At 69.1% G+C, this 57,671-nt stretch carries 51 protein-coding genes and 1 tRNA gene (2 of these 52 cut by a window edge); 16 read left to right on the top strand and 36 right to left on the bottom strand.

All coding sequences use genetic code 11. The features are described from left to right. The 9 genes from V4U86_RS02220 to V4U86_RS02180 form a co-directional block, all read right to left on the bottom strand. Window positions 1-389 carry the start of a 2-hydroxyacid dehydrogenase gene (locus V4U86_RS02220; RefSeq protein WP_395309672.1) on the bottom strand. Its footprint begins 589 nt before the window's first position, so 389 of the gene's 978 nt are visible here — the first part of the coding sequence; it begins with the start codon at window positions 387-389; its stop codon lies off the left edge, out of view. A 10-nt stretch (window positions 390-399) separates the two neighbouring features. After that, the gene (locus tag V4U86_RS02215; RefSeq protein WP_395309671.1) at window positions 400-1,758 is read right to left on the bottom strand and encodes an enolase C-terminal domain-like protein; all 1,359 of its coding nucleotides are present in this window, start codon (window positions 1,756-1,758) and stop codon (window positions 400-402) included. Between the two features lie 97 nt (window positions 1,759-1,855). After that, window positions 1,856-2,650, bottom strand: coding sequence for an IclR family transcriptional regulator (locus V4U86_RS02210; RefSeq protein ID WP_395309670.1), 795 nt, complete (start codon window positions 2,648-2,650; stop codon window positions 1,856-1,858). Beyond that, complete coding sequence (locus V4U86_RS02205) at window positions 2,647-3,375, bottom strand: sulfite exporter TauE/SafE family protein (protein ID WP_395309669.1); 729 nt, start codon at window positions 3,373-3,375, stop codon at window positions 2,647-2,649. Before V4U86_RS02205 ends, V4U86_RS02210 begins: the two co-directional genes overlap by 4 nt. 40 nt (window positions 3,376-3,415) lie before the next feature. After that, a complete protein-coding gene (locus tag V4U86_RS02200) occupies window positions 3,416-4,465 on the bottom strand; it encodes an ABC transporter ATP-binding protein (RefSeq protein ID WP_395309668.1) in 1,050 nt (349 codons plus the stop codon). Further along, window positions 4,458-5,477 carry an ABC transporter ATP-binding protein gene (locus tag V4U86_RS02195; protein ID WP_395309667.1) on the bottom strand — a complete coding sequence of 340 codons (1,020 nt, stop codon included), beginning with the start codon at window positions 5,475-5,477 and terminating at the stop codon, window positions 4,458-4,460. Before V4U86_RS02195 ends, V4U86_RS02200 begins: the two co-directional genes overlap by 8 nt. Before the next feature lie 2 nt (window positions 5,478-5,479). Next, the gene (locus V4U86_RS02190; protein WP_395309666.1) at window positions 5,480-6,463 is read right to left on the bottom strand and encodes an ABC transporter permease; all 984 of its coding nucleotides are present in this window, start codon (window positions 6,461-6,463) and stop codon (window positions 5,480-5,482) included. Between the two features lie 15 nt (window positions 6,464-6,478). Continuing rightward, window positions 6,479-7,408, bottom strand: coding sequence for an ABC transporter permease (locus tag V4U86_RS02185; RefSeq protein WP_395309665.1), 930 nt, complete (start codon window positions 7,406-7,408; stop codon window positions 6,479-6,481). A 27-nt stretch (window positions 7,409-7,435) separates the two neighbouring features. Continuing rightward, entirely contained in the window at window positions 7,436-8,959 is a 1,524-nt protein-coding gene (locus V4U86_RS02180) for an ABC transporter substrate-binding protein (RefSeq protein ID WP_395311885.1), read from the bottom strand. Between the two features lie 393 nt (window positions 8,960-9,352). On the opposite strand from V4U86_RS02180, the gene V4U86_RS02175 reads away from it, so the two are divergent. Next, window positions 9,353-10,333, top strand: a complete 981-nt coding sequence (locus V4U86_RS02175; protein ID WP_395309664.1) for a 2-hydroxyacid dehydrogenase — start codon at window positions 9,353-9,355, stop codon at window positions 10,331-10,333. 90 nt (window positions 10,334-10,423) lie between these two features. Here the strand turns inward: V4U86_RS02175 and V4U86_RS02170 are convergent, their stop codons facing one another. After that, window positions 10,424-11,350 carry a LysR substrate-binding domain-containing protein gene (locus tag V4U86_RS02170; protein WP_395309663.1) on the bottom strand — a complete coding sequence of 309 codons (927 nt, stop codon included), beginning with the start codon at window positions 11,348-11,350 and terminating at the stop codon, window positions 10,424-10,426. 53 nt (window positions 11,351-11,403) lie between these two features. Next, entirely contained in the window at window positions 11,404-12,360 is a 957-nt protein-coding gene (locus tag V4U86_RS02165; protein ID WP_395309662.1) for an oxygenase MpaB family protein, read from the bottom strand. 83 nt (window positions 12,361-12,443) lie between these two features. On the opposite strand from V4U86_RS02165, the gene V4U86_RS02160 reads away from it, so the two are divergent. Then, complete coding sequence (locus V4U86_RS02160; RefSeq protein ID WP_395309661.1) at window positions 12,444-13,073, top strand: TetR/AcrR family transcriptional regulator; 630 nt, start codon at window positions 12,444-12,446, stop codon at window positions 13,071-13,073. Here the strand turns inward: V4U86_RS02160 and V4U86_RS02155 are convergent. From V4U86_RS02155 to V4U86_RS02135, 5 genes are all read right to left on the bottom strand, one after another. After that, window positions 13,070-13,537 (bottom strand): hypothetical protein, encoded by a 468-nt coding sequence (locus V4U86_RS02155; RefSeq protein ID WP_395309660.1) that lies wholly within the window; start codon window positions 13,535-13,537, stop codon window positions 13,070-13,072. The two genes, V4U86_RS02160 and V4U86_RS02155, sit on opposite strands and share 4 nt — an antisense overlap. A 46-nt stretch (window positions 13,538-13,583) precedes the next feature. Further along, window positions 13,584-14,855 carry a glucarate dehydratase family protein gene (locus tag V4U86_RS02150; protein ID WP_395309659.1) on the bottom strand — a complete coding sequence of 424 codons (1,272 nt, stop codon included), beginning with the start codon at window positions 14,853-14,855 and terminating at the stop codon, window positions 13,584-13,586. A 3-nt stretch (window positions 14,856-14,858) separates the two neighbouring features. Then, the gene (locus V4U86_RS02145) at window positions 14,859-15,788 is read right to left on the bottom strand and encodes a 5-dehydro-4-deoxyglucarate dehydratase (protein WP_395309658.1); all 930 of its coding nucleotides are present in this window, start codon (window positions 15,786-15,788) and stop codon (window positions 14,859-14,861) included. A gap of 36 nt (window positions 15,789-15,824) precedes the next feature. Beyond that, window positions 15,825-17,417: an aldehyde dehydrogenase (NADP(+)) gene (locus V4U86_RS02140; protein WP_395309657.1), complete on the bottom strand. Its 1,593-nt coding sequence runs from the start codon at window positions 17,415-17,417 to the stop codon at window positions 15,825-15,827. Window positions 17,418-17,551: 134 nt separating this feature from the next. Beyond that, a complete protein-coding gene (locus V4U86_RS02135) occupies window positions 17,552-17,938 on the bottom strand; it encodes a hypothetical protein (RefSeq protein WP_395309656.1) in 387 nt (128 codons plus the stop codon). A gap of 125 nt (window positions 17,939-18,063) precedes the next feature. On the opposite strand from V4U86_RS02135, the gene V4U86_RS02130 reads away from it, so the two are divergent. From V4U86_RS02130 to V4U86_RS02120, 3 genes are read left to right on the top strand one after another with little or no spacing between them, the layout of a single operon-like run. After that, complete coding sequence (locus V4U86_RS02130) at window positions 18,064-21,945, top strand: Pls/PosA family non-ribosomal peptide synthetase (protein WP_395309655.1); 3,882 nt, start codon at window positions 18,064-18,066, stop codon at window positions 21,943-21,945. Next, on the top strand, window positions 21,942-23,282 hold the full coding sequence (locus V4U86_RS02125; protein WP_395309654.1) for a M1 family metallopeptidase: 1,341 nt from the start codon (window positions 21,942-21,944) through the stop codon (window positions 23,280-23,282). Before V4U86_RS02130 ends, V4U86_RS02125 begins: the two co-directional genes overlap by 4 nt. Beyond that, window positions 23,279-24,535 carry a hypothetical protein gene (locus tag V4U86_RS02120; RefSeq protein WP_395309653.1) on the top strand — a complete coding sequence of 419 codons (1,257 nt, stop codon included), beginning with the start codon at window positions 23,279-23,281 and terminating at the stop codon, window positions 24,533-24,535. The genes V4U86_RS02125 and V4U86_RS02120 overlap by 4 nt, the downstream gene beginning before the upstream one ends. Here the strand turns inward: V4U86_RS02120 and V4U86_RS02115 are convergent. Beyond that, window positions 24,510-25,094 carry a TetR/AcrR family transcriptional regulator gene (locus V4U86_RS02115; protein ID WP_395309652.1) on the bottom strand — a complete coding sequence of 195 codons (585 nt, stop codon included), beginning with the start codon at window positions 25,092-25,094 and terminating at the stop codon, window positions 24,510-24,512. The two genes, V4U86_RS02120 and V4U86_RS02115, sit on opposite strands and share 26 nt — an antisense overlap. Before the next feature lie 2 nt (window positions 25,095-25,096). Beyond that, window positions 25,097-26,872: an N-acyl-D-amino-acid deacylase family protein gene (locus tag V4U86_RS02110; RefSeq protein ID WP_395309651.1), complete on the bottom strand. Its 1,776-nt coding sequence runs from the start codon at window positions 26,870-26,872 to the stop codon at window positions 25,097-25,099. A gap of 119 nt (window positions 26,873-26,991) precedes the next feature. Here V4U86_RS02110 and galE point away from each other — a divergent pair, with 119 nt between their 5' ends. The 3 genes from galE to V4U86_RS02095 are packed head-to-tail and all read left to right on the top strand — an operon-like array spanning window position 26,992 to window position 30,213. After that, window positions 26,992-27,975, top strand: a complete 984-nt coding sequence (gene galE / locus V4U86_RS02105) for a UDP-glucose 4-epimerase GalE (protein WP_395309650.1) — start codon at window positions 26,992-26,994, stop codon at window positions 27,973-27,975. 33 nt (window positions 27,976-28,008) lie between these two features. Further along, a complete protein-coding gene (locus V4U86_RS02100) occupies window positions 28,009-29,796 on the top strand; it encodes a hypothetical protein (protein WP_395309649.1) in 1,788 nt (595 codons plus the stop codon). Window positions 29,797-29,847: 51 nt separating this feature from the next. Further along, complete coding sequence (locus V4U86_RS02095; RefSeq protein WP_395309648.1) at window positions 29,848-30,213, top strand: hypothetical protein; 366 nt, start codon at window positions 29,848-29,850, stop codon at window positions 30,211-30,213. A 24-nt stretch (window positions 30,214-30,237) separates the two neighbouring features. Here the strand turns inward: V4U86_RS02095 and V4U86_RS02090 are convergent, their stop codons facing one another. The 4 genes from V4U86_RS02090 to V4U86_RS02075 form a co-directional block, all read right to left on the bottom strand. Further along, window positions 30,238-31,209, bottom strand: a complete 972-nt coding sequence (locus V4U86_RS02090; protein WP_395309647.1) for an IS481 family transposase — start codon at window positions 31,207-31,209, stop codon at window positions 30,238-30,240. A gap of 100 nt (window positions 31,210-31,309) precedes the next feature. Continuing rightward, window positions 31,310-32,170: an NAD(P)-dependent oxidoreductase gene (locus V4U86_RS02085; protein WP_395309646.1), complete on the bottom strand. Its 861-nt coding sequence runs from the start codon at window positions 32,168-32,170 to the stop codon at window positions 31,310-31,312. After that, window positions 32,167-33,510 (bottom strand): MFS transporter, encoded by a 1,344-nt coding sequence (locus V4U86_RS02080; RefSeq protein WP_395309645.1) that lies wholly within the window; start codon window positions 33,508-33,510, stop codon window positions 32,167-32,169. The genes V4U86_RS02085 and V4U86_RS02080 overlap by 4 nt, the downstream gene beginning before the upstream one ends. Before the next feature lie 147 nt (window positions 33,511-33,657). After that, window positions 33,658-34,848, bottom strand: coding sequence for a PucR family transcriptional regulator (locus tag V4U86_RS02075; protein WP_395309644.1), 1,191 nt, complete (start codon window positions 34,846-34,848; stop codon window positions 33,658-33,660). A 101-nt stretch (window positions 34,849-34,949) separates the two neighbouring features. Here V4U86_RS02075 and V4U86_RS02070 point away from each other — a divergent pair, with 101 nt between their 5' ends. The 3 genes from V4U86_RS02070 to V4U86_RS02060 are packed head-to-tail and all read left to right on the top strand — an operon-like array spanning window position 34,950 to window position 39,069. Continuing rightward, window positions 34,950-36,125: a thiolase domain-containing protein gene (locus V4U86_RS02070; protein ID WP_395309643.1), complete on the top strand. Its 1,176-nt coding sequence runs from the start codon at window positions 34,950-34,952 to the stop codon at window positions 36,123-36,125. Beyond that, window positions 36,125-37,690: an acyl-CoA synthetase gene (locus V4U86_RS02065; RefSeq protein ID WP_395309642.1), complete on the top strand. Its 1,566-nt coding sequence runs from the start codon at window positions 36,125-36,127 to the stop codon at window positions 37,688-37,690. The genes V4U86_RS02070 and V4U86_RS02065 overlap by 1 nt, the downstream gene beginning before the upstream one ends. Further along, window positions 37,687-39,069, top strand: coding sequence for an FAD-binding oxidoreductase (locus V4U86_RS02060; protein ID WP_395309641.1), 1,383 nt, complete (start codon window positions 37,687-37,689; stop codon window positions 39,067-39,069). Before V4U86_RS02065 ends, V4U86_RS02060 begins: the two co-directional genes overlap by 4 nt. Before the next feature lie 9 nt (window positions 39,070-39,078). Here V4U86_RS02060 and V4U86_RS02055 read toward each other — a convergent pair whose 3' ends face one another. Further along, window positions 39,079-39,651 carry a TetR/AcrR family transcriptional regulator gene (locus tag V4U86_RS02055; protein WP_395309640.1) on the bottom strand — a complete coding sequence of 191 codons (573 nt, stop codon included), beginning with the start codon at window positions 39,649-39,651 and terminating at the stop codon, window positions 39,079-39,081. A 47-nt stretch (window positions 39,652-39,698) separates the two neighbouring features. Between V4U86_RS02055 and V4U86_RS02050 the strand changes: the two genes are divergently transcribed. Then, a complete protein-coding gene (locus V4U86_RS02050) occupies window positions 39,699-40,553 on the top strand; it encodes a lysophospholipid acyltransferase family protein (RefSeq protein WP_395309639.1) in 855 nt (284 codons plus the stop codon). 5 nt (window positions 40,554-40,558) lie between these two features. Here V4U86_RS02050 and V4U86_RS02045 read toward each other — a convergent pair. Both V4U86_RS02045 and V4U86_RS02040 read right to left on the bottom strand, forming a co-directional pair. After that, window positions 40,559-40,634: transfer RNA gene (locus V4U86_RS02045), tRNA-Thr, on the bottom strand. A gap of 55 nt (window positions 40,635-40,689) precedes the next feature. Beyond that, window positions 40,690-41,901: a DNA polymerase III subunit delta' gene (locus V4U86_RS02040; RefSeq protein WP_395309638.1), complete on the bottom strand. Its 1,212-nt coding sequence runs from the start codon at window positions 41,899-41,901 to the stop codon at window positions 40,690-40,692. Window positions 41,902-41,936: 35 nt separating this feature from the next. Here V4U86_RS02040 and V4U86_RS02035 point away from each other — a divergent pair, with 35 nt between their 5' ends. After that, complete coding sequence (locus tag V4U86_RS02035; RefSeq protein ID WP_395311884.1) at window positions 41,937-43,550, top strand: adenylate/guanylate cyclase domain-containing protein; 1,614 nt, start codon at window positions 41,937-41,939, stop codon at window positions 43,548-43,550. Here the strand turns inward: V4U86_RS02035 and topA are convergent. From topA to V4U86_RS02020, 3 genes are all read right to left on the bottom strand, one after another. Then, the gene (gene topA / locus V4U86_RS02030) at window positions 43,525-46,350 is read right to left on the bottom strand and encodes a type I DNA topoisomerase (RefSeq protein ID WP_395309637.1); all 2,826 of its coding nucleotides are present in this window, start codon (window positions 46,348-46,350) and stop codon (window positions 43,525-43,527) included. The genes V4U86_RS02035 and topA overlap by 26 nt on opposite strands. Before the next feature lie 112 nt (window positions 46,351-46,462). Further along, a complete protein-coding gene (locus tag V4U86_RS02025; protein ID WP_395309636.1) occupies window positions 46,463-47,044 on the bottom strand; it encodes a hypothetical protein in 582 nt (193 codons plus the stop codon). 73 nt (window positions 47,045-47,117) lie between these two features. Beyond that, complete coding sequence (locus V4U86_RS02020) at window positions 47,118-47,321, bottom strand: cold-shock protein (RefSeq protein WP_006243848.1); 204 nt, start codon at window positions 47,319-47,321, stop codon at window positions 47,118-47,120. A gap of 286 nt (window positions 47,322-47,607) precedes the next feature. Between V4U86_RS02020 and V4U86_RS02015 the strand changes: the two genes are divergently transcribed. Then, entirely contained in the window at window positions 47,608-49,956 is a 2,349-nt protein-coding gene (locus V4U86_RS02015; RefSeq protein ID WP_395309635.1) for a DEAD/DEAH box helicase, read from the top strand. Between the two features lie 275 nt (window positions 49,957-50,231). Continuing rightward, a complete protein-coding gene (locus tag V4U86_RS02010; protein ID WP_395309634.1) occupies window positions 50,232-51,317 on the top strand; it encodes a PAS domain-containing protein in 1,086 nt (361 codons plus the stop codon). Here the strand turns inward: V4U86_RS02010 and V4U86_RS02005 are convergent. From V4U86_RS02005 to ssd, 7 genes are read right to left on the bottom strand one after another with little or no spacing between them, the layout of a single operon-like run. Beyond that, window positions 51,314-51,607: an Rv3654c family TadE-like protein gene (locus V4U86_RS02005; RefSeq protein WP_395309633.1), complete on the bottom strand. Its 294-nt coding sequence runs from the start codon at window positions 51,605-51,607 to the stop codon at window positions 51,314-51,316. The two genes, V4U86_RS02010 and V4U86_RS02005, sit on opposite strands and share 4 nt — an antisense overlap. A 34-nt stretch (window positions 51,608-51,641) precedes the next feature. Then, window positions 51,642-51,965 carry a TadE family type IV pilus minor pilin gene (locus tag V4U86_RS02000; protein WP_395311883.1) on the bottom strand — a complete coding sequence of 108 codons (324 nt, stop codon included), beginning with the start codon at window positions 51,963-51,965 and terminating at the stop codon, window positions 51,642-51,644. Beyond that, a complete protein-coding gene (locus V4U86_RS01995; protein WP_395309632.1) occupies window positions 51,962-52,168 on the bottom strand; it encodes a DUF4244 domain-containing protein in 207 nt (68 codons plus the stop codon). Before V4U86_RS01995 ends, V4U86_RS02000 begins: the two co-directional genes overlap by 4 nt. Window positions 52,169-52,177: 9 nt before the next feature. Next, the gene (locus V4U86_RS01990; protein WP_395309631.1) at window positions 52,178-52,735 is read right to left on the bottom strand and encodes a type II secretion system F family protein; all 558 of its coding nucleotides are present in this window, start codon (window positions 52,733-52,735) and stop codon (window positions 52,178-52,180) included. After that, window positions 52,732-53,514, bottom strand: coding sequence for a type II secretion system F family protein (locus tag V4U86_RS01985; RefSeq protein ID WP_395309630.1), 783 nt, complete (start codon window positions 53,512-53,514; stop codon window positions 52,732-52,734). The genes V4U86_RS01990 and V4U86_RS01985 overlap by 4 nt, the downstream gene beginning before the upstream one ends. Then, a complete protein-coding gene (locus tag V4U86_RS01980; protein ID WP_395309629.1) occupies window positions 53,511-54,677 on the bottom strand; it encodes a TadA family conjugal transfer-associated ATPase in 1,167 nt (388 codons plus the stop codon). Before V4U86_RS01980 ends, V4U86_RS01985 begins: the two co-directional genes overlap by 4 nt. Then, on the bottom strand, window positions 54,674-55,729 hold the full coding sequence (gene ssd / locus V4U86_RS01975; protein ID WP_395309628.1) for a septum site-determining protein Ssd: 1,056 nt from the start codon (window positions 55,727-55,729) through the stop codon (window positions 54,674-54,676). Before ssd ends, V4U86_RS01980 begins: the two co-directional genes overlap by 4 nt. 494 nt (window positions 55,730-56,223) lie before the next feature. On the opposite strand from ssd, the gene V4U86_RS01970 reads away from it, so the two are divergent. Further along, on the top strand, window positions 56,224-57,063 hold the full coding sequence (locus V4U86_RS01970; protein WP_395311882.1) for an HAD-IB family hydrolase: 840 nt from the start codon (window positions 56,224-56,226) through the stop codon (window positions 57,061-57,063). Between the two features lie 390 nt (window positions 57,064-57,453). Here the strand turns inward: V4U86_RS01970 and V4U86_RS01965 are convergent, their stop codons facing one another. Further along, window positions 57,454-57,671, bottom strand: partial view of an oxidoreductase gene (locus tag V4U86_RS01965; protein ID WP_395309627.1) — the 3' end only. It continues 520 nt past the right edge of the window; 218 of the gene's 738 nt are visible here — the last part of the coding sequence; its start codon lies beyond the right edge, outside the window — the gene reads right to left on this strand; its stop codon occupies window positions 57,454-57,456.

Raw genomic sequence — 57,671 nt, 5'->3', positions numbered from 1 at the left:
GTGTCGTCATAGACCGCGCTGGCCCACACCTCCCGGCGCAGGGCCCGATCCTGGGCAAGGAATCCTCGGCGCAACAGGATCGCCGCCGCCAGGACGTATTCGGCGATCGAGCGTTCATGATGAAAGGTGTTGGCCACCAAGACATCAGGGCCCAGCGCGTCGAACGCGACGCGGTCGGTGCCTGCACCGGCCACGTGCACCAGCTGCAATTTGTCGGCGACGGCGGCCATCTCGGCGGTGAACCGTCCGCCGACGTACACCGTGGCGCCACGGAGCCGCTCGAACGAATTGTCGGCACCCGCCCAGATCAGCTCGACTCCGGCCGAGAGCGCCGTCTCGAAGCGGTTCCGGTGCGGGACGAGGTTGCGGTCGGCGACGTAGACCTTCATGCGGCGACCTTCATGCGCGCTGCAGGCAGGGACGTTTGCTGTCGAACGTCCAGCCCGGGATCAGGTACTGCATGGCGATGGCGTCGTCGCGGGCGCCCAGCCCCTCGGTGAGGTACAGCTCGTGGGCGGCGGCGACCCGCTCCTCGTCGAGTTCTACTCCGAGTCCGGGGGCGGCGGGCACGTCGAGATAGCCGTCGACGATCTGGTACGGCGCCTTGGTGATCCGCTGGCCGTCCTGCCAGATCCAGTGCGTGTCGATGGCGGTGATATCTCCCGGTGCCGCCGCGGCGACCTGGGTGAACATCGCCAGCGACACGTCGAAGTGGTTGTTGGAGTGCGATCCCCAGGTCAGGCCCCAGGCATCGCACAGCTGCGCGACGCGCACCGAACCGTTCATCGTCCAGAAGTGCGGATCGGCGAGCGGGATGTCCACGGCCCCGGCCCGGATGGCGTGCCCCATTTCGCGCCAGTCGGTGGCGATCATGTTGGTGGCGGTCGGCAACCCGGTGGCCCGCTTGAATTCGGCCATCACCTCGCGCCCGGAGAAGCCCCCCTCCGGGCCGACCGGGTCCTCGGCGTAGGCCAGGACATCGGTCAGGCCTCGGCACGTCGCGATGGCGTCCTTGAGCAGCCATCCGCCGTTGGGGTCCAGGGTGATCCGCGCCTCCGGAAAGCGTTGCGCCAGTGCGGTGACGGCGGCGGCCTCCTCGGCCGCCGGCAAGACGCCACCCTTGAGTTTGAAGTCGGCGAACCCGTATCGGGCGTGCGCGGCTTCGGCCAGCCGGACGACACCCTCGGGCGTCATGGCCTCCCGGTGTCGCACCCGCAGCCACTCGTCGGCCGGATCATCGGAGGCGGTCTCGTCGGCAGCGGTGCGGTAGGCCAGGTCGGTTCTGGCGCTGTCCCCGACGAAGAACAGATATCCCAGGGCCTGCACCCGATCTCGCTGCTGCCCCTGACCCAGCAGCGCGGCAACCGACACGCCGAGAAGCTGGCCGAGCAGGTCCAGCATGGCCGATTCGACCGCGGTGACGGCGTGCACGGTGACGCGCAGGTCGAAGGTCTGGGCGCCGCGGCCGCCGGCGTCTCGGTCGGCGAAGGTGCGGCGGATGTCGCCGAGCACGTTGTTGTACGCGCCGATGCCGCGGCCCTCGACCAGTGCCCTGGCCTCGGTGAGGGTGCGTTCGATCGCGGCTCCACCCGGCACCTCCCCGACACCGGTGTTGCCATCGGAATCCTTGAGGATCACCAGGTTCCGGGTGAAGTAGGGCGCGTGTGCCCCGCTGAGGTTCAGCAGCATGCTGTCGTGTCCGGCGATGGGGACCACCCGCATCTCGGTGACGATGGGGGTGCGCTTCGACGAGCTCATATCGACCAGCCTATAAATGTCGGTTGATGCACGTCCAACACTGATGTGACATCAATTGATTCAGGGATTGAATGCGTGACAGGGCAATACGTCACCATCAGGCGAACCACTTGTCGCCGTTGGCAACCGGACGCAGCACCCGGCTGACCTTGTCACCGACGGCGCACAAGGCCTCGACGATGCCGCGCTCACGTTCGGCGGTCAGCCGCGCCAGGGGCACCGAGGCACTGATCGCGTCCTGGGCCGGCCAGCAATAGCGCAGCGCCACGGCGAAACATCGCACCCCCGGGCTGTTCTCCTCGTCGTCGGTGGCATACCCGCGGATCCGCGCGGTGTCCAGCGCCTCCGCCAACTCGTCATGGGAGGTGATGGTGGTCGGCGTCAGGGCCACCAGTTCGACGGGCAGATGATGGCGACGCTCGGCGCCGACCCGTTCGGCCAGTAGCGCCTTGCCCAGCGCGGTGGTGTAAGCAGGCAGCCTCCTGCCCACCCGGTTGGTGGCCCGGCGGTACTGCTGGGATTCGCGGGTCGCCAGGTAGACGATGTCGGTGCCGTCCAGGCGGCCCAGATGGAAGGTCTCGTCCCAATCACTGCGCAGGTCGTCCAGGAACGGCGTGATCATCGGCAGATACGGATCACCGTCGAGGTAGCTGGTACCGACCAACAGGGCCCGTATGCCGATGCCGTAGAGGGTGCCGGTCTCGTCAGCTCGCACCCAGCCCTGCGCCATCAGGGTGCGCAGCAGCGCATGTGCACTGCTGCGCGGCATCCCGAGTTCCTCGCTGATCTCCCGGATGCGCGCGGGCTTGTCCTGCCGCGCGGCCAGGTACTCCAGCAGTTCGACGGTACGGACGGCCGACTTGACCCCCGCACGTGCAGTCGATTCGGTCATAGCAGGCCTGTCTGTTGGACGACGAGGACCACCGCGCCCGCGGTGGATGCGGTGATGGCGGTCCACCGCTGACGAATCGGGGTGAGCACACGATTGGCGTAGCGCGACAACACATATCCGAGGACCGCCGCGGGTACCAGCAGACCGAACATCTGCACGGTGTGGTGGTCGACGGCGCCGGTGACGGCCAGCATGGCGATCGACATCAGCGAGCCGACCAGGAAGAAGCCGGCCATGGTGGCCCTCAGCTGGGCACCGCTGCTGCGTTGCCACACCAGCGCCATCGGCGGCCCGCCGATCGACGTCGCCGTACCGAGCATCCCGGAGGTGGCGCCGGCCAGTATCAGGTTGCGCCGCCGTGGTGCGGGGATCCAGCCCAGGCTGGTGACCGCCACCCCGAGCAGCACCACGGCGGCGATCAGGATCGCCAGCGCCCGTTCCGGGATGGCCGCCAGCAACAGCGCGCCCGCGATGGTGCCGGGGACCCTCCCGAGCAGTGCCCAACCGGTGCCACGCACATCGATGGCGGTGCCTTCCCGCAGCACCACCATCAGCGTGAGCAGGGTGGCCAGCATGATCAGCGTGCCGGGCACCAGTCCGGGGTCGATGACGGCGACCACCGGTGCGGCCAGCATGCCCATGCCGAAGCCGATGGAACCCTGAAGACAGGACGCCACCATCACCGCGATCATGATGACCGCGAACCCGGGCACGCTGGGATTCATGTCCCGCACCTCCCGGGTCTCGAAGGCGCCGCTGAAGTGCTCATGCGCTGTGCGACAACGCGGATGCCTTGTGCTGGGCCGGGTGATGGCACTCGGCGGTGTGTCCGGTCACCACCGGGTCGATCGCGAGTGGCGGACGCTGCTCGGCGCAGATGTCGGTGGCGTGCGCGCAGCGGGTGCGGAAGCGGCATCCCGACGGCGGGTTCAACGGCGAGGGCACCTCGCCCTTGAGCAGGATCCGCTGACCGCGGGCTGCGTCGTGCAGCTTGGGCGCGGCCGACATGAGTGCGGACGTGTAGTGGTGCTCGGGCCGGTCGAAAACCGCCTCGGTGGGCCCGGTCTCGATGATCCGCCCGAGGTACATCACGGCCACCCGGTCGGCGACGTGGCGCACCACCGACAGGTCGTGGGAGATGAAGACGTAGGAGATCTTGAGCTCGCGCTGCAGATCGTTGAGCAGGTTGAGCACCTGCGCCTGCACCGAGAGATCCAGCGCCGACACCGGCTCGTCGCAGATGATGACCTCGGGGTTCAGCGCGAGCGCACGGGCGATGCCGATGCGCTGACGCTGGCCGCCCGAGAACTCCTGCGGGTACTTGTCGAATGCCTTGGCGCCCAAGCCGACCAGGTCGAGCAGGCCACGCACCCGCATGTCGCGGTCGGCGCGGGTCTTGTACAGACCCTTGTGGGTGCGCCACGGTTCGGCGATGATCTCCGCCGCCGTCATCCGGGAGTTCAGCGAGGCGTAGGGGTCCTGGAACACCATCTGCACACGGCGCCGGAACTTCAGCAGGTCCTTGCCCTTGAGCGCGAACGGGTCGATCCCGTCGAAGCTGACGGCGCCGGAGTCGGGCCGCTCCAGCATCAGCAGGGTGCGGGCGAGGGTGGATTTGCCGCAACCGGATTCGCCGACCAGGCCCAGCGTTTCACCGCGGGCCAGGTCCAGGTTGATGCCGTCGAGCGCGGTCAGCGTCTTGCCGCCGGACACCCGGAACGATTTGGTCAGGTCGCGGACCTTGAGCACCTGGTCAGCCACCGATGGTGAATCAGCCGCCGTTGTTGAATCAGCCGCCGTTGTTGAATCAAGCATTGGTGACCTCCGTGGGGAAGTGGCAGGCCGACTTGCGCCGGGTACCGACGGCCTGCAGGGCGGGGCGGGTGCTGCGACAGATGTCGGCGACCAGCGGGCAGCGATCCTGATACACGCAACCGGTCGGGATGGAGTGCAGGTCCGGCGGGCTGCCGCCGATCGACTTGAGCTCGGCGCCACGCTCGGCGTCGACCGGCACGGAGTCCAGCAGGCCCTTGGTGTACGGGTGCTTGGGCTGGGCGAAAACCTCGGATACCGGGCCGGTTTCGACGATGCTGCCGGCGTACATGATGGCGACCCGGTCGGCCTCCTCGGCGACCAGGGCCAGGTCGTGGGTGATCAGCACGACCGCCATGTCGTACTCGGCACGCAGGCTCTTGAGCAGGGCCATGATTTGCGCCTGCACCGTCACATCCAGTGCCGTGGTCGGCTCGTCGGCGATCAGTACCTTCGGGTTCAGCGCGACGGCCATCGCGATGAGCAGACGTTGCCGCATACCGCCGGAGAACTGATGCGGGTAGGCCTTCATCCGGTCCTCGGGTTGGGGAATGCCCACCCGCGCCATCAGTTCCACGGCCTTGGCCTTGGCCTCTTTGGCCTTCATGCCGTGGTGGATGCGGAACGGTTCGGCCAGTTGGGTGCCGACGGTGTACAGCGGGTTGAGGGCGGTGAGCGCGTCCTGGAAGACGATGGCCAGTTCCGGGCCCGCCATTTCCCGGCGCTTCTTCCGGTCGACCGAGAGGATGTCGACATCGCCGATGCGAGCGGTGCCGTCGGCGACCTGGGCCACCGGCTCCAGCAGGCCGACCAGCGCGGTGGCGGTCATCGATTTGCCGCAACCGGATTCGCCGAGCAGGGCCAGCGTCTCACCACTGCGGGCGGCGAAGCTGACGTGGTCGACGGCCCGGACCGTGCCGGTGATGGTGCGGATGTCGACGGTGAGTCCCTCGACCCGCAGCGCGGGATCGGCGTCCGTCTCGTTCACAGGAGGGTGTTCGGCTACCGCAGTCATGTCTAGAGCGCCTTTCCGGACTTGGTGAAGCGGGACAGTCGCTTCTGCGGGACGGTGAGCCGCCACCGCTGAGCGGGGTCGGTGGCGATGCGGGCCCAGGCGGCCAGGATGGTCGCCGAGACGGTGGTGACGACGATGGCCAGACCGGGCAGGAAGGACAGCCACCACGCGGTGTGCAGGTAGGTGCGGCCCTGCGAGACCATCAGGCCCCAGCTGACGTCGGGCGGCTGGATACCGATACCCAGGAAGCTCAGAGAACTCTCGGCCAGCATCACGTAGCAGAAGTCCAGGGTGGCGACGGTGAGCAGGGTCGGCAGCACGATCGGCACCACGTGCCGGGTGATGATGGACCGGCCGCTGGCACCGAAGGTCCGTGCGGCGTCGACGAACACCCGGCTGGACAGTTCGGCGGATTCGGCGCGGGCCGTGCGCAGATACACCGGGATGCGGGTGATGGCCAGTACGGCAACGATATTGGCCGCGCTCGGGGAGAACACGTATAGCACCACCACCGCCAGCAGCAGCGACGGGAAGCTCATGATGACGTCGGCCACGCGCATCGCAACGGTCTCGCGCCAGCCGCGGTAGTAGCCGGCCCACATGCCGATGATGGAACCGATGACCGCCGAGATCACCACGGCGGGGATGGCCACCGACAGGGTGGTCTGGCAGGCCACGATCAACCGGGCAAGCATGCTGCGGCCCAGCGGGTCGGTACCCAGGATGTTGGCCCAGCCGTGCGCCAGTGTGAACGGCGGCTGATTGGAGTTGTCCAGGTCGATGCGGGTGGCCAGGTCGCCGACCAGCATGGGCCCGAACACCGCGGTCAGGACGACCAGACCGAGCACCACCGCGGCGGCGGCCGCGACGCGGTCGTTGACCAGCAGGCGGAACCAGACGGAGCCGGCGGAGCGTTTCGTGGTGACCGGTTCGCCGACGATGGCGGTGGTCGGTTTGACCGGGACGAGATCGATCTGAGTGCTCATCTTCAGTTGGCTCCCTTAGACCTTTGCGGGTTCGCGGACGCGTGCGTCGAGCAGCGCGTAGCAGGCGTCGATGGCGATGTTGAGGACGAAGATGCTGACGGCGGTGAGCAGTACCGCAGCCTGCAGCACCGCGAAGTCGCGTTGCAGGATCGCGTCGATCATGAGCTTGCCGATACCGGGCCAGCCGAAGATCGCCTCCACCACGACCGCGCCGTTGATCAGGCCGACGGCCAGGTCGCCGGCCACGGTCAGAGCGGGGGCGGCGGCGTTGCGCAGCGCGTGGTGGGTGACCACCCGCAGGTCGCCGGCGCCCTTGCTGCGCGCCAGCCGCACATAGGGTGCCGACAGTGCGGAAACCATTGCGCCCCGGACCACCTGGGTGAGCACGCCGAGCGGGCGGATCATCAGGGTGGCGATGGGCAGAATCCAGGACAGCACACCCGCGTCGGTACCGGAGGTGGGCAGCCAGCCCATCAGCACCGCGAACAGCCAGACGCCGGTGATGGCGAACCAGAAATCCGGGATGGAGGCGGCGGTCATGGACAACAGGCTGGAGAACCGGTCGGCCAGCGAGTTGGGCCGGTAGGCGGCCCAGCAGCCGATCACCACGGCGCCGATGATGGCCAGCAGCATGGTGACGAACGCCAGTTGCAGGGTGGCCGGGAACGCCCGCAACGCCATCTCGGCCGCCGATTCACCGGTGCGCAGCGAGGTTCCGAAGTCCAGGTGGATGACGCCCTTGAAGTAGTCGAGCAGCTGGACGATCAGCGGATCGTTGAAGCCGTTGGATTCGGCGAACGCGGCGCGCTGCTCCGCTGTCGCAGATTCGGGCAGGTACAGGTTGGTGGGGTCACCGGTGAGCCTGGCGAGCAGGAAGACACCGAGCAGCACGATGACCAAAGGGATTGTGCTGGTGTACATCCGGCGCCGGAGGAATGCGAACATGGGTGTCCTTTTTCGGGTGCGGTCGGGTCAGGACCGGTCGGTGCGGTCGCTGGCCGCAGGCGTCATCGCGGCCAGGCGCATCTCATCGCCGGTCGCCGGGTCGGGGGTGTAGTCGATGCGCGGGGACTTGCCCAGGATGCCTTGCATGTGTGCCAGGTAGGCCATCTGCATGATCTCCTGCGGTTCCTCGGCGAACAGCTTCGCGAAGGCATCCTGGCGCGCCTCACCGGTCAGCGCTTCCGCGGCGCGGATCTTGGCGTCGAATTCCGGTGTGCCGTAGGCGGCCTGCGGGCCGTCGGAGAGCATGTACTGGTCGAGGGTGAAGGCGGCATCACCGGCCTGGTTGCCGTGCATGATCATCAGCAGATACGGTCCGGTGTCGGCCGGGAAGGGCCGCAACTGGTACTGCAATTGGCTTGCGGTGTCCATCATCTCGATCTTGACGTTGAGTCCGATCTCGGTGAACTCGCTCTGCAGCACCTCGATGGTCTCGGTGATCTTCGGGAACTGCGCGGTGCGCCCGATCAGGCGGATCTGCCGGTCCACCGGCACACCGTCGGCCTTGGCCTGCGCGATCAGTTCCTTGGCCTTGTCCAGATCGTGCGGCCACAGCGGGAGTTCGGCGTTGTAACCGACTACGCCGGACGGGATCAGCTGTGCCGCAGGCTCACCCAGGTCGCGGAAGAGAGCCTTGACGATGCCGGTCCGGTTGACGGCGTAGTTGACGGCCTGGCGTACCCGGATGTCGTCCAGTGGCGGCTCGGTGGCCTGCATCCGCAGGGCGGTGGTCTCGTTGTTCTGGAACGGCACACCCAGATCGCCGGCCCCGTCCTCGGGCCCCAGTCCGACGGCGATATCGGCCTCGTCGTTGGTGATCATGGCGGCACGCACACTGCCTTCACTGCGCCACTGGTATTCGGCCCTGCCGAAGGCGGGCGCCGCACCCCAGTAGGTGTCGTTGCGGGTCAGCGTCAGCTTCTGCCCGTATTCCCAGCGCTCGATCGCGTAGGGCCCGGTGCCGATCGGTTCGCGCACCTTCTCGGTGCTGCTGGTGGTGCGCGGCACCATCTCGACGAATGAGATACGCAGCGGGAGAATAGGATCCGGCTCGGCGGTGCCGATGACGACGGTGTTGGCGTCCGGGGTCTGCAGATCCAGGACCTCATCGCCGAAGACGTAGCCGTCGACGTTGCACTGCAGGTCGGAGTTCACGGCGCGGTCGATGGAGAAGGCGGCGTCCTCGGAGGTGAACGGCGCACCGTCGGAGAAGGTGACGCCGTCACGTAACCGAAAGGTCCACTCGGTCGGGCCGGTCTGTTCCCACCGGGTGGCCAGCAGCGGCTGCAGATCGCCGGTGGTGGCGTCGCGCTCCAGCAGCGGTTCGGTGATGTTGGAGCGTACGACGATGCCGGTCGAGGTCAGCGAGCTCTCGCAGGGTTCCAGGGTCGGCGGCTCCTGCTGCAACACGATGCGCAGGGTGTCGGGGTCGTAGCCGCCGCCCCCGGAGTTGGCGACGGTGCACCCGGCGGCCAGCACGCACGTGCCGGCCATCAACAGCAGCGTGTGCGCCGGCGGCAATATGCGTCTCGCGGCCATCGGGACCTCCAGATCAGGATGTGGGCTGTACTACCTGCGGTCGAGATGTGACGTCCATGTATGTGGACATCACCTGTGACGGTAGACACACCGTAGGAGCGCCTGTCGGACAGCGTCAACCGCCCGAAATGAGCTGATCTGCGGGTATTCGGGGGGTGCTTCAGTCCGGGATGTCGCGCGCAAAAGCGGCGTTGACCTGCTGATATGCTGATCCAGGTCGGTGTTTGATACCTCGATGCGGCAGCCAAAACGCCAGTCATGCACGTTCTGCATCAACCCATGCTAATTCCGTGTTGGACAGGTATCCGCAGGTCTTTCTACGGTGAGACCAAGGAGCAAAGGAGCAACATGCCCACATCAGCGCAACCCGCGACCCGTGTCCTGCAGGTCGGCCCACTCAAGCCGTCGCTGGCCGACACCCTGCGCACCCGCTACGACGCGCTGGTCCTGCCCGATGAGCCCGACGCCCGCGAGATCTTCCTGGCCGAGCATGCCGATGCCGTGACCGCCGTGGTCACCTCGGGCCGTACCGGTGTGGACGCCGCGTTGATGGGCGCGCTCCCCCGGCTGGGCGCCGTGATCAATTTCGGCGTCGGCTATGACACCACCGATGTGGATGCCGCCGAACTTCGGGGCGTCGGGGTGAGTAATACCCCCGACGTCCTGACAGACTGCGTCGCCGACACCGCCGTCGGCCTGCTGATCGACACCATGCGCCAGTTCTCGGCGTCCGACCGCTATGTGCGCGCCGGCCGCTGGACGGCCGAAGGCAGCTACCCGCTGACCCGGCAGGTCAGCAACACCCGTGTCGGCATCATCGGCCTGGGCCGTATCGGTGGCGCAATTGCCAAGCGGCTCAGCGCCTTCGGCTGCACCATCAGCTATCACAACCGCCGTCAGGTACCCGATTCGCCATATCGTTATGTCGGCTCGCCGGTGGAGCTCGCGCGTGAGGTCGACGTGCTGGTGATCGCCGCCGCCGGTGGCAGTGCCACCAGCAAGCTGGTCGATGAGCAGGTGCTCGCCGCCCTCGGCGCCGAGGGCTACCTGATCAACATCGCGCGCGGTAGCGTGGTCGACGAGCAGGCATTGGTGGGCGCGCTGCGCGAGGGTCGACTGGCCGGCGCCGGGCTCGATGTGTTCGCAGCCGAACCCCGGGTCCCCGCCGAGCTTTTCGAGATGGACAACGTCGTGCTGCTCCCCCACGTGGGCAGCGCGACCGTGCAGACCCGCGCGGCGATGGAGGCGCTCACCCTGCGCAACCTGGATGAGTTCTTGGCGACCGGTCAGCTGGTCACGCCGGTCCTGCAGCCCGCCGTCCGCGTGTAGTCGTCCGAATCGATCGCAATGTCACCCTGACAGCCGCGTCATGCACATACATCCATGACGAGCCTGTCAGGGTGACATTTGCTCTGCGCATCAACTCCCGAAGCTGTCCAGTAGGTCGTCGGTGGTCCATTCGCGCGGCGGCAGCACATCGCGCAACAGTCGGAGCAGGGCCGGATTGGTGCTGTCCTGGCGCCAGCAGGCATCCAGTTCGACGGGCCGTTCGCGGAACGCGCCGATGGTCCGGAAGACCACGCCCTCGGGATGCAGGGTGGCGGCCGAGGCCGGCACCAGTGCGATGCCGATCCCGGAGCGCACGAGCACCAGCATGGTGTGCACCTGGGTGACGAACTGGACGTAGCGCGGGGTGGCTCCGGCGATGGTGAAGGTACTGATCAGCAGTTCGTTGAAATATCGCGCCTCCACCGGTGAGTACATCACGACGTCCTGACCGTCCAGGTCGTTGAGGGTGAGCGGGCGGGCCTGCCCGGTCAGCGGATGACCGGCGGGCAGCGCGGCCACCAGCTGTTCGTGCAGCAACGGGCGAGAGACGATACCGGGGCGCTTGAGCGGCGGCCGGGCCATCCCGAGGTCTATGTCACCACTCATCAGGGCTTCCAGCTGTACCGACGAAACCATCTCGCGCAGTTCCAGTTTGACGTCCGGCAGCTTCTCCCGGGTGTGCTCCAGCAGACGGGGAAGCACGGCATGCGCGGATGCGGCGGTGAAGCCGACCACCACCGTGCCGAGATCACCGGCGGGCACCCGCTTCACGGTGAGGGCCGCACTCTCGGCCAGCTGGAGGATGCGGCGGGCATCGGGCAGGAAAGCCACCCCGGCTGGGGTCAGCGTGACGGTACGGGTGGTGCGGTCGATGAGCTGGACCCCGAGTTCGGCCTCCAGCTGCTGGATCTGGCGGCTCAGCGGCGGCTGGGTCATGTGCAACCGCTCAGCGGCCCGCCCGAAGTGCAGCTCCTCGGCGACGGCGATGAAGCAGGACAACCGGGCCAGCGAGAACATCGATGCACTCCTAGTATCACCGCGCCGCTGCGGGATGTCAGTCGCGCATGAGTCTAGCGCGCGGCGAAGGATTCCAGTTCGTACCGATTGTGGAAGGCGCGTAGCTGCTCGTAGCGGTACCGGTTGTAGGCCATCGGCTCCAGCACCGCCCATTTGGGCAGCCAACGCCGGGCCGCCCTGATCCCGGCCCGGTAGCACGCGAATTCCAGCTGCTTGGCCGAGTTCCATTCGCTGCCCAGCAGTTCCATCATCCGGGGATGGGTCGTCGACTCGGCGCAGATGCGGGCCGGACGGGCGAGCAGCGGCACCGTCAGCCGCCAGACCGGTTCGACCAACCGGTGCAGCCAAGCCGGACCGAACAGCGTGGGCACCGGCGGGCCGGAAAACTGAACGGCGGCCCACAGCAGGAACGGGTTGGCCGCCAGTTCGGTGGCCGCGATCTCGTCGTAGTAAGCCTGCATCTCGGCCACCGTCGACGGCACGTCGGCCGCATCACTGGGCAGCCCGACGTCGGCCATCGCACAGACCGTGCGCCACACCACCTCCCGCTGTTCGGCGGTGAAGTTCTTGCCGTAGACCGCGGTGTAGCCGGCATAGAAGATGTTCAGCGAGGTGGTGCCGACCCACTTCCACAACTTCGGATCCAGCGCACTGAACCGTTCACCCGCGAAGTCTCCCTTGCCGACACCGTGCACCGCACCGTGTTTGGTCTTGAGCCGTTCGGCAGTGGCGCGCCGGTCGGTTTCGTCGCTGAACGCCAGCGGTCCGTTCCACAGGTAGCTGTTGATCCCGCGGTCGGTGAAGTTGGCCGCGAACCGGCCGCTGGCATCGACGGCGGCGGCAACCTTGCGATAGGCGACCTGATCCAGCGCGAGCCGACCGAACAGTCCGAAGGCCAGCGGGGTGCCCATCCACCACCGCACATCCTCGGCCAACTCGTGGTGTGGCTGGCCGGGATCCCAGGGTTTGGGCTCGCTGTCGGTATCGATCGGTTCCACCGTGCTCGTCATCGCGCGAACCCCCATCCCAAACAGGAAACATCCGTGTGCAGTTTGAGGAAATCAGTGCCGGCGGGCTGTGTCAAGATGGTGCGATGGCAGTCTCCCGGCGTTACGGCGGACAGACCGCCGTCGACCGGGTCGCCGAACGACGGGCCAGGTTACTTGCCGCCGGCCTCGAACTGATGGGAACGCGGGGCATCTCCGGCACCACCGTGCGCGGGGTCACCGAAGCCTCCGGCGTCGCCGCCCGCTATTTCTACGAGAGCTTCGCCGATGTCGAGGCGCTGCACCTGGCCGTCTACACCGAGGTCATCGAGGAGGCGGCGCGCCGGTCGGTCGCCGCGCTGGAGCAGGCACCCGATGACGACCTGGCCCGCACCCGGGCGGTGCTGGGCGAGCTGGTCGACCTGATCCTCGGCGACCCGCGCAAGGGCCGGATCCTGGTGCTGGAGGCCACCGCCTCACCGGCGCTGGGGCGGCGCAGCCTGGCCGAGTCGAGCCGGTTCGCAGGCATGCTGGCCTCCACCGTGGCCGATGGCGATCCGGGTCTGGCGGCCGACGGGCTGCCGACCGACCTCCGGCTGGTGTCGCAGTTCCTCGTCGGCGGGGTCACCGCGACCATCGGCGCGGTACTGCTCGGTGATGTCGAGGTCGACCGCGAACACCTGGTCGATGTGCTGGTCTCGCTGTTCGAGGCGATCCGCGCGGCCGGCTCGGATTAGCTCAACTTGATCGCCGCGAGCTTCAACTGCCTTGCCGCAGTTTCCCACTGCGCGACGGTGGGCAGCCGACCTCCGGTGAAGGTCAGGCCCATCTGGCGCTGCGCCTTCTTTGGGCCGTACGAGGTGGCGATCCGTTCGGCCAGGGCCGCCACCGCGGCCGGATCGCTGATCAGCTCTCCGCGCATCGTGGTGGTCTTGCCGCGATAGGACACCTGCGCGTCGGCTCCGTCTCGGAAGTTGTACTTCCACTGCGCCTCCAGCAGAACGTACAGCGCCCCGTCGAGGCGGTGGGCGCTGACCGGGGTGGCGTACCGCCTGCCCGTCTTGCGGCCGGTGAAGGACACCAGCATGAAGTCACCGATCAGTCCGCCCAGTGGCGTTTTCAGCACGAGTTTCAGTGTCGGATTGACGATCCGCAGCAGCAGTTCGGGTGGGTGCGCGGCATCGACGGCCTGGTCTGCCATCCACCCACCGTAACGGGGTGAGCGCTGCGACGCGCTGGAAAAGGGCCTACCAGCGCGGACTGGCCAGCGTGAAATCCGGATCGACGGTCTGCATGTAGCCGGTGTCGTCCCGGTCGCGGATCCCGCAGGTGACGTACTGCTCGTGCAGTGCGGCCAGCGAGTCCTCGTCGATCTCCACACCCAGCCCCGGACCGGTGGGCACCGGCACAGATCCGTCGACGAATTGCAGCGCACCGTCCTTGATGACCTCTTCGGTCTTCCACGGCCAGTGTGTGTCACAGGCGTAGGTGAGGTTCGGGGTGGCGCCGGCCAGGTGCACCATCGCCGCCAGGCTGATGCCCAGGTGCGAGTTCGAATGCATGGACAGTCCCAGCCCGAAGGTTTCGCAGATGCCGGCGAGTAGTCGCGAGCGCTGCAACCCGCCCCAGTAATGATGATCGGAGAGCACGACTTTCACCGAGTCCTTGAGGACGGCCGGCTTGAGCTGATCGAACGCGACTACGCACATGTTGGTGGCCAGCGGCAGCGGGGACTGCCTGGCGACCTCGGCCATCCCGTCCAGGCCGGGCGTCGGATCCTCCAGGTACTCCAGGATGTCGGCCAGCCCGGAAGCCACCTTGATGGAGGTCTGCGGTGTCCACGCGGCGTTGGGGTCCAGCCGCAACGGCATACCGGGGAAGGCCTTGGCCAGTGCCTCGATGCCGGCCATCTCCTCCTCGGGGGCGAACACGCCGCCCTTGACCTTGATGGCGGTGAAACCGTATTCGTCGACGATGCGGCGCGCCTGGGAAACCAGGCCGTCCGGGTCCAGCGCCTCACCGAACGTGTCGGGCCCGGCACCGGGGTGGCCTGCCCACTTGTAGAACAGGTAGGCACTGAACGGCACCGCGTCGCGCACCTTGCCGCCCAACAGATCCGACACCGGTCTGCCCAGTACGTGGCCCTGCACATCCAGGCAGGCCACCTCGAACGGGGAGAGTACCTGGTCGACCGCGCTGGCCGTGGTGATCATGCCCGCGGTGCCGACCGCGGCCCCGTCAGATTTCAGCTCATCCGCCAACGCCACCGCGATCGCGGCGCGGATCTCGTTGAGCGCGAACACGTCCAGTCCGGCGATGGCCCCGGCGGCGGCGTTCAACCGGGCCAGATGCCGGGTGTCGGCATAGGTCTCGCCGAGGCCGACCAGACCCGCATCGGTATCCAGCTGGATGACTGCCCGCAGCGCGTACGGCTGGTGCACACCGACGGTGTTGAGCAGCGGGGGGTCGGCGAATGCGACCGGGGTGATCCGTGCACCGGTGATGCGGACGGCGGTCATGGGCTAGACGGCCTCGCTCAGCGCGGCGGCCAGCACGGCGCGGCCGGCGGCGACGATCGAGGCCAGCGCCTCGACATCCTCGGCGCTGGGCATCACCAGCGGCGGGCGGACCGACCCGGCCGGAACGCCCTCCATCGTGACGCCGGCCTTGACCAGCGAGACGGCGTAACCAGGGACGCTGTCGCGCAGCTGGACCAGCGGGATGAAGAAGGCGTTGAGCAGCGCGTTGGTCAGCTCGACGTTGCCCGACTCCAGCGAGTTGTAGAACGCCAGCGCCAGATCCGGGGCGAACGCGAACGTCGCCGAGGAGTACAGCGGGACACCGATGGCGCGGAACGCCAGCTGCGTCGTCTCGGCGGTCGGCAACCCGTTGAAGAACAGGAAGTCCGGGTCGACCTGGGTGGTGACAGCGGCGACGATACGTGCCACCTGATCGAAATTGCCGGTGCCGTCCTTGAATCCGACGACATTGTCGATCTTGGCGACGGCGACCGCGGATGCCTCGGTGAACTTGGCGTTGTTGCGGTTGTAGACGATGACCGGCAGCGTGGTGGCGCCGGCGACCGCGGCGACATAGTCCACCAGGCCGGGCTGGGGCACCTCGACCAGATAGGGCGGCAGCAGCAGGATGCCGTCGGCACCCTCCTCCTGCGCGGCCCGCGCGAACGCCTTGGCCTGGGCCACCGAACCACCGGCGCCCGCGTACACCGGCACGCGTCCGGCGATCACCTCGACGGCGGTGCGCACCACGGTACGGAACTCGGTCAGTTCCAGGGCGTGGAATTCTCCTGTGCCACAGGCGATGAAGACGCCGCCCGGGCCGGCCTCGACACCTTTGGTCAGGTGACGCGACAGCGCGTCGACGTCGACCGCGCCGGTCTCGGTGAAAGGGGTGACGGGAAAGAACAGCACGCCGTGAAAGTTGGGACGCATCTTCGATGGCTCCTTGGAATGGTGGTGGGGTGGGTGTCAGTCCTGCGTGAGCCGGCCGTCGATGCGCCGCCACAGGTGATCGGGATTGCCGTCAGCAACAGCGCTGGGCAGCAGGGATTTCGGAACGTCCTGGTAGGCCACCGGGCGCAGGAAGCGTTCGATCGCGCGGGCACCGACCGACGTGGTCCGCGAGTCCGAGGTCGCCGGGAACGGGCCGCCGTGCACCATCGCATGGCACACCTCGACTCCGGTCGGCCAGCCGTTGAACAGGATTCGCCCGGCCTTGCACTCCAGCAGCGGGAGCAGTTCACCGGCTGCCTGCTCGTCGGCGGCGTCGGCGTGCACGGTCGCGGTGAGTTGGCCCTCGATACCGGTGGCGACGGTCCGCATCTCGGCGGCGTCGGCGCAGCGCACGATCAGGCTGGACGAGCCGAATACCTCGGCCTGCAGGTCCTCGCTGGCCAGGAAGCTCTGTGCGTCGGTCGCGAACAGTGCCGCCTGTCCGCACGTCTCGATCCCTGGGGCCTGACCGCGGGCGACCAGTTCGGCTGCGGTACCGAGCGTCTCGACACCGGCGGCGTAACTGCGGGCGATGTTCGGGGTGAGCATCGGGGTGGCCGGCGCGCCGGAGATGGCTTCGCCGGCGGCGGTGACGAAGGCGTCCAGGCCCGGACCGTCGACTGCGACGACCAGACCGGGGTTGGTGCAGAACTGCCCCGAACCCATGGTCAGCGAGCCGATGAAGGCCTTGCCCAGTTCGGCGCCGCGGCTGGCCAGCGCCCCGTCGAGCAGGAACACCGGATTGATCGAGCTCATCTCGGCGTAGACCGGGATCGGCTCGGGACGGGCTGCCGCGGCAGCCACCAACGCCGTTCCGCCGGAACGTGATCCGGTGAAGCCGACCGCCTTGATCCGCGGATCGCTGACCAGCGCGACACCGAGTTCCTGACCCGAACCGAACAGCAGTGAGAATGTCCCCGCGGGCAATCCGGCGTCGGCGACCGCGGCCGTGATGGCGCGGGCGACGATCTCGGAGGTGCCGGGGTGCGCGTCGTGGCCCTTGACCACGACCGGACAACCGGCGGCCAGCGCGGACGCGGTGTCACCGCCGGCGACCGAGAAGGCGAGCGGGAAATTGGACGCGCTGAACACCGCGACCGGGCCCAGCGGCACGAAACGCTGGCGGATGTCGGGACGGGGCAGCGGGGCGCGGTCGGGCTGCGCGGTGTCGATGCGGGCGCCGTTCCAGCTGCCCTCGCGCAGCACCCCGGCGAACAGCCGCAGTTGACCGGTGGTGCGGCCCACCTCACCGGTGATGCGCGCGACCGGCAGACCGCTCTCGGCGACGGCGCGGGCGATCAACGTCTCGCCGACCGCTTCGATGTGGGTGGCGATGGATTCCAGGAAGCGGGCACGCTGCTCGGAGGTGGTGGCCCGGAAGACGGGGAACGCCTCTGCCGCAGCAGCGGCGGCGGTCTCGACGTCGGCGATGTCACCGTGCTGGTAGCCCGGCTCCAGCGGCTGTCCCGCCGCCGGATCGAATCCTCGGATCTCCGTGCCGGTGCCGGTGACGGGCGATCCGGCGATGATCATCTGTCCGGTCAGCTGGGTGGGAAGAGTCGCAGTCACACCAGAAACGGTATGGAGTGAATCCATACATGTCCAAGACCATTTACGTGCCGACTAATGCAGAACTTGGATAGGTCCGGGCGGCCACGGTGCTGCCTCGACCGGGGTCGACACCGCACCGGCAAGCCGACGGGTCAGGCGCAGGCGCGGTTGCGCTGCTCCAACAGATTCAGCACGGTGTGTCCCAGCTCCGCGAGGTCCTGTCGGGGGGTGACGCCGACCAGCGTCACCCCGTCGGCCACACCCGCGGTCTCGATGTCCGCGATCAGCCCCGCCAGCCCGCTGACGGTGCCCGCGTAGCGCACCCCGTCCGCATCGGACCCCAGCGAGGCGTAGGCGGCCCGCACGTCACCGGCGACGGCCACTTTGATGTCGAGGATCACCGCGACCTCGCCGTCGTCACCGCGCAACCGGGCCCGGGTCCGCTGCGCCTGCTGCAGGTCATCGGCGCACACCCGGACCACCGGGGCCGGACCGGAGGTCAACTCGCTCCACGCTTCATCTGCCACGAATAGCCGCACGCCCCCACGCTAGGAACGCGCCGCGGGCCGGCCAATGGTTGCGATCAGCACGACCGTAAGGAAATTTTCCCGGCGCGCTCATGCGCGGCTCGCGAGTCCGCCGAGCGGCTTAGTAGTTTGGAGCGGTGACAGCGGAGACGGGCCAGACGATTCCTCCTCAGTACCTTCTCTCCCCGGCAGCCGCTCCGCCACGGACCCTGATCGACGTCCTCTACGACACCGCGAACCGCTACCCGGACGCCCCGGCCATCGATGACGGCGAGGTGCAGCTCACCTACGCCGAGCTGATCAGCGACGTCGAGGACAGCGTGGCCTGGCTGGCGGCCCGCGGAATCGGCCGCGGTGACCGGATCGGCATCCGGATGGCCTCGGGCAGCTACGCCCTCTACACGGCAATCCTGGCCACCCTGGCCACCGGCGCGGCCTACGTCCCGGTCGACGCCGACGACCCCGAGGAGCGCGCCGCACTCGTCTTCGGCGAGGCCCAGGTGGTGGCCATCATCACCGACCAGGGTCTGGTACGCGGCCCGGGCTCCTCGCGCGGCTGGCGCGCGGCGGCCCCGCTGACCCGCGACGATGCCTGGATCATCTTCACCTCCGGATCGACCGGCACGCCCAAGGGTGTGGCGGTGACCCACCGCAGCGCCGCCGCCTTCGTCGACGCCGAGGCACGGATGTTCCTGCAATCCGCGCCCATCGGCCCCGGCGACCGGGTGCTGGCCGGCCTCTCGGTGGCCTTCGACGCGTCCTGTGAGGAGATGTGGCTGGCCTGGCGGCACGGCGCCTGCCTGGTCCCGGCGCCGCGGTCGCTGGTGCGCAGCGGGATGGACCTCGGACCGTGGCTGGTGTCGCGCGACATCACCGTCGTCTCGACCGTGCCCACCCTGGCCGCGCTGTGGCCCGCCGAGGCGCTGGAAGCGGTCCGGCTGCTGATCTTCGGCGGCGAGGCCTGCCCGCCCGAACTTGCCGAACGGCTCGCCGTGGACGGTCGCGAGGTGTGGAACACCTACGGCCCCACCGAGGCGACCGTGGTCGCCTGCGCGGCACCGCTGGACGGCAGATCCGCGGTCAGCATCGGGTTGCCGCTACCGGGTTGGGACCTCGTCGTGGTGGATGCCGACGGGCTGCCGGTGGGCCCGGGCGAGGTCGGCGAGCTGGTGATCGGCGGCGTCGGGCTGGCCCGCTACCTGGATCCGGAGAAGGACGCCGAGAAGTACGCGCCGATGGCAAGCCTCGGGTGGGACCGCGCCTACCGCAGCGGCGACCTGGTGCGGCTGGAGGCCGACGGCCTGTACTTCCAGGGCCGCGCCGACGACCAGGTCAAGGTCGGCGGGCGGCGGATCGAACTCGGCGAGGTGGACACTGCGCTGGTGAACCTGCCGGGGGTGAGTGCCGCGGCGGCCGCCGTGCGCCGCACCGCCAGCGGCACTCCCCTGCTGGTCGGCTACCTGGCCAGTGCCGACCCTGAATTCGACCTCGGGAAGGCCCGCGCCGAGCTGGCCGAGGCGCTGCCCGCCGCGCTGGTCCCCCGCCTGGTGCTGCTCGACGAACTGCCCACCCGGACCTCGGGCAAGGTGGACCGCAACGCGCTGCCCTGGCCCCCGCCCGGCGCCGCGGCCGAGGACGAACCCGACCTCGGCGGCACCATGGGCTGGCTGGCCGGGCTGTGGCGCGACGTGCTGGCCGCGGTGGTGGACGGGCCGGAGGCCGACTTCTTCGCCCTCGGTGGCGGGTCGCTGTCGGCCGCGCAACTGGTGACCGCGGTGCGGGCCCGCTACCCGCAGGTGACCGTCGCCGATCTCTACGACCATCCCCGGCTCGGGTCGCTGGCCGGCTACCTCGACGAGCTTGCCCCGCCCCCGGAGGTCATACGCCGCGATGTGAAGCCCACACCGGTGCTCACCCAGCTGGCGCAGGTCGCGATGTCGGTGCCGCTGGCGACGCTGACCGGCCTGCAATGGGTGATCTGGCTGGCGATCCTGAACAACGTCGCCGCCGCCATCGACCTGGTGCCGTGGGCGGCACCGGCGAACTGGTGGTGGATCCTGGCCGGTTTCGTGGTCTTCATCACCCCGCCGGGCCGGATGGGCATCGCCGTGCTGGGCGCGCGCACCCTGCTCTCCGGGCTGGAGCCGGGCAGCTACCGGCGCGGCGGCTCCGAGCACCTGCGGGTCTGGTTCGCCGAACGACTGGCCGAGGCCAGCGGTGCGGAGAACCAGGCGGGCGCCCCGTGGCTGGTGTATTACGGCCGCGCCCTTGGTAATTCGATCGGCATGGGGGTCGACCTGCACTCGGCGCCACCGGTCACCGGCATGCTCACGCTGGGTCACCGCTGCTCGATCGAACCCGAGGTCGACCTGACCGGGCACTGGATCGACGGTGACGTGTTCCACGTCGGCCCGATCACCGTCGGCAACGATTCCACCATCGGTGCCCGCACCACCCTGTTCCCCGGCGCCGTCGTCGGCAAGAACGCCGATGTCGCCGCGGGTTCCGGCGTGGTCAACAAGGTCAAGAACGGCCAGTACTGGAAGGGCTCGCCGGCCGCGAAGTCCGGTAAGGCGCGCCACCCGTGGCCCGAGGAGCGGCCCGGCCGCGCCCCGCTGTGGGTCGGCTTCTACAGCGTGACCTCGATGCTGCTGGGCGGGCTTCCGCTGGCGGCCCTGGCCGCCGGGCTCGCGGTGCTCGGTTGGGCCGTGCGCGGCACCGCCACCCCGGCCGACGCGCTGCTCCCCGCGCTGGCCTGGACACCGGTGGCGGCCCTGGCGGCAGTGGTGGTCTACGCCGGGCTTACCGTGATCGGGGTGCGGCTGCTCTCGATCGGCCTCACCGAGGGCTACCACCCGGTGCGCAGCCGCGTCGGCTGGCAGCTGTGGGCGACCGAACGCCTGATGGACGCCGCGCGCAACTACCTGTTCCCGATCTACGCCAGCCTGCTCACCCCCTGGTGGCTGCGCCTGCTCGGCGCGAAAGTCGGTAAGGGAACCGAGATCTCGACGGCCCTGCTGACCCCGAAGTTCACCGAGGTGCAGGACGGCGCGTTCCTGGCCGACGACACCATGGTGGCGTCCTATGAGCTGGGTGGCGGCTGGATCCACGTCGCGAAGGCCACCATCGGCAAGCGGGCGTTCCTGGGCAACTCCGGTATCACCCAGCCGGGACGCAGGGTGCCCGATGACGGTCTGGTGGCGGTGCTGTCGGCCGCACCGCACAAGGCCAAGGCCGGCTCGTCCTGGCTGGGCAGTCCGCCGATCCGGTTGCGCCGCAAGCCGACCGCCGCCGACGCGATCCGCACCTTCCACCCGTCCACCCGGCTGCGGGTGATGCGCGGCATCGTCGAGACCTGCCGGCTCATCCCGGTCATCGTGACGTTCGCCATCGGCGTCGCGGTGCTCGCGATCCTGCACTATCTGGCCGATGTCATCGGTTACGGCTGGACCGCACTGGCCGGCGGTGTGGTGCTGCTGATCGCGGGCGCCGTCGCAGGCGCCATCGCGGTGGCCGCGAAATGGCTTGTGGTGGGCCGCATCGACGCCATCGAGCATCCGCTGTGGTCATCCTTCGTGTGGCGCAACGAAGTGTCGGACACCTTCGTCGAGACCGTGGCCGCCCCGTGGTTCGCCCGTGCCGCCAGCGGCACCCCGGTGATGAACATCTGGTTGCGCGGTCTGGGCGCGAAGATCGGCCGCGGCGTCTGGTGCGAGACCTACTGGCTGCCCGAGGCGGACCTGATCACCCTGGGCGACGGCAGCACCGTCAACCGCGGCTGCGTGGTGCAGACCCACCTGTTCCACGATCGGATCATGCGGATGGACACCGTGATCCTGGACGAGGGTGCCACCCTGGGCCCGCACTGTGTGGCGCTGCCGGCGTCGCGCATCGGCGCCGGCGCCACCGTCGGCCCGGCCTCGCTGGTGATGCGCGGTGACGAGGTGCCGCCGTGGACACGCTGGCAGGGCAACCCGATTGCGCCGTGGACCGTCAAGCGCAAGAAGCACGACCAATGAGGCCGGCCAAGAAGCCGGCCGGCAAGAGCGCGCATCAGCCCCCGGTGATCGACCCCTATCTGCCCCGCAACGGCAACTTCGGTTACCGGGTGTCGCGCTATGAACTCGACCTCGAGTACAAGGTGGCCATCAACCGGCTCGCCGGATCGGTCACCGTCACCGCGGTGACGCTGGCGGCACTGCGTACCTTCAGCCTGGACCTCTCCGACGCCCTGTCGGTGTCGAAGGTGACGGTGAACGGGCGGCGCCCCAACCAGTTCCGGTGTTCGGCGGGCAAGCTGCACATCACCCTCGGCGCGGCCCTGCCGGCCGGCGCCGCGATGACCGTGACGATCCGCTACGGCGGCACACCCCGTCCGCTGCGTACCGTCTGGGGAGAGGTCGGCTTCGAGGAACTGTCCAACGGCGCGCTGGTCGCCGGGCAGCCCAACGGGGCGGCCTCCTGGTTTCCCTGCGACGATCACCCGGCGGCCAAGGCCAGCTACCAGATCCGGATCAGCACCGACAGCCCGTATTACGCACTGGCCAACGGCGAACTGGTATCCAAACAGGTACGGGCCAGCCACACCCTATGGGTCTACGAGCAGGCCGAGCCCACCTCGACCTACCTGATCACGCTGCAGATCGGCGAGTACGAAAGACACCGCCTGCAGAAGAGTCCGGTTCCGATGTACGCCGTGTTGCCGGACCGGCTGCGCAGCGACTTCGAGCACGACTTCGCCCGGCAGCCACAGATGATGAAACTGTTCACCCGCCGGTTCGGGCCCTACCCGCTGGCCACCGGGTACACCGTCGTCGTCACCGATGACGACCTGGAGATCCCGCTTGAGGCCCAAGGGCTTTCGATCTTCGGTGCCAATCACTGCGATGGCAGCCGGTCCGCCGAACGGCTGATCGCGCACGAACTCGCCCATCAGTGGTTCGGCAACTCGGTGACCGTGCGGCGCTGGCGCGACATCTGGCTGCACGAGGGGTTCGCCTGCTACGCGGAGTGGTTGTGGTCCGAGGAGTCCGGCGGGCCCAGCGCCGACGAGCGGGCGCGCAGCTATCACCGCAAGCTCTCCGATTCCCCGCAGGATCTGCTGCTCACCGACCCCGGCCCGGCCGACATGTTCGACGACCGGGTGTACAAGCGCGGGGCACTCACCCTGCACGCCCTGCGCGGAGTCATCGGTGACGACAACTTCTTTGCGCTGCTTCAGGATTGGACTGCTCGCTACCGGCACAGCACCGCGGTCACCGATGACTTCACCGGGCTGGCCGCCAATCACGCCGACGTCTCGCTCCGGTCGTTGTGGGACCGCTGGCTGTACTCCCGGGACGTACCGGACCTGTGACCGACGCCAGCGCGGCAGTACCGGCCCGCGGCCCGGTGACGCGGGGCAGCGTCACCCGGGTCGGGATCGCCACCGCGTGCTCGGCACTGTGCGGCTACGCCGTGCTCTATCTGGCCGCCCGCAACCTGGAACCCGCCGGCTTCTCTTTGTTCGGAGTGTTCTGGGGGGCGTTCGGTCTGGTCAGCGGCGCCGCCAACGGGCTGCTCCAGGAATCCACCCGTGAGGTCCGGGCCCTGCGGGGCCGGGACGTCACCGCAGCCGAACGCACCTATCCGATGCGGGTCGCGGCGGTCGTCGGTGTGGTCGCGGCCGGTGTGATCGTGCTCAGCTCACCGCTGTGGTCGGCACAGGTGTTCAGTGAATCCCGGTGGCTGAGCGTGGTGCTGCTGAGCATCGGATTGGCCGGGTTCTGCCTGCACGCAACGCTGCTCGGGATGCTGGCCGGGGTGGACCGGTGGACGCAGTACGGGTCGTTGATGGTGACCGACGCCGCGATCAGGGTGGCGGTCGCCGCCGCTGCCTTCGTACTGGGTTGGGGGTTGGCCGGGTTCCTGTGGGCCACCGTCGCCGGATCGCTGGCCTGGCTGATCCTGCTGGTGATCTCGCCGACCGCGCGGGCGGCGGCCCGGCAGGCGACCGCCGGCGGGGCGCGGATGTTTCTGACCGGAACGCTGCATTCGGTCGCCGCCGCCGGTGCCAGTGCCGTTCTCGTCATGGGTTTCCCGGTGCTGCTCAAGGCCACCACCCCCGAACTCGGCGCGGCCGGAGGTGTGGTGATCCTGGCGGTGACGCTGACCCGGGCGCCGCTGCTGGTCCCGTTGACGGCCATGCAGGGCAACCTGATCGCGCATTTCGTGGATCAGCGGCACCGCCGGCTGCGCGCGCTGGTGGCGCCCGCCGCGCTGGTCGGCGTGATCGGCGCGGTCGGGGTCGTGGCGGCCTGGCTGGCCGGACCGTGGTTGCTGCGCACCGCGTTCGGCGCGGAATACCAGGCGGCCGGTGGTCTGCTGGCCTGGTTCACCGCCGGGGCGGTGGCCATCGCACTGCTCACCCTCACCGGCGCCGCCACGGTGGCCGCCGCGCTGCACCGGGCCTACGCCGCGGGCTGGGTCGGTGCCACACTGGCCGCGGTGGCCTTGCTGCTGCTACCGCTGGACCTGGAGACCCGGACGGTCATCGCGCTGCTCTGCGGACCGGTGGTGGGCATCGCCGTGCACCTGTTCGCGCTCAGCGCCCGCCGAGCAGATCGGTGAGCAACGCGATCCGCCTGTCCTCCAACTCCGGTGTCGGCAGTACTCCGCGCAGCAGCGCGGCACCGTCGAAGGCGTTGGTCAACAACGCCCGGACGACCGGCACCATGTCGGCCTCGACGGTGTCGATACCGGGGACGCCCGCGGCGACCTCGTCGATCTTGGCCGCGTACTCGGTGAGCACGTCCTGCAGCGTGGCCCGCAGTGCGGCGTCGGTGCGGGCCGCGACCATCAGCTCGTAGAGCACCGCGTTGGTGTCGTTTCCGGTGACGTCGCGCAGGATCGTCAGCGCCGACTCCAGCGCGGGCCGGTCCGCGGGGATCTCGGCGACCCGTTTGCCGAACAGGTCGAGTTGGCGGCGCAGCACCTCGTAGCCGGTGGCGGCCATGAAGTCCCCCATGGTCGGGTAGTGCCGGAACAGCGCGCCCACGGACAGGCCGGCCCGTTTGGCGATGATCGCCGCCGAGGCACGGGCATAACCGATTTCGATGATCGTCTCGATGCTCGCATCGAGCAGCCGCGCTACGGTCTCCTCGCGGCGTTGCTGTTGGGTGCGGGCCATCGCTAGACCGGGGCAGGTGTCGTGCGACCGGCCCGCAGGTACCGTCCGCTGCGAACGGTCGCGCCATAGCCGTCCCGGAAGCGGCCGCGGGCGAACACCACCTGACCGTTGACGCCGGTGGCGATGACGGTCTCGTCGTTGCGGTTCACCATGCGGCTCAGCCCGCCGTAGAACGGGACCGTGGCCTCGTGGTAGCCGTTCACCGAATCATCCAGTGCGGCAGGGTCGATGACCACGAAGTCGGCCCGGTCCCCGCGGCGCAGGGTGCCGGCGTCCAGCCCGAACCAGTCGGCCACCTCGTGGGTCAGCCGGTACACGGCGCGCTGCGGGGTGAGGAACGGCCGGCCCCCCTGGTCGGCGTCGCGGACCCGCTTGAGCAGGCGCAGCGGGTAGTTGTAGAACGCCATGTTGCGCAGGTGCGCACCGGCGTCCGAGAAGCCCATGTGCACAGCGGGATCCGCGGCCAGCCGGTTGAGTACCCCGGGCCGGTGGTTGGCCACGATCGTGGTCCACCGCACGTTGCGTTCACCGTTTTCCACCAGCACGTCGAGGAAGGCGTCCAGCGGATGGATGCCCCGTTCGTCGGCGATATGGCCGAAACTCTTGCCGATCAGCGACTCGTCCGGGCATTGCACGATCGTGGCGTCGTGGAAGTCGCGGTGCCACAGCGTGGGTCCGAGCTTGCGCCGGTCGAAGGACCGGCGGAACCGGCGCCGGTATTCGGGGTCGGCGAGCAGCGTGTTGCGCTCCAACTGATCGCGCAGATGCAACGCCGCAGTCCCGGCGCCGAACTCCTCGAAGACGGGCAGATCGATTCCGTCGGAATACAATTCGAACGGAACCGGCAGGTGCTGGAACCGCACCCTGGCGCCGATCAGCTTGTTCAGCACCCGGGTGCCGAGCCCGATGACCCGCGCGGCGCCCGGCGAGGACTTGGCGTCGGCCGAGACCAGCAGACTCATCTTCACCCCGGGCCGGCGGCCGAACAGGCCGCTGCTCTCCAGGAAGAAGTTCAACGCCTCCTGCGCGCGGGCGACGTTCGGCGCGCTCTGCAACATGCGGCCACGGGTGCGCAGCACCTTGATCAACCGGCGGCGTTCGCGCCAGGTCGCGAAGGTGGACGGCAGCGCGCGGGACCGGAACCGGTCACCGTCGAGTTTGTCGATGGCCGCGTCCATGCCGGACATGCCGAGCATCCCGGCGTCCAGGGCGGCGTCGAGCCGCCGGGCCATGGTCTCCAACTCGGCGTCGGTCGGCACGACGCCGCGGGTGGTGGCGCGGTCCAGGCCCAGCACCGAGGCGCGCAGGTCGGAATGCCCGAGCAGGGAGGCGATGTTCGGGCCCAGCGGCAACGCGTCGATGGCGTCCACGTACTCGGCCGGGGTGCGCCAGGTCTTGTGTTCGGTCAGCGCGCCGAGCACATACTGGCGCGGTACCGCCTCGACCCGGCTGAACAGATCGGCGGCGTCCTCGGTGTCGGCGTACACCGTCGACAGCGAGCACATGCCGAGCAGCACGGTGGTGACACCGTGGCGTACCGATTCACGCAGGCCCGGGTCGAGCAGCACCTCGGCGTCATAGTGGGTGTGCACGTCGATGAAGCCGGGGACCACCCATTTGCCCGCGGCGTCGATCACCTCGGGGCAGCCGGCTTCGTCCAGCGGCGTGGCGGACACCTCGGCGACGATGCCGTCGCGGATGCCCAGGGAGCGGGTCAGCGGCGGGCGTCCGGTCCCGTCGAACCACAGGCCGTTTCGGATGATCACGTCATAGGACATGCCGCGACAGTAGGTTAGATAGCGACCGCTCACTATCTTTATGCCGAAATTCGTGCCCAGCACGGACCCCCGGGGCTCTGCCTAGACTTTGCCCCCGAGACCCGAACAAAGGACCACATATGACCTGGCTCGTCACCGGCGGCGCCGGATACATCGGCTCGCACGTCGTTCGTGCACTGACCGAATCCGGCGCCGATGTCGTCGTGATCGACGACCTGTCGACCGGGCTGGCCCATTTCGTGCCCGACCGCGTCGAACTGGTCGCGGCAAACCTGCTGGACTACGACACGGTCCGCCGCACGCTCGCCGACCACCGGGTGACCGGCGTGATCCATGTCGCCGGCTACAAGTACGCGGGCGAATCGGTGAAATACCCGCTGCACACCTACCGGCAGAACGTCACCGCGATGGCGACCCTGCTGCAGGCGATGGCCGACACCGGCGTCGACCAGATCGTCTTCTCCAGCAGCGCGGCCACCTACGGGACCCCGGGCGTCGAACTAGTCGACGAACGGACACCCACCGCTCCGGAATCGCCTTACGGGGAGAGCAAGCTCATCGGGGAATGGCTGCTACGCGATGTCGCCCGGTCCCGCGAGCTGCGGCACACCAGCCTGCGGTACTTCAATGTCGTCGGCTCCGGATCGGTCGACCTGTTCGACCGCAGCCCGCACAACCTGTTCCCCAAGGTGCTCGACATGCTGTTCAACGGGGCTGCCCCGCAGATCAACGGCGGGGACTACGAAACCCCGGACGGCACCTGCGTGCGGGATTACGTGCACGTCTCCGACCTGGCGCTGGCGCATGTGGCGGCGGCCCGCCGGATGGAGGCCGGCAAGGACGTGGAACCCGTGTACAACCTGGGCAGCGGCTCGGGCACCTCGGTGCGCGAGATCATGACGACCATCCGTGAGGTCACCGGCATCGACTTCGAGCCGAAGGTGAATCCGCGTCGGCCCGGCGATCCGGCGCGCATCGTCGCGGCCGGGGAACTGGCCGCCCGTGACCTGGACTGGCAGATGCGGCACTCGTTGACCGAGATGGTCGCGTCGGCCTGGGCCGCCCGCCAGGCGGTCGGCCAGGACTATCCGACCGTGGGCTGAGGCACGGCGGCGGGCTCCGTACAGTCGGCTGCGATGAAATGGAGACCGGCCGAGCGGAGCGACCGGAAATGGATCTGCCGCACTGCTGTCGTGCTGATCGCGCTGCAGCTGCTGATCCGTTCCGTCCTGGCCTTCGGCGGCGACTTCTACTGGGATGACCTGATCCTGGTCGGCCGCGCCGGCACTCAGGATCTGCTGTCGGCGCAGTATCTGTTCGACGATCACGACGGGCACGTCATGCCCGGGGCGTTTCTGCTGGCCGGTGCCATCACCCTGGCCGCCCCGCTGCAGTGGTTAGGCCCGGCGCTGAGCCTGATCGTGCTGCAGGCGCTGGCCTCGGCGGCGCTGCTGCGGGCGTTGTACGTGATCCTGGGCTGGCGTCCGGTGCTGCTCGTCCCGTTGACCTTCGCGCTGTTCACGCCCCTGACCGTGCCGGGCTTCGCCTGGTGGGCGGCCGGCCTGAACTCGCTGCCCATGCAGGCCGCCCTGGCCTGGGTATGTGCCGACGCGATCCGGTTCGTGCGCACCGGTAACCGGCGATATCTCGTGACCGGCATCGGAGTCTATTTCGGCGCATTGCTGTTCTTCGAGAAGTCCGCGGTGATCCCGTTCGTCGCGTTCACGGTGACCGCGCTGCTGGCCTGGGTGACGCGCGGCTCGGTGGCACAGGTGTGGGGTCGCGGTATCCGGCTGTGGGTGGGATTGCTCGCGGTGACGGCCGCCTGGATCGGGGTGTACCTGATCGTGGTCGACCAGCAGCGCTGGTCGCTGGACCTCGGCATGACCTGGGACCTGCTGTGGCGGTCGATCACACACGGCATCGTTCCGGGGTTGGCCGGCGGTCCGTGGGAGTGGCAGCGCTGGGCACCCGCCTCACCGTGGGCGACCCCGCCGGTGACGGTGATGGTGCTGGGCTGGCTGGTGCTGGCCGGCACCCTCGCGGTCTCGCTGTACCGCAAGGAACGCATCGGCCCGGTCTGGCTGGCCGCCGTCGGGTACGCGGTGGCCTGCCAGGTACCGATCTATCTGATGCGGTCCTCGCAGTTCACCGCACTGGAATTGGCCCAGACCCTGCGCTATCTGCCCGATCTGGTGGTGGTGCTGGCGCTGCTCACCGCCATCGTGTTCTGCGCCCCCAACCGGGCATCCTCGCGCCGACTCGACGCCTCGACGGCCAGGTCGGTGACGGTCATCGCGGTGGCGGCGGCATTCCTGGCCAGCAGCCTCTATTCGACGGTGACGTTCCTGCGGGCCTGGCAGGACAGCCCGGTCCCGTCGTATCTGGCCAACGTCCGGGCCGGACTCACCGGGGTGGACCCGCTGGGGGCCCCGTTGCTGGATCAGGAAGTGGACCCGATGATCATGCAGCGTGTGGCCGCCCCGGAGAACCTGGCCAGCCACATGTTCGCGCTGCTGCCCGGGCCCGGATTCGGCAGCACCACAACGGAACTACGCGCCTTCGACGCCACGGGCCGGTTGCGTGACGGGTTGGTCACCTGGATCCGCACCATCACTCCGGGACCCGAGCCCGGCTGCGGCTACCTGGTGCAGACCGACGGCGACGAGGTGGTCATGCCACTGGACGGGCCGCTGCTGCCTGCGGACTGGACGGCCGAGATCAACTATCTGGCCAACAGCGAGGGCTCGCTGACCATGTCGCTGACCGAGGGGGAGCCGGTGAAGGTGCCGGTCCATCCCGGCCTCAACCGGGTGTTCGTCCGCATGTCCGGTGCGGGCGACGCGATCCGGGTGAGCGCCAATACCGCCGCGCTGGCGGTGTGTATCGCGTCCGGGCCGATCGGGTTCGTCGCGCCCCGCTGATATCCGGCGTGTGCGCGGCGAAATGTCGGTGCCGCCGCCTACGGTGGACCGGTGATCTCGTCGGACTCCCGCCCCTCGACCGTCGCGCCGTGCCGGCACTGCGACACCGAGACCGTGTGGTTACAGACCGTCTACGGCGGCTGGCTGTTGTTCGATGCCACCGAGTTCCCCACCGAGGACAGCGCGGCGGGCAACCGGTTCGCCATCCAACGGCGCTCCCGTCGGGTGGTCGACCTCGACGATGTGTACCAGAGTCGCTGGCCGGCCACGTGCCTGCACCTGCACCGGTTCGAGTGCCCGAGCAGTCACGACGACCGGTTCCATCAGCGGCGACCGCGGCAGTCCAACGAGATCGATCTCGAAGATCTGTTCCAGCGGCTGGCCGAACGCCGGAACGCCCAGCGCCGGGCCGGTTAGTTGTTGTGACCTGACAGGTTGTTGTCAGGCGGCGAGTCTGGTGATGGGTGGTTTCCCGCCGAGGGCGGAGTGGCCTCGTTGAGTGTTGTATCGGCGCAGGAATCGGTCAAGTGCTCGTTTGCGGACGCTGCTGGAGGTCCAGGGTCGGGCGTAGGCCCATTCATTGAGCAGGGTCCGGTTGAAACGCTCGGCTTTCCCGTTGGTCCAGGGGCAGCCGGGCTTGATGAACCTGCGTCGCAGTCCCCAGGCCGTGCACACCCAGCCCCAATTGGTGCCGCGCCGGTAGACCAAAGCGTTGTCCGTCAGCAGCCGCCGCACCCGCACACCGTGGCCGGCGAACCACACCATCGCTCGGTGCAAGAATCCTGCGCACGTGAGGTCTTTCTCGTCGGGCAGTACTTCGCTGTATGCCAGCCTGGTGCGGTCATCGATCGCGGTGTGCACATAGTCATAGCCGATCTTGGTCTTCTTGTGCCGGTTGGCAACTGACACCTTCGCGTCGCGGCCGTGCAGGCGCCACCCTCCACCTTTGGGGATGCGTCCCAACTTTTTGACATCGACGTGGACCATTGCTCCTGGGGTGCGGTACTCATAGCGGTTGGGGCTGCGCCGCGACGAGCGCACCGGCTGCCCCGTGATCGGGTCGATCGCACTCAAGTGCGGCACCTGATGGCGCGCCAAGATCCGGCCTACCGTCGAGGCGTGCATCCCGAGCTCGGCGGCCAGCACGACCGCGCCGCGCTTGCGGCGTTGCCGAGCTCTGAGCACTTTGCGCTCGACGTGTGCACTGGTGCGCGTCGGCATCCGGTGCGGACGCGAGGACCGGTCGGCCAACGCCTCCTCACCGCCCTCTCGATGGCGGCGCAGCCACTTATAGACCGTGGCCCGCGAAATGCCCAGTTGTTCAGCGACATGAGCTGGCGGCCAGCCCGCGGCGACACGCTCCACGATCAAGCGACGTGCGAACAGGTTGGTGCGGGCGTTAACGTGAGACACGAGGACCTCCTACGGATAGATGCCAGACACATCCACTCCGTCAGGAGGTCCTCCCCATTTCAAGCCGCCACGCCGTCAACAACCTCCAAGGTCACAACAGTTAGTCGTAGGCCCGGTACACCCGGGAATCGTCTGCGGCGGCGAAACCCAGCTGTGCCGCCGTCCGGAACTTGTCCCGCGATACCTGCAGCAGCGGCACCTCGCAGTCGGCATCGACGGCGGCCGCGGCGACCAGGTCGGAGTCCTTGACGAAGATGCCCAGCGCGGTGAGGGTGGGCGCATCGTCGTCGAGCATCCGGGGTCCCCGATCGTTGAGCATCCAGGAGCCGCCCGCACCCGACCGCACCGCCTCCAGCACCCGGGCGGTGTCCAGCCCGAGCCGCCGGGCCAGGGTCAGCGCCTCGGCGGCGGCAGCCAGATGCACACTGCACAACAGCTGGTTGACGACCTTGACCGCCTGACCGTCGCCCACCCGCTCACCGCAGAACGAGACCGAACCCATCGTGGTGAGCACGGGCTGCGCCTCGGCCAGCGTGGCGGGATCGCCGCCGGCCAGCAGCGTCAGCGAACCTGCTGCTGCACCGCTGACTCCGCCGGTGACGGGGATGTCGAGCACCGCGATGCCGAACTCCTCGGCCCGAGCCGCCACCTTCTGCACAGCGGCTGGGCCGACGGTGGACATCACAACGCACGTCGCGCCGGGACGCATCACGGTGAGCGCGCCGTCGCCCCCCTGCAGCACCGCGTCCAGTTGCGCCTCGGTGGCGACCAGCACCAGGACGATGTCGGCGTCGGCCAGCTTGGCGATATCGCAGATCTCCAGACCTGCGGCGCGGGCGTCATCGCAGCGGTCCGGGTTCGCCTCCACCGCCCACACCCGATGTCCGGCGGCCGCCACCCGCAACGCCATCGGGAAGCCCATGGCCCCCAGCCCGATGACGCCGACCGTGCGCGCGCTCATGCGGTGGCCGCCGGGATCGGACCACCCTCGACGACCGGGGTCTCGGTCTCGTACACCGCTGCGTCATCGAGGGCATCGGACCGCTCCCGCAGCAGCGCCGTCGCCACCGCGGCGGCACCCATGATCACCAGCAGGTAGATCGCGATCGGTATCCAGGTGCCGAACCGGCCGAGCAGCGCGGTCGCGATGATCGGGGCCAGCGCACCGCCGAACACCCCACCGATGTTCGTTCCGATGGCCACCCCGGAGTACCGCAGCGATGCCGGGAACTGGTGCGGCAGAAACGCATTCAGCGCACCGTAGTTGGCGGCGAAGCCGGCGAAGAGCACCAGGAACCCGAGCAGCATGTACACCGGCCGACCGGTGCTGAGCAGCGGGAAGAACACGAACGGCGCCACGGCCATCAACGCGATACCGGCCAGCAGGATCTTCTTGCGGTCCACCCGGTCGCCGAGCGAGCCGAAGTAGGGCATGGCGACGATCAGCACCGCGCAGGTGACCATCACCGAGGCCAGCACCGTCGACCGGTCGGCGCCCTCGGAGACCGCATAGGTGAGCGAGAACACCGACCCGAGGTAGAACACGACGTTGGTCGGCATATTCGCCAATGCCACGCCGATGACGCGCTTCCAGTGGTTGCGGAACAGCTCGGCCGAGGGGCTTTCGCTGACCTCACCGTGGAGTTGGGCGGCCTCGAAGACCGGGCTCTCCTCGAGTTGGAGCCGGATGTAGAGGGCGATGACCACCAGCACGCCCGACAGCAGGAAGGGGATCCGCCAGCCCCATGACATCAGGGCGGCTTCGGGCAGCTGGGTCACCGCGAGGAAGACGCCGTTGGCCAGCAGCAGACCGCACACGTTGCCGGTGCCGACAATCCCGGTGAACAGTCCGCGCTTGCTTCCACGGGCATGCTCGAGTGCCATCAGGAAACCACCGCTGGCCTCGCCGCCGAGCGAGAAGCCCTGGACGAACCGCAGGACCGTCAGCAGGATCGGCGCGGCCACGCCGATCGTCTCGTAGGTCGGCAACAGGCCGATCAGCGTGGTGGCCGCACCCATGCCGGACAGCGTGAGCACCAGCATCGACCGCCTGCCGATCCGGTCACCGAAGTGTCCCGCCGCCCAGCCCCCGATGGGTCGAGCGACGAAGGCCAGCGCGAAGGTGGTCAGCGACAGCAGGGTTCCGACGACCGGGTCGAAGGACGGGAAGAACAGCTTGTTGAAGACCAGCGAGGCGCACAGGCCGTAGATGAAGAATTCGTAGTACTCGATGGTGTTACCGAGCAGGCTGGCCGCGACGACCTTGCGCGCCTGCGCAGAACCGTTGTCGGAGAAACTCATACGTGCCTTCGTTCTGGAAAAGAGGGTAATCACCGACCCGGTTGTGACGGCGAGCACACCGAGTATGGGATCGCTGTGACCGGAGCCACCACCAACGCCGAGAGGGATTGCCGGTGCTCAATTTCTCACTTTGTCGAAACGTACACGTCACGGTCCCAGCAGCGGCAGCACGGCCAGACCCAGTTGCAGGGCCAGCCGGGTCCTCCCGTCGTCCAGGTCGGCACCCGTCAGGTCCCTGATCCGCCCGAGCCGGTAGTACAGCGATGTCCGGTGGATATGCAGAGCCTCGGCCGTGCGGGGGCTGTTCCCGGCGTGGTCGAGGTAGGCCGCCAACGTCTCGGTGAGTGCACCGCTGGGGTCGGATTCACGCAGCGTGACCAGTTGCGCCGGGAGCAACTCCGCGGTGAGCTCGGCATCGGGTAGCCGCAACAGAACGGCGTACGGCCCGATGTCGTGGTAGTGGCACACATCGCCGAGGCCCGGGACCACGGTTGCCGCCTTGGCGGCGATCTCGCTGTCGCGCAGCGCGTCCCGACCGTGCGGCAGATCGGCTCGGCGGGCACTGATGCCGCATACCACCCGCTCCATCGCCGTCGCCGACACGCGTTCCCCGACCGCGGCAGCCAGGGCGTGCGCGGCCGCCGGCTCGGCCGACGCGCCGACCTGTAGCAGCGCGGCCTGTACCCCGTGGACGGTGTATGCGACGGTGGCGGCGCGAGTCCTGGTGAGCAGCTCGACGATCGAGCGCAACACGGCCTCGATGCGGATCGGGTCCTGGTCGCCGAGGACCCGCACGGTCGTCACGGTGCACCCGTCGGCGTCGCGGAAGCCGTCCTCACGCAGTGCGGCCAGCCCGGCAGTGCGTCGCACCGGATCGTCGGACAGTACCTCGGTCACCATCGCGTCCCGCATGCTCGGTCCCTGCGCGCCGTCCCGGTGCAACAGGGTGGCCAGATCGGCACCGCAGGCCGCGATCTCGGCGCGCTGGCCGTCGGTCAACGAAGCATCCGCATCGATGACCATCAGGACGCCGAGCAGACGGCCCTGCCAGCGCAGCGGCGCACACCACCGGCGCGCCATCCCGAGGTCCTCGCGGGCGGGGATCGGGCCGGGCGCGGACCATGTCTCCACCCCAGCGCCCAGAATGTGTGCGGTGGCGGCGCTGCCGACATCGTGCTGGAGCACCGCCCGGATGCGCTGCTGGTCCTCGTCGCCGAAATGCCTGCTCGAATAGATCAGCCGGATGGTCGGATCATCCACGACGACGGAGCGCTGCAGACGGTCGGCCAGATCGTCGACCAACTGCTCCAACTCACGCCTGCCGCGATCGCTCAGCACGCCCGTTTTCCTGGTGCTTTCTCGCTTTGTCGAACCAGACTTCGCATCTGTCCGACTGTAGTCGGTGGTACGCGTCACAAGCGGGAAGCAGACTGCCAGCCATGGTCGACTCCTCCTCCCGCCTGATCGGCTGGTCACACACCCGGTTCGGCAAGCTCGAAGCGCATCCCGACGTCGAATCGCTGATGGCCGAGGTTGCCATGGCCGCGGTCGAGGACGCCGGACTCAGCGCCTCCGATATCGATGCGATCTACGTAGGCGTCTTCAACAACGGGTTCTCACCGCAGAGCTTCGAGGCCGCACTCGTCGGGGTGGGGCACCCCACGTTGGCACGCATCCCGGCCGTGCGCCTGGAGAACGCCTGCGCGACCGGTAGCGCGGCACTGTTCGGCGCGCTGGACCTCATCGAATCAGGCCGCGGCCGGGCCGCCCTGGTGATCGGCGCGGAGAAGATGACCCATGTCGGTGGGGACGTGGTCAACGACGTCCTGCTGGGCGCCGCGCACCGTCGAACCGAGTCGGCTGCAGGCAGTTTCGCGGGGGTCTTCGGCCAACTCGCCGCCGACTACACGGCGCGCTTCGGTGAACACCACGACGCGCTGGCCCGGATCGCGGCGAAGAACCACCGCAACGGGCTGGCCAATCCGTGGGCGCATATGCGCAAGGATCTGGGGTTCGACTTCTGCGCGACCGCATCCGAACGCAACCCGGTGGTGGTCGGTCCGCTGCTGCGCACCGATTGCTCCCTGGTCTCCGACGGCGCCGCCGCGCTGGTGGTGGCCAACCCCGATGTCGCGCGAACGGCCCGGCGTTCGGTGGCTGTCACCGGCCGCGCCCAGGCGAACGAGCCGCTGCCGATGTCGCGCCGACGGGATCCGCTGTTCTTCGACGGCGCCCGTGACGCGTTCAACGGGGCGCTGGCCGAGGCGGGAGTCACCCTCGGCGACCTGCGGTTCATCGAAACCCACGATTGCTTCACCCAGGCGGAGCTGATGCAGTACGAGGCGTTCGGGCTGGCCGAGCACGGCAAGGGCGCGCATGTCATCGAAGAAGGGGTGACCGAACGCGACGGCAGGATCCCGGTCAATGTCTCCGGTGGCCTCAAGTCCAAGGGACACCCGGTCGGCGCCACCGGCGTCTCCCAGCATGTCCTCGCCGCCCGGCAACTCGTGGGAGAAGCCGGCGAGATGCAGCTGACGGAGGCCACCCGCGCCGCCGTGTTCAACATGGGCGGCGCCGCCGTCGCCAATTACGCCACCGTCCTGGAGAACCGCTGATGTCCGACCACCGCCTGCGCGCCGTCAATCTCGCCGAGCTGCTCACCCAGACCGCTAGGCGACTACCCACCCGCGATGCCCTGATCTTCGGCGAAAACCGGTGGAGCTGGGCCGAACTCGACCAGCGCGTCAGCGCCCTGGCGGGTGCGCTCGCCGACCGCGGGGTCGGGCACGGTGACTGCGTCCTGATCCACGGCACCAATCATCCCGAGTACGTCCAGACCCTCTTCGCGATCTGGCGGGTCGGCGCGGTCATCGCCCCGACCAATGTCCGGCTGACGCCCGGCGACGTCGCGGGCATCGCCCGGACCTGTCGGCCGGTCGCCATGGTGTGCGGCGCCGAGTTCGGCGAACATGCCGCGGCCGTCGCCGACACCGTGGACCTGCCCGCCGGCATGATGTGGCTCGGCGCCCCGCCCGAACGGGCGGATTCCGTTGCGGCCCAGACCGCTCCGGGCGACGGCGTCAACGCCGCGGTGTTCGCCGGCGATCACGCCTGGTACTTCTTCACCTCGGGTACCAGCGGGACGCCCAAGGCTGCGGTGCTCACCCACGATCAGATGGGTTTCGTCGTCACCAACCATCTCTGCGATCTGATGCCGGCCACCACCGAGGCCGATGTGTCCCTGGTGGTCGCGCCCCTGTCGCACGGCGCGGGCATCCACCTGCTGCCCCAGATTGCCGCGGGCGCGCCCTCGGTGCTCACCACGTCGGCGAAGATGGACGGCGCCGAGATCTGGGAACTGGTGGAGCGCGAGGGCGTCACCAACATGTTCACCGTCCCGACGATTCTCAAGTTGCTGGCCGAACATCCGGCGGCGACCCAGCGCGACCATTCCTCCCTGCGCTACGTCATCTATGCGGGCGCCCCGATGTACGCCGCCGACCAGCGGCACGCCCGTGACGTCCTCGGCGAGGTGCTGGTGCAGTACTACGGCCTGGGTGAGGTCACCGGCAACATCACGGTGCTGCCCCCGCGACTGCACGATCACCCGTCACCGAGCGGGGTCGAGATCGGGACATGCGGAATCCCGCGCACCGGAATGCAGATCGCGATCTGCGATGACGACGGCACCCCACAGCCGACCGGTGTCCAGGGTGAGATCTGTGTGGCCGGTCCCGCGGTGTGCGCGGGCTACCTCGACAATCCGGACGCCAACGCGCAGGCCTTCCGTGACGGCTGGTTCCGCACCGGCGACCTCGGACTGCTCGACGAGCACGGATTTCTCTACGTCACCGGCCGCGCCTCGGATATGTACATCTCGGGCGGTTCGAACGTCTATCCCCGCGATATCGAGGAGAAACTGCTGCAGCATCCCGCGGTATCCGAGTGCGCGGTGCTGGGCATGCCGGATGCGGTGTGGGGCGAGATCGGGGTGGCGGTGTGCGTACCGGGTGACGGTATGACCATCGACGTCGACGAACTCAGCCACTGGCTCGAAGATCGGGTGGCCCGCTACAAACTTCCGCGCCGCGTCTACGTCTGGGACGAGATCCCCAAGTCCGGTTACGGAAAAATCGTGAAGCGCACCATCAAGGCGATGCTGCTGGAGAAGCAGCCGTGACACGGACGCTGCCGTCGGTCGGCATCGCCGGCTATCTCGCCGACATCGCCGCCGAACTACCGGCGTCGGCGATCCTGACCGATCCGGACGTCACCGCCGCCTATGCGCGCGACCAGTCCCGGCTGACCGATTCCGAACCGCCTGCCGCCGTGCTGATTCCACGTTCGACGGCGGAGGTGTCGCGGTGTCTGGCAGCGGCCAGCAGGCACGGGGTGACCGTGATACCGCGTGGCGCGGGCAGCGGTCTGTCCGGAGCGGTCAACGCCACCGTTGACGCGGTCGTGCTGTCGCTGCACCGGATGGCCGATATCGTCGAGATCGACACCGCCAATCGTGTTGCGGTGGTGCAGCCCGGGGTGATCACGGCCGATCTGCGCTCGGCGGCCGCCGCGGCCGGGTTGTTCTACCCGCCGGACCCCGGCAGCGTCGAATTCTGCACCATCGGCGGCAATATCGCCACCAATGCGGGCGGAATGTGCTGTGTCCGTTACGGAGTGACCGGCGACTTCGTCCTGGGCCTGGAGGTCGTGCTGGCCGACGGCCGGGTCCTGCGTACCGGCCGACGGACCCGCAAGGGCGTCGCCGGCTACGATCTGACCCGGCTGTTCGTCGGCTCGGAGGGCACGCTCGGCGTCGTCACCGAGGTGACGGTGCAACTGGTCCCGGCGCCGCGGCCGCCGCACACGCTGGTGTCCACGTTCTCCGAACTGACCGCGGCCGGCCGGGCGGTGACCGACATCGTGGCGGCCGGCGTCATACCCGACATGCTGGAGATCCTGGACCGGACGACGGTGCGCGCGGTCGACTCGTTGGCGCACATGGACTTCGGGGGTGATGTGGCGGCGGTGCTGTTGACCCAGTGCGAACCCGGCGATGTCGATCGCGTCGCCGCGATCTGCGAGTCGGCGGGCGCGGTGGACACCGCGGCCACCGAGGATGCCGCCGAGGGCGCGATGATGCTGGAGGCCCGGCGGCTGGCGCTTCCCGCGCTGGAGCGCCTCGGCGACTGGCTGCTCGACGACGTGTGTGTGCCGGTCACCGCGGTGGCCGACCTGATCGCGGAGATCGAGCAGATCAGCGACCGGCTGGGGTTGACGATCGGGGTGTTCGGGCACGCGGGCGACGGAAACCTGCATCCGACGGTCATCTTCGACGACTCGGACCCCGGGAGCAGGCGGTCGGCACAGGCGGCCTTCGACGCGATCACCGAGAGTGCGCTGCGCCTCGGCGGGACGATCACCGGCGAGCACGGTGTCGGACGGCTCAAACAGGGCTGGCTGCACCGGGAACAGGGATCGGTCGGCATGGACGTGCAGCGCACGCTCAAGGCCGCGCTGGACCCGCAGAATCTGCTGTGCCCCGGCGGAATGCTCGGCTGACGACGGCGCTCACGGTCGGCGCGGCTCGATGATTCGGGTGGCCGCGTCGACCGCGACCGCCCGGCGGCGCGCGATCGTCTCGGCATCATCGGTGGCCGCATCGGGATGCGGCAGGTGTGCCCAAGCCAACCCGGTGGAGAACAGCAGCACGATCAGGTCTTCCGGGCGCCACGCCGGATCGACATATCCGTTCGCCTGCGCGGTCTCGATGGCGCCGACGGCCCGATCCAGCGGCGGTTCGCCGTCGAACTCGGGGGCGGCCAGGTCGAACCCCTCCAGCCGGGCCCAGGTGATCATGCGCAGATGCTCCGGCCGACGGCAGGCCAGGTCGTAGACCTCGCCTGCGAAGTCGGCGACGGCCTCGGGACGCAGGGTGACGGATCGGAAGAACTCGGCGCCATCGTTGACGAAGACCTCACGGAAGAGCGTCTCCTTGTCGCCGAAGTGCGCGTAGAGGCGTTCCTTGCTGGCCTTGGCGCTGCGAGCGATGCGGTCGATACGGGCGCCAGCCAGGCCGTACTGCGCGAATTCGGCGCGCGCCGCGGCCAGGATCTGCTCGCGGAGTTCGGTCGTCGATCTCATCGTCGCAGCATATCCAGACGAACTAGTTCGTTCGGTACGGTGATGACATGTCAGTCATGACCGACACCGAGAATCTGATGGCTCAGCCGGGACGCATCATGGCGATCCGCCGGGTCCTCGAGACCGTCGCCGACGCCGCCGCGCCGCTGGTCGACCTCTACCGCCCCTACGTGGACGGGCTCGAGCATCTCCCGCGGGACGGCCGGTTCCTGTTGGTGGGCAACCACACCCAGTCCGGGGCGGAGGGATTCCTGATCCCCTATCTGGTGCGCCGCGAGATCGGGGCCCTGGTGCGCCCACTGGCCGACCGCGGCTTCGGCAAGATGCCCGGTCCTGCCGCCGATCTGCTGGCCGCCTGCGGAGCCACCGTCGGCGCGCCCGAGGCCGCGCGTGAGCTGATGAGTCACGACCAACCCATCCTGGTCTTCCCCGGCGGCGGTCGGGAGATCGCCAAGTTCAAAGGGGAAGAGAACACCCTGCGTTGGCAGGGCCGGTCGGGATTCGCCCGGATCGCGGCCGAGCACGGCTATCCGATCGTGCCCGCAGGGCTGCTCGGCGGCGACGAGGTGTACCGCAGCCTCGTCACGCGCGAGGGGCGGTGGGGGCGTCTCAGCCAGGCCCTGGCGCAGCGACTGGGCGGCAAACCCGAGATGGCCATGCCGTTGCTGCGGGGGATCGGCCCGACCCTCATCCCCCGGCCGCAGCGGATGTACCTGCGTTTCGCCGAGCCCATCGCCACCGGCAGACCCGCCGGGGTCACCGCCGAGGCCTGGGCCGATACCGTCAAGGCCCAGACCCAGACGTCGTTGGAGACAATTCTGGCCGAACTCGGGGAAGTCCGGGCCGACGATCCCTACCGCGAACTGAATCCGTTGGCCTGGCGGGATGCCGTACAGCCGTGAGGGTGTGGAGCCACCCAGGGGAATCGAACCCCTGACCTATTCATTACGAGTGAATTGCTCTACCGACTGAGCTAGGGTGGCGGGCTCACCGAAGTGGGCGGCATGAGTCTACGGCAGGCCCCCGCCGCGACACTAATCAGTTCCGCAGCGCCTGCCCGACGGTGGCCACCATGGCGTCCACCGCGAACTTCGGCTTCACGTTGGTGGCGAGCGCCTCCCGGCACTGCAGCACCGCCTCGATACAGCGCAGCAGCCGGTCCGGCGGGACGTGCTCGGCCATCGCGCCCGCCTTCTCCGCCATGTCCGGGTGGTTGGCCACCACCTGAGCGGCCCCCGCCGACACCACCATCGCGTCACGGAAGTAGGTGGCCAGGTCCATCAGGGCCCGGTCCAGCGCATCCCGGGAGGCGCGGGTCTGGCGCGACTTCTGCCGCGCCTCGAGCTGTTTCATCGCCCCGGCCGCACCGCGGATGGTGCCCGCGGTGCCCTTCCCCGTCCCGCCGGCACCGAGCGCGGTCCGCAGCTCCTCGGCCTCGGTCTCGTTGCGGTCCACGGTCAGCGCCTTGGCTTCCGCCTCGGCGGTGGCCACCAGTTCCTCCGCGGCGCCGAACGCCCGGGACGGGGTCGCCGCATCACGGGCCAGACTCAGTGCGCGCTCCCGGCGCTGCCGGGACTCCGGGTCGGTGGCCAACCGCCGCGCCCGGCCCACATGCCCGCCGCTGACCGAGGCCGCCCACGCCGCGACATCGGCGGCGATCCCGTCCCGCTCGGTGAGCACCTCGGCGATCGCGGCGGTCGGCGGCGTCACCAGAGCGACGTGCCGGCAGCGCGAGCGCAGCGTGACCGCGATGTCCTCGGGGTCCACCGACGGTGCGCACAGCAGGAACACCGTCGACGACGGCGGCTCCTCCACCACCTTGAGCAGCGCGTTGGCCGCCCCCTCGGTGAGCCGGTCGGCGTCCTCGACCACCACGATCTGCCACCGACCGGTGCCGGGCCGTCGCGACGCGATCTGCACGATGTCGCGCATCTCCTTCACCCCGATGGACAACCCCTCCGGGATGATCCGGCGCACATCGGCGTGCGTACCGGCCATCGTCGTGGTGCAGGCGCGGCACTCACCACACCCCGGCTCCCCCTCGGACGTGCACTGCAGGGCGGCGGCGAAACACACCGCGGCGACCGATCGACCCGACCCCGGCGGGCCGGTGATCAGCCAGGCATGCGTCATCCCGCCGGCGGTGAGACCGCTGTGAGACTTTTCACCCCGAGCCGCCGTCGCCGCCGCGAGCAACTCGGCCTCCACGAGGTCCTGACCCACCAGACGCGAGAAAACACCGCTACGCACCGGTCAACAGTAGTGCCACCCGGGGACACGACACGCTGGCAGCGGCACGGCACGTCCGCCCGGCCCGATACGGTAAACGGGTGAACGCGGAGGTGGTACCGATCGGGCGCATCAGCGCGTTCGTCCGATGGGTGGCCCGCACGCCGTGGCCGGTGTTCGGTCTGGGGATGGTTCAGGCCGACATCATCGGCGCGTTGCTGGTCCTCGGCTTCCTGCGCTACGGTCTGCCGCCGGAGGACCGTATCCAGCTGCAGGAGCTGCCCACCTTCAACTTGGCGATCTTCCTCGGCTATCTGTTCGTGTCGTTCACCATCGCCGCCTACATCACCCTGCGGATGCTCATCCCGGTGATCCGCTGGCAACGCCGCGACACCCTGCTCGGCGACACCTCCACCACCATCACGGAGGTGGCCCGGGTACGCGCCCTGAAGATGCCGTTCTACCGGTCGGTCATCAACGTGACCAACTGGTTTCTGGGCTCCATCGTTTTCATCGTGGCCAGCTGGCCGGTGGCCAGCAAGTCGGCCCCGGTGGTGGCGGTGGCCGCCGCCCTGGCCGCCACGGCGGTGGCGATCATCGGCTATCTGCAGTCCGAGCGGGTGCTGCGCCCGGTCGCGGTCGCCGCGCTGCGCACGGGTGTGCCGGAGAACTTCCGCGCCCCCGGGGTCATCCTGCGCCAGGTGCTGACCTGGGTACTGTCCACCGGGGTACCGATCCTGGCCATCGTGCTGGCGGTGGTGGCCAGCAAGTTCGAGATCCTCAGCGCACCGGCGGACAAGTTGACCACACCGATCCTGCTGCTGGCCATCGCCGCGCTGCTGATCGGTCTGATCGGCACCATCCTGGTCTCGATGTCGATCGCCGACCCGCTGCGGCAGCTGCGCTGGGCGCTCGGCGAGGTGCAGCGCGGAAACTACAACGCGCACATGCAGATCTACGACGCGAGTGAACTCGGCCTGCTGCAGGCCGGGTTCAACGACATGGTGCGCGATCTGGCCGAGCGGCAGCGGCTGCGCGATCTGTTCGGTCGTTACGTCGGCGAGGACGTGGCCCGTCGCGCGCTGGAGCGGGGCACCGAACTGGGCGGACAGGAACGCGACGTCGCGGTGCTGTTCGTCGACCTCGTCGGTTCCACCCAGCTTGCCTCGACCGTCCCGGCGTCGGAAGTGGTGAACCTGCTCAACGAGTTCTTCCGCGTCGTCGTCGACACCGTGAACAAGCACGGCGGGTTCGTCAACAAGTTCCAGGGCGATGCGGCGCTGGCCATCTTCGGCGCCCCCATCGAGCACCCGGATGCCTCCGGCGCCGCGCTGGCGGCCTCCCGTGAACTCCACGACGAGCTGGTGAATGTGCTGGGGCAGAACGAGTTCGGCATCGGCGTCTCCGCCGGCCGGGCGATCGCCGGACACATCGGAGCACAGGCCCGGTTCGAGTACACCGTCATCGGCGACCCGGTGAACGAGGCCGCCCGGCTCACCGAGCTGGCCAAGCTGGAGGAGGGCCATGTGCTCGCCTCCGCCATCGCGGTCAGCGGCGCGCTGGACGCCGAGGCGCTGTGCTGGGACGTCGGCGAGACCGTGGAACTGCGCGGGCGCACGGCCCCGACACAGCTGGCGCGGCCGGTCAGGCCTTTTTCGCGGCCTTCTTAGCCGGCGCCTTCTTGGCGGCGGTCTTCTTGGCCGCGGCCTTCTTCGCCGGAGCCTTCTTGGCGGCCTTCTTCACCGGACCACGGGCCCGACGGTCGGCCAGCAGCTCAGAGGCCCGCGCGTCGGTGATCGACAGCACGTCATCGCCCTTGCGCAGGCTGGCGTTGGTCTCCCCGTCGGTGACGTAGGGGCCGAACCGGCCGTCCTTGATCACCATCGGCTTCTCCGACACCGGGTCCACCCCGAGTTCGCGCAGCGGCGGGGTGGCAGCACCCTGACGGCCGCGCCGCTTGGGTTCGGCGTAGATCTTCAACGCCTCGTCGAGGGTGATGGTGAACATCTGTTCCTCGGTGGCCAGCGATCGAGAGTCGGTGCCGCGCTTCAGATATGGCCCGTATCGGCCGTTCTGCGCGGTGATCTCTTCCTTGCTCTCGGGGTCGACTCCGACCACCCGCGGCAGCGACAGCAGCTTGAGCGCGTCCTCGAGGGTGACGGTCTCCAGATCCATCGTGCGCAGCAGCGAACCGGTGCGCGGCTTCGGACCGGTGGGCTTCTTGCCCTTCTTCGCCGGGCTGCCCGCCTCCCCGTCATCCGGGGGCTCGGGCAGGATCTCGGTGACGTAGGGCCCGAATCGTCCGTCCTTGGCCACGATCTCGTGCCCGGTCTCCGGATCGACACCGAGCGAGCGGCCCTCTTGCGGTGTGGCGAAAGCCTTTTCGGCGAGCTCGAGGGTGAGCTCGTCGGGCGTCAGCTCATCCTTGAGGTTGGCACGCTGCGGCTTGAGTTCACCCGGATTGTCCGGGTCGGCGATCATCCGCTCCAGGTACGGCCCGTTGCGGCCGACCCGGACATTTACGGCGCGCCCCTCGGCATCGTCGAACAGCTTGATGGAGTTGACCTCTCGGGCATCGATGCCCTCCAGGTTGCCGCCGACGAGCTGCTTGAGCCCACCTTCGCGGGCGATCGACCCGTCCACCCCGTGCTCGCCACCGAAGTAGAAGTTGTTGAGCCAGTTGGTCCGTCGCTCATTACCGGCAGCGATCTCGTCGAGCTCGTCCTCCATCGCGGCGGTGAAGTCGTAGTCGACCAACCGGCTGAAATGCTGTTCCAGCAGCCCGATCACCGCGAAGGCCACCCAGGACGGCACCAGCGCGCTGCCCTTCTTGTGGACGTAGCCGCGGTCCTGGATCGTCTTGATGATCGAGCTGTAGGTCGACGGGCGGCCGATGCCCAGGTCTTCCAGCGCCTTGATCAGCGAGGCCTCGGTGTAGCGGGCCGGGGGCGAGGTGGTGTGCCCGTCGGCGGTCAGGTCCGCGGCGTCGACCCGCTGGCCCTGGGTCAGGTTGGGCAGACGGCTCTCCGCGTCGTCGGCCTCACCACCGGCCTGTTCGTCCAGGCTCTCGACGTAGGCCTTCAGGAAACCCGGGAAGGTGATGGTGCGCCCCGAGGCGTTGAACACCACCTGCTCACCGGCGGCTGCCGTACCGGCGATCCGCAGGCTCAGCGTGGTGCCGCGGGCATCGGCCATCTGCGAGGCCACCGTGCGCTGCCAGATCAGCTCGTAGAGCCGGAACTCGTCGGTGTCCAGGGCGCTGTGCAGCTGGCCGGGCGTCTGGAACACGTCACCGGCGGGGCGGATCGCCTCGTGGGCCTCCTGCGCGTTCTTCACCTTGCGGGTGTACTGCCGCGGGGTGGGGTGCACGTACTCCTGGCCGTAGAGCTGACCGGCCTGGGTGCGGGCGGCGTTGATCGCCGACTCGGACAACGTGGTCGAGTCGGTACGCATGTAGGTGATGTAGCCGTTTTCGTACAGCCGCTGCGCGATGCTCATGGTGCGCTCGGAGGAGAAGCGCAGCTTGCGGCCGGCCTCCTGCTGCAGCGTCGAGGTCATGAACGGCGGGTAGGGCTTGCGGGTGTAGGGCTTCTGCTCCACCGAGGCGACGGTCAACTGCGCCCCGCGCAGACCGCCGGCCAGCGCCGCCGCGGCGGCCTCGTCGAGCACCAGCACTTCTTCGGGGCGTTTGACCGCGCCGAGCGAGTCGAAGTCACGTCCGGTCGCCACCCGGCGCCCGTCGACGGTGTTCAGCTTCGCGGTGAACTTCGGCGGGGCGGCCTGCGGGTCGGACACGCTGGCGTCCAGCTCGGCGGTGACGTCCCAGTAGCCGGCACTGCGGAAGGCCATCCGCTCACGTTCGCGCTGGACGATGATGCGGGTCGCCACCGACTGCACGCGGCCGGCCGACAGCTTGGGGGCCACCTTCTTCCACAGCACGGGTGAGACCTCGTAGCCGTAGAGCCGGTCCAGGATGCGCCGGGTCTCCTGCGCGTCGACCAGGTCGATGTCCAGGTCACGCGGGCTTTCCGCGGCGGCCCGGATGGCCGGTTCGGTGATCTCGTGGAACACCATCCGCTTGACCGGGATGCGCGGTTTGAGCGTTTCGAGCAGATGCCAGGCGATGGCCTCGCCCTCACGGTCACCGTCCGTCGCGAGATAGAGCTCGTCGACGTCCTTGAGCAGGCTCTTGAGCTCGGTGACGGTGCTCTTCTTGTCCGGGCTGACGATGTAGAGCGGTTCGAAGTCCGCATCGACGTTGACGCCGAGCCGCGCCCACGGTTCGGACTTGTACTTCGCCGGCACATCGGCGGCCGCCCGGGGCAGGTCACGGATGTGGCCCCGGGAGGATTCGACGATGTAATTGGAGCCGAGGTAGCCCGCAATCTTACGTGCTTTAGTGGGCGACTCGACAATCACGAGCCGCCGAACGTTACCGGCGCCTGCCCGGCTCCGGTCGTCGTCAGCCACCTTCTTCTACTCTCCACTTCAGCTGTTGCCAAAACGCCGTGCGGCGCCCTGGCAACTGACAATTTCGCATCCTGGGCGGGCATGTGCAAACTGGCTCGCCCGCCGGACGTCCTTATATTCGCGGCCAATGTGCGAACGCGTCAGGGTCGTCCGGCGGTTCCCCGACGTTCTCTACCAGCCGTGACAGCCGCCGCCTGCCACTGATGCGCAACCCCGGACGCGACCCGCGGGTACCGATCAGAGTCGGGGCGATTCCCACCCGCATCAGCGCCGACGCCAGCGCGGCGTGCGTGTCCGGTGCGTGCGGGTCCAATCCCAGCAAGTAGCGATCATCGGTTTCGGGTTGCCCCGCGGCCACTGTCCAGGCCCGCAGCTCGCGCGCGCCGGGCACCCACTGGGCCGGCACCGTCTTCACCGCGCCGCGCGTCCAGTCCCGGGCGATGCCCACCAGGCGGCTGTCCATCCCGGTGCGCACCAGCGGGGTGTTCTCGTCGGTGCGGGCGATCTCGGGTGTCAGCCCGACCTCGGTGATCATCGCGGCCAGTTCCCGGGCCCGCCACAGCTGGTCGACCACGACGGACAGCCGTGCCTCGCCCGCGCTGATCACCACCTGACCATGGGCAGCCAGCAGCCCGGTCAGGTCGGCGACGGCGGGCGGCACCGATTCTGCCGAGAAGAAGGACAGCTGGCTCACCTGACCGACACTATCGGCGTTCGATACGAAAACACCCCCGGCTCGGCCGGGGGTGTCCTCCTAGTGCGGTGGCTCAGACGGCGCGGACGCCGGTGGCCTGCGGCCCCTTGGGGCTCTGGCCGACCTCGAACTCCACCTTCTGGTTCTCCTCCAGGGTGCGGAAGCCCGAACCCTGGATTTCCGTGTAGTGGACAAAGACGTCAGCGGAGCCGTCCTCGGGGGCGATGAAGCCGAAGCCCTTCTCCGCGTTGAACCACTTCACAGTTCCCTGTGGCATCTTTCGTACATTCCTTCTCTTACCGGGTGCGGTTCACCGACTTCCGGTGTACCGGGCCCGTTCCGACCGCCATACCAACGCGTGTGTCGCCGGAACTCGACCCGACCTACAACCTCGCAGGAACCGCGATCGCAACGTATCGATCCTGCGGGTGCTGAAACACGAACACAGAAGCTGCGACCACGTTCAGTCAACCATGTTCAAGGCCCCAGCGACAGTCTTCAAAATGATCATGTAGTTAACAATTGACCTGGGTACACACGAAAACGATCTTGAAAGGCGACCCTTGTCTGATTCCGGGACGCATTCTGGGTCCGATTTCGGCCGGGACCTGCTGACTCGGGCGATCGAGGGCACCGACCCGGACGAGCATCCGGTGCGCCACGTCGAGGACCTGCCGCCCAGGCGCGGGGCCACCCGGGACTGGCCGCGCTGGGCCGATCCGGACCTGGTCGCCGCATTCGCCGACCGGGGCGTCCGCGCCCCGTGGTCGCATCAGGTGGACGCCGCGGACCTTGCTCATGCCGGCCGGCACGTCGTGCTGTCCACCGGCACCGCGTCGGGCAAGTCGCTGGGCTACCAGCTACCCATCCTCACCGCGTTGGCCGCCGACCCGCGGGCCCGCGCGCTGTACCTGTCCCCGACCAAGGCACTCGGCCACGACCAGTTGCGTGCCGCGCAGGCATTGACCGATGCGCTGCCCCGGCTCCGCGATGTGGCACCCAGCGCCTACGACGGGGACGCCACCACCGATCTGCGCCGGTTCGCGCGGGAACGGTCGCGCTGGATCTTCTCCAATCCGGACATGATCCACCTGTCCCTGCTGCGCAATCACCCGAAATGGGCGGTCTTCCTGCGGAATCTGCGCTACATCGTGGTCGACGAATGCCACTACTACCGCGGCATCTTCGGTTCCAATGTGGCCCTGGTGCTGCGCCGCCTGCTGCGCCTGTGCGAGCGGTACTCCGGCTCGCCGACGGTGATCTTCGCCAGTGCCACCACCGCGTCGCCGGCCGATACCGCCTCCGAACTGATCGGGCAGACCGTCACCGCGGTGACCGAGGACGGCTCCCCGCAGGGCGGGCGGACCGTCGCGCTCTGGGAGCCGGCCCTGCTGCCCGATCTGGTCGGCGAGAACGGGGCGCCGGTACGCCGGTCCGCCGGCGCCGAGGCCGCCCGGGTGATGGCCGACCTGATGGCCGAGGGGGCGCGCACCCTGACCTTCGTCCGGTCCCGGCGCGGCGCCGAACTGACCGCGCTGGGCGCCCGGGCCCGGCTCGAGCAGGTGGCCCCGGACCTGGCCGAGTACGTCGCGTCCTACCGGGCCGGGTACCTCGCCGAGGACCGCCGAGCCCTGGAGCACGCGCTGTCCGAGGGGGAACTGCGCGGCCTGGCCACCACGAACGCCCTGGAGCTGGGTGTCGACATCGCCGGGCTGGACGCGGTGGTGCTGGCCGGCTTCCCGGGCACCGTCGCCTCGTTCTGGCAGCAGGCCGGACGGTCCGGTCGGCGCGGGCAGAGCGCGCTCATCGTGATGATCGCCCGCGACGACCCACTGGACACCTACCTGGTGCACCACCCGCACGCATTGCTGGACAAACCCATCGAACGGGTGGTCATCGACCCGCGGAATCCGTATGTCCTGGGCCCGCAGCTGCTCTGCGCCGCCACCGAACTGCCGCTCACCGACGTCGAGGTCAGAGCCTGGGACGCCGATGCGGTCGCCGCGACGCTGATCGACGACGGTCTGCTGCGCCGCCGCCCCGGCGGGTATTTCCCGGCGCCGGGCGTGGATCCGCACCCGGCGGTCGACATCCGCGGCTCCACCGGCGGCCAGATCGCGATCCTGGAAACCGGGACCGGTCGGGTGCTGGGCACCACCGGCACCGGTCAGGCCCCCGCGACGGTGCACCCCGGCGCGGTCTACCTGCACCAGGGCGAGACCTACGTGGTCGACGATCTGGACTTCGAGGACGGCATCGCCCTGGTGCACGCCCAGGATCCCGGGTACACCACCTCGGCCCGCGAGATCACCGACATCGCGGTGACCGGCGACGGCGAGCTGAGCAGCCACGGACCGGTGACCGTCGGTGTCGTCCCGGTGTCGGTGTCCAACACCGTCACCGGGTACCTGCGGCGCGCGCTGGACGGCGAGGTGATCGACTTCGTCGAACTCGAGATGCCCACCCGCACCCTGGACACCGTCGCCGTGATGTGCACGATCACGCCGGAAGCATTGGCCGACAACGGCATCGAATCGCTGTCGGTGCCCGGCGCGCTGCATGCGGCCGAACACGCAGCGATCGGGCTGCTGCCGCTGGTGGCCAGTTGCGACCGCGGCGACATCGGTGGCGTGTCGACGGCGGTCGGGCCCGGGCCCGGAGCCACCGCCGGGTTACCGACGATCTTCGTTTACGACGGGTATCCCGGCGGCGCCGGTTTCGCCGAACGGGGCTACCGGCAGATCCAGACCTGGTGGGCGGCAACCGCAGCGGCGATCGAGGCGTGCGAGTGCCCCTCCGGTTGCCCGTCCTGTGTGCAGTCCCCGAAATGCGGCAACGGCAACGATCCGCTGGACAAGGCGGGCGCGGTGCGGGTGCTCCGCCTGGTACTCGACGCGCTGGCGCGACACTGATACCGCGCTTCGGCCCACCCCTCGGTGACCGCCACCCCCAGCGCGCCGAGCCCGGACCTACTTAGAAGACGGTCGGACAACGCGATCCGTCTTCATCCCCCAACCATTTTGGCGCGCCGGAAAAACTACCCCTGACCGGCTCTTACCGCAATCGTATGGAGGGACCGCGACCGCACCGGACCAGAAATCCGGGGCTTGTGACCAGCAAGTTTCTACGAATTCCGCAGGCTGAGCAAATACCGGCTGCCGTACCGCCGGCCGCTAAACTGCCTCCCATGAACCACGACTGGTTGCTCGTGGAGACGCTCGGAGACGAACCTGCTGTGGTTGCGCAGGGCCCCAGAACCAAGAACCTGGTACCGACCAGCAGCTTTCTCCGCCGAAATCCACATCTGATGACCATCGAGTCGGCCATCGGCGAGACGGTGCGCGCCGGGCACGCACTGAGCATCATCACCCCCAAACACGACCGCGTGATTCGTACCGAGGTGGTGTGCATGAGTGACGGGGTGGTCCACGGGGTGCACCTCTGGGTGGGGCCGCCGGACGCCGAGCCACCGGAACGTCCGATCCCCGGTCCGTTGAAATGGGACCTGACCACCGGCATCGCCACCGACACCCCGGAATCGCTGGCCAACGCCGGCCGGGATGTCACCGTCGAGGCCACCCACGGCCGGGCGTTCGCCGAGGATCTGCCGGCCCGGGCGTTGAACCCCAACGAGTCCAAGGTGCTGTCCATGGTGATCAAGGCCAAGCCGGGCCTGCAGCTGTGCAGCACCTGGGATGTCACCGACTACCGCGGCGAGCGGATCACCGTCGGCTTCGTCGCCCGCGCCGTCCAGGAGCAGCAGGAGGACGGCAGCGACCGGCTGATCTGCCGGGCGATGAACTGGCGCAGTGTGCGCGAGGGGCCGGTGGTGCGACCGGACGATCTCGCCCAGCGCATCCTGAACGGGCTGGCCGCACCGGGTGTGCACCGCGCGTTGGTCGACCTGAATCACTGGCGGTTGCTCAAATGGCTGGACCGCCCGGCCCCGTTCTACGACTGGCGCGCCCTCGACGGTGACGTACCGGCGCTGCATCCCGAGGATTTCGGCCAGACGCAGCGCATGCGGGCCGAGATCGCCGGCGGCCCGACCGCGCGGGTGCTGCGCCTGCCCGCCGTGGGCGGGGGCTACACCCCGGTGCACGTCACGGCCAACATGGTGCAGATCGACGAGGACACCCATGCCGCCCTGCTGTCCATGCGGTTGCCCACCGAGGAGGAACTCGCCGCGTCGCGCGACGATGCCGACCCCTCGTCCCGGGCCGGCCTGAAATCACTGCTGCGCCTGGGTAAGTCGACCGACGCCACGGACTAATCGGCCGGGCCGGCGCGAGCCCGGGCGGACGCCCGCCAGCCCGGCACCCCGGCCGCCGCCTCCACGGTGACGACCGCGTCCAGGCCGTGCACGGTGCAGTCGGTGACCGCGGTGTGCACCGCGGTGGCCACCGATGCTGCGCGGGCGCAGGCGACCTGGCGTCCGGCCGCCACCCACGCCGCCGCCGAGAGTGCGGCCAGATCCGCGGCGGACTGGGCCCGGTGCCGCGCGATGACCACAGACCCCAGCACCGCCACCCCGATCGTCACGGCCAGCAGCACCACCACCATCGCCAGCGCAGTCAGGCTCGCCGACCCGGTGTCCTCAGCGGCCCGGCTCCGCGGCCGACACCGCCTCGGCCGCGATGGTGATCCCCGGCAGCAGCGGCGATCTCGTGCTGACCCGGGCGACCAGCGTTTCACCGTCCCGCCGGACCGAGACCACCGCCCCGTCCGGTCCGGCCCGGCGCGCCGCGGCCACCCCGTCGTCTCCGCGGGCGGCCAGCCGGGCCGCCTCACGGGCCGCGTCGACGCACCGGATCTGCAGCACCACCGCATTGAGCCCGGCCAGGCACACCACCAGCACCGCGACCAGCGCGGCGATGGCGAACGCCGCCTCGACGGTGACCGCACCGCTGTCACCGGTCAGACGTTGGTGTTCAGCGCGCGACTGATGATCTTCGACAGGGCGCTGACGATCGAGTCGCCGGTCACCACCGTGTACAGAATCGCCCCGAACGCCGCGGCGGCAATGGTACCGATGGCGTATTCGACCGTGCTCATCCCGGATTCGTCCACCACGGCGAGCATGAGCCGCGCCCGGATCTCCCGAATAATGCTTCCTACCATCATGTTTCCCTTTCACCACAAACCCGACCACATCACGTCGCCGGCCAGCCCGGCGACCACCGGGACGATGCCCAGGCAGATGAACGCCGGCAGATAGCAGAGCCCGAGCGGGCCGGCGATGAGCACCGAGGCGCGCTGGGCTGCCGCGTCGGCCGCGGCCCCGGCGTCGACGCGGACCTGCTCGGCCAGCTCGGTCACATTGGTGGCCAGCGCCGCACCGGAACTCGCCGAGCGCCGCGCCAGCCGCGCCAGCACCGCACCGTGCCGATCGCCGTCGGCACCGGGGTCGGCCCAGGCGCGTTCGGATCCGGCGCCGAGGGCCAGCAGATGCGCCGCCCGGCCGAGCTGACCGGCCAGTGCAGGCGGCGCCAATTCGGCTGCGGCAGCGGCCGCGGAGGCCGTCGCCATGCCCGCGGACAGACAGGCGGCCAGCACATCGAAACAGGAAGCCGCCGCGAGCGGATCGGTCGGCCGGACGCGGGCCGCATCCGCGCACGGTGCTCCCCGGACCGGCGCCCGCCCGGCGCCCAGCAGCAGCGCGGCAGCGAGAAGCACAGCAGCCCAACTCATATCGGTAGCCCCGCGACGATCCGGTCCGACCAGTACAGGCCCAGACACGACAACGCGATCCCGATCACCAGCAGCACGCCTCCCGGGCCTCCGGAGAACAGGAAACCCAGCGGGTCCGCACCGATCAGCTGTCCCAGCGCGATCCCGAGCACCGGCATGCCGGCCAGCACCGCGGCGGTCGTCCGTGCTCCGGCCAGCCCGGCGTCCACCCGGGCCCGGAATCTGTCCCGTTCCACGATGTCGTGCTGGGCAGCCCGCATCAGGGTCGCGATCGCCAGACCGTGTGTGGCCGCCAGCTGCCAACACACCGCCAGCCGTTCCCAACTGTCCGGGAGCGGGGACCGTGCGGCGACCGCGCGCAGGCCGGTCGCCACATCCGCGCCGAGCCGTCCCCGCGCGGCGACCATGAGCAACCGCTCCCCGACGTCACCACCGAGTTCGGCACCCGCCGCACCGAACGCCGACACCGGATGTGCGCCGGCCCGCAGCTCACCGGCCACCATGTCCAGGCCGTCGCGGAGCGCGGCCGATTCGGCAGACCGCCGGCGACGGACGGCCGCCGCGCGCCGGCGGGCGAACAGGGTGATCGCGAGCAGGGCCGCCGCGAGCAACACCGTCGCCGGCAACAGGAGGGCGGCACCGAGCACCACCGGCACCGCCGCGGCCCGCACCGTCCACGCGCTGGGTTTCCAGGCCCGCTGCGCCCCGGCCAGCCTGGTCCGTGCGGGTGCCGGCGTCACCAGCAGTGCCGCGGCCAGCAGCACGGCCGCGGCGGTCACCGGATGCCCCGTTCCGCGAGACGGGAGCTGAGCATCGTTGCGCCGGGCCCGAATCCGCGGTCGGCGTGCCATGCGGTGCGCGCCTGCACCCACCCATCGGGTCCACGATGCAGTACCGCGATCTCCGCGAGCCGGCGCTTCCCCAGGACATCACGATCGACCTGCAAGATTACCTGCACCGCGGCGGCGAGCTGACTGTGCAGGGCGGCCCGGTCCAGTCCGCCGAGGCCGGCGAGCGCTTCCAGCCGGGCGGGCACCTCGGCGGCGCTGTTGGCATGCACGGTGCCGGCTCCGCCGTCATGCCCGGTGTTCAGCGCGGTGAGCAGATCCACCACCTCGGCGCCGCGCACTTCCCCCACCACGATGCGATCCGGGCGCATCCGCAGGGCCTGGCGCACCAGGTCGCGGACGGTGATCTGACCGACGCCCTCGATGTTCGCGCCGCGGGCGACCAGCTTGACCACGTGTGGATGCCGGGGCGCGAGTTCGGGTGCGTCCTCGACGCAGACGATGCGCTCGTGCGCGGCGACCGCGCCCAGCGTGGCCGCGAGCAGCGTCGTCTTCCCGGCTCCGGTACCGCCGCAGATCAGGAAAGCCAGCCGGCCGGCGATGATCCGGTGCAGCAGCTCCAGCGCGGGCCCGGCGATCGCACCACCGGACGCCAGCGCGGCGAGGTCTTGCCGGGCGGGACGCAGGATCCGCAGGGATATGCAGGTGCCGCCGACCGCGACCGGTGGCAGCACGGCATGCAGCCGCACCGAATCCGCACCGAGGCAGCTGAGCTGGCCGTCCACCCAGGGCTGGCTGTCATCGAGGCGACGGCCGGCCACCAGTGCTAGGCGCTGGGCCAGTCGGCGCACCGAATCCTCGTCGTCGAAACGGATCGAGCTGCGCCGCAATCCGTTTCCGTCGTCGACCCACACCGCGTCGGGCGCGGTGACCAGCACATCGGTGGTGGTCTCACCGCGCAGCAGCGGGTCCAGGATGCCCGCGCCGGTCAGCTCGGTCTGCAGGATCCGCATACCGGCCAGTACCTCGGTATCCCCGAGCAGACCGCCGGATTCCGCGCGGATCGCCGCGGCTACGATCCCGGGCCGCAGTGGTGCCCGTTCGGCGGCGAGCCGCTCCCGGACCCGCTCGATCAGTGATCCGGTGTCGGTCATGATGCGGTCTGTCCGACTAGCACGCCCATGACACGGTTCGCGGCCCGCGTCAGCGGGGAGCGGGCGCGCATCCGCAACCCACCGCGCTCCACCGCGTCGGCCAGCCCGGGCTGCGGCCGCATGGTGGCCAGAACCGGCAGTCCCACGGTGGCCGCGACGTCCGCGGCCCGCAGCCCACCGGGCGCCGGGCCACGCACCACCAGACCGACGTTCGGATTCACGGACTTCACCCATCCGGCGACGGTGCCTGCGGCCGCGGCGGCCCGCACATCCGCCGGCACCACCATCGCCACCAGATCCGCGGTTTCCAGCGCGGTTTCGGCGGCCGGGGTCACCCGGCGGGGGACGTCGCAGACCACCGTCACCCCGGCGCGCCGGCCCGCATCGATGACGGCGCCCAGCGGGCCGGCCTCGACCTCGCCGCCGCCCCGGCCGCCGGAGAGCACGGTGACCCCGTGCCGGTGTGGCAGCGCCGCCTGCAGCGCGTCGAAACCCAGCCGGCCGTCCCGCAGGGTCAGGTCCGGCCACCGCAGGCCCGGCGTGCTCTCGGTCCCCATCGCCAGGTCGATGCCACCGCCCCACGGGTCGAGGTCGATCAGCAGGCACCGGGGCGCCGACTGTGCCAGTGCCACCGAGAACAGCGAGGCGCCCGCTCCACCGCATCCGCCCAGCGTCGCCAGCACCATCCCGCGGCCGGCGTTCGAGCTGTTGTCCTGCCCGGCCGCCGCCAGCAGGTCGACGAGCACCTCGTCCTGCTGAGGCAGCCGGATGACCTGTTGTGCGCCGATCGACACCGCTGCCTTCCAGTCCTCGACGCCGGGGGCGGCCGATCCGACGACCAGGACCCGATCGCGCCGGGGCAGCGCTTCGGCGGAAAACCGGTCGACCGACGGCGTGTCGAGGACAACGGCCTGCGCGTTCATCCAGACCGCGCGGCTGGACGGGCGGTGGGCGTGCACCACCCGGACCCCCGTCGCGGCGGCCACCCGGTCGACGTCGTCACGCAGCACCGGATCATCGATCAGAGCCAGCACCGCCGCGGTTGTCGCCATGGAATCACCGTGCAGAATCGCCCGTCCGGGCACCAGCGGTCGCCGCCGATCTGTGCATGAACGGGCGATTGTGGGAAACCCAGGGACCTTCGCCGGCGTCCGCCGACGTTGTGCAACGTACGTAGAAAATAGCGTTCCGCAACGATCATGAACCGCGCGGACGGAACCGACCGATCAGGCCGAATCAGCGAATTTTGTCCCGAAAAAGGGACGACCCCCGCCAGGGGGGGAGGAGGCGGAGGTCGTCGTGTATCAGCCCCGGGGGGTCGGGCTGATCCACACTCGGCTACAGCCGAGTAAGGCCCACTATACACACGGAAATGCCCGGTCGCGCAAGTAGCAATCCAGGACGTTTGCCGTAAATGCGAAAAATTGTGCAGTTTACGACACGTGTCGTGACCTGCCACTTTCCCAGCGTTGGGAAACCCGTCCCTGGGCCTGCACCTATGCTGTGACGCGTGACGGCATCCAATGGGCACGCCGACGAATCAGGCGTGCCGGAACCCGCAGCACCCTCCGGCCAACCGGTCCGCACAGCCGCCTTTTTCGATCTTGACAAGACAGTCATAGCAAAGTCGAGCACCCTGGCGTTCAGCAAACCGTTCTTCGATCAGGGGCTACTGAACCGCCGCGCGGTACTCAAGTCCTCCTACGCTCAGTTCCTGTTCCTGATGTCGGGCGCCGACCACGACCAGATGGATCGGATGCGGACCTACCTGACGAACATGTGCACCGGCTGGGACGTCGAGCAGGTGCGTTCGGTGGTCGGCGAGACGCTGCACGAGATCGTCGACCCGCTGGTCTTCGCCGAGGCCGCGAACCTGATCGCCGACCACAAACTGTGCGGCCGCGACGTCGTGGTGGTGTCGGCCTCCGGCGAGGAGATCGTCGCGCCGATCGCCCGCGCGCTCGGCGCGACCCACGCGATGGCCACCCGAATGGTGGTCGAGGACGGCAAGTACACCGGCGAGGTCGCGTTCTACTGCTACGGCGAAGGCAAGGCCGAGGCGATCCGCGAGCTCGCCGCCCGGGAGGGCTACTCGCTGGAACACTGCTACGCGTACTCCGACTCGATCACCGATGTGCCCATGCTCGAATCGGTCGGGCACCCGTCGGTGGTCAATCCGGACCGCGGCCTGCGCAAGGAGGCGGCCACCCGAGGCTGGCCGGTCCTGACCTTCAGCCGGCCGGTGTCCCTGCGCGATCGGCTGCCCGCACCGTCGGGCGCCGCCGTGGCCACCACCGTGGCAGTCGGGCTCAGCGCCCTGGCCGGCGGGGCACTCACCTACTCCGTGCTCCGCAAGATTCTGCCCCGCACCGTTACCCGCTGGTAGCTGGACGGTCCGCCGTAACGATCCGGATTCACCCCCGGTTGATACTTGATGTGACCGCGGTCACGTAGTACAAAGGAGGCACGGAAGCTCGACGAGGCCAAGGCCACATCGGAAGAGAAGATGTGATCTCCCGACTCAGGCTTCCCAGCACGGATCCCCGGTACCCACGCGGAGCACATGCCGCGGAATAGGCAGAAGCGTTGTGGGCCTGCGGAATTGCGAGAAGCGAATGACGTCGACGACTCCTTGGGTGGGGTCGCAGTCATAGCGCACCGGAAGAACGCCGAGGCCACCCACACAACCCACCTGAGCACGCATGGTAACCGGAGTCCGTGCTAGCGGGCGGCGAGCCGAATCAGACGAGAGTCTGACCTCGGATCGTCGCCCGCTTCATTTGCTGGACTGGGCGATCGAAAGCGCTTCGCGCGCACCGGCAAGCAGCCCCTGACTGCTGAGCACCAGCCACGCGCCCAACCCGTTCGGGGTTCCCGACGCGAATCCACGGGCCGCCGCCCGGTAGTTGCCCGACTGCTTCATCCAGAACATCTCCGGCACGCCGAGACCGTGCGGATCCAAACCGGTCGACATCGTGATGAGCCGGGACACCG

It is taken from the genome of Mycobacterium sp. AMU20-3851 (assembly GCF_043974665.1).
Classification (GTDB): Bacteria; Actinomycetota; Actinomycetes; order Mycobacteriales; family Mycobacteriaceae; genus Mycobacterium.
The sequence above is the reverse complement of the archived record's forward strand: the minus strand, read 5'-3'. Positions and strand labels throughout refer to the sequence as shown.

Coding starts and splice junctions, on each gene's coding strand:
- V4U86_RS02200 (WP_395309668.1), bottom strand. CDS start 4,465: ATGCTTGATTCAACAACGGCGGCTGATTCAACAACGGCGGCTGATTCA.
- V4U86_RS02205 (WP_395309669.1), bottom strand. CDS start 3,375: ATGAATCCCAGCGTGCCCGGGTTCGCGGTCATCATGATCGCGGTGATG.
- V4U86_RS01980 (WP_395309629.1), bottom strand. CDS start 54,677: ATGACCGACACCGGATCACTGATCGAGCGGGTCCGGGAGCGGCTCGCC.
- V4U86_RS02195 (WP_395309667.1), bottom strand. CDS start 5,477: ATGACTGCGGTAGCCGAACACCCTCCTGTGAACGAGACGGACGCCGAT.
- V4U86_RS02175 (WP_395309664.1), top strand. CDS start 9,353: ATGCCCACATCAGCGCAACCCGCGACCCGTGTCCTGCAGGTCGGCCCA.
- V4U86_RS02005 (WP_395309633.1), bottom strand. CDS start 51,607: ATGGTGGTGGTGCTGCTGGCCGTGACGATCGGGGTGGCGGTGCTGGGG.
- V4U86_RS02055 (WP_395309640.1), bottom strand. CDS start 39,651: ATGAGATCGACGACCGAACTCCGCGAGCAGATCCTGGCCGCGGCGCGC.
- V4U86_RS02210 (WP_395309670.1), bottom strand. CDS start 2,650: ATGACCGAATCGACTGCACGTGCGGGGGTCAAGTCGGCCGTCCGTACC.
- V4U86_RS01995 (WP_395309632.1), bottom strand. CDS start 52,168: ATGATGGTAGGAAGCATTATTCGGGAGATCCGGGCGCGGCTCATGCTC.
- V4U86_RS02125 (WP_395309654.1), top strand. CDS start 21,942: ATGAGGCCGGCCAAGAAGCCGGCCGGCAAGAGCGCGCATCAGCCCCCG.
- ssd (WP_395309628.1), bottom strand. CDS start 55,729: ATGGCGACAACCGCGGCGGTGCTGGCTCTGATCGATGATCCGGTGCTG.
- V4U86_RS02050 (WP_395309639.1), top strand. CDS start 39,699: ATGTCAGTCATGACCGACACCGAGAATCTGATGGCTCAGCCGGGACGC.
- V4U86_RS02190 (WP_395309666.1), bottom strand. CDS start 6,463: ATGAGCACTCAGATCGATCTCGTCCCGGTCAAACCGACCACCGCCATC.
- V4U86_RS02010 (WP_395309634.1), top strand. CDS start 50,232: ATGAACCACGACTGGTTGCTCGTGGAGACGCTCGGAGACGAACCTGCT.
- V4U86_RS02080 (WP_395309645.1), bottom strand. CDS start 33,510: ATGAGTTTCTCCGACAACGGTTCTGCGCAGGCGCGCAAGGTCGTCGCG.
- V4U86_RS02180 (WP_395311885.1), bottom strand. CDS start 8,959: ATGGCCGGCACGTGCGTGCTGGCCGCCGGGTGCACCGTCGCCAACTCC.
- V4U86_RS02085 (WP_395309646.1), bottom strand. CDS start 32,170: ATGAGCGCGCGCACGGTCGGCGTCATCGGGCTGGGGGCCATGGGCTTC.
- V4U86_RS02100 (WP_395309649.1), top strand. CDS start 28,009: ATGAAATGGAGACCGGCCGAGCGGAGCGACCGGAAATGGATCTGCCGC.
- V4U86_RS02160 (WP_395309661.1), top strand. CDS start 12,444: ATGGCAGTCTCCCGGCGTTACGGCGGACAGACCGCCGTCGACCGGGTC.
- V4U86_RS02165 (WP_395309662.1), bottom strand. CDS start 12,360: ATGACGAGCACGGTGGAACCGATCGATACCGACAGCGAGCCCAAACCC.
- V4U86_RS02020 (WP_006243848.1), bottom strand. CDS start 47,321: ATGCCACAGGGAACTGTGAAGTGGTTCAACGCGGAGAAGGGCTTCGGC.
- V4U86_RS02110 (WP_395309651.1), bottom strand. CDS start 26,872: ATGTCCTATGACGTGATCATCCGAAACGGCCTGTGGTTCGACGGGACC.
- V4U86_RS02170 (WP_395309663.1), bottom strand. CDS start 11,350: ATGTTCTCGCTGGCCCGGTTGTCCTGCTTCATCGCCGTCGCCGAGGAG.
- V4U86_RS02115 (WP_395309652.1), bottom strand. CDS start 25,094: ATGGCCCGCACCCAACAGCAACGCCGCGAGGAGACCGTAGCGCGGCTG.
- V4U86_RS02150 (WP_395309659.1), bottom strand. CDS start 14,855: ATGACCGCCGTCCGCATCACCGGTGCACGGATCACCCCGGTCGCATTC.
- V4U86_RS02155 (WP_395309660.1), bottom strand. CDS start 13,537: ATGGCAGACCAGGCCGTCGATGCCGCGCACCCACCCGAACTGCTGCTG.
- V4U86_RS02065 (WP_395309642.1), top strand. CDS start 36,125: ATGTCCGACCACCGCCTGCGCGCCGTCAATCTCGCCGAGCTGCTCACC.
- V4U86_RS02070 (WP_395309643.1), top strand. CDS start 34,950: ATGGTCGACTCCTCCTCCCGCCTGATCGGCTGGTCACACACCCGGTTC.
- V4U86_RS02145 (WP_395309658.1), bottom strand. CDS start 15,788: ATGCGTCCCAACTTTCACGGCGTGCTGTTCTTTCCCGTCACCCCTTTC.
- galE (WP_395309650.1), top strand. CDS start 26,992: ATGACCTGGCTCGTCACCGGCGGCGCCGGATACATCGGCTCGCACGTC.
- V4U86_RS02185 (WP_395309665.1), bottom strand. CDS start 7,408: ATGTTCGCATTCCTCCGGCGCCGGATGTACACCAGCACAATCCCTTTG.
- V4U86_RS02215 (WP_395309671.1), bottom strand. CDS start 1,758: ATGAGCTCGTCGAAGCGCACCCCCATCGTCACCGAGATGCGGGTGGTC.
- V4U86_RS01990 (WP_395309631.1), bottom strand. CDS start 52,735: ATGAGTTGGGCTGCTGTGCTTCTCGCTGCCGCGCTGCTGCTGGGCGCC.